At 72.2% G+C, this 54,613-nt stretch carries 53 protein-coding genes, 1 tRNA gene, 1 pseudogene and 1 riboswitch (2 of these 56 cut by a window edge); of the genes and pseudogenes, 26 read left to right on the forward strand and 29 right to left on the reverse strand.

Going from position 1 to position 54,613, the window contains the following annotated elements:
- A protein-coding gene (locus RKD23_RS20655) for a hypothetical protein (protein ID WP_404041763.1) crosses the window boundary here: on the reverse strand, window positions 1-189 show its 5' end (the start). It extends 267 nt beyond the left edge of the window; the window shows 189 of its 456 coding nt (coding positions 1-189); it begins with the start codon at window positions 187-189; its stop codon lies beyond the left edge, outside the window.
- A gap of 208 nt (window positions 190-397) precedes the next feature.
- Window positions 398-1,486: an ABC transporter ATP-binding protein gene (locus tag RKD23_RS20660; protein ID WP_424854997.1), complete on the reverse strand. Its 1,089-nt coding sequence runs from the start codon at window positions 1,484-1,486 to the stop codon at window positions 398-400.
- A gap of 213 nt (window positions 1,487-1,699) precedes the next feature.
- On the opposite strand from RKD23_RS20660, the gene RKD23_RS20665 reads away from it, so the two are divergent.
- Both RKD23_RS20665 and RKD23_RS20670 read left to right on the forward strand, forming a co-directional pair.
- Window positions 1,700-1,774 (forward strand) — tRNA-Thr (locus RKD23_RS20665).
- 97 nt (window positions 1,775-1,871) lie between these two features.
- Window positions 1,872-2,021: a hypothetical protein gene (locus tag RKD23_RS20670; protein ID WP_424854998.1), complete on the forward strand. Its 150-nt coding sequence runs from the start codon at window positions 1,872-1,874 to the stop codon at window positions 2,019-2,021.
- A 142-nt stretch (window positions 2,022-2,163) separates the two neighbouring features.
- Here RKD23_RS20670 and RKD23_RS20675 read toward each other — a convergent pair whose 3' ends face one another.
- Both RKD23_RS20675 and RKD23_RS20680 read right to left on the reverse strand, forming a co-directional pair.
- Entirely contained in the window at window positions 2,164-2,640 is a 477-nt protein-coding gene (locus RKD23_RS20675; protein WP_404041765.1) for a GNAT family N-acetyltransferase, read from the reverse strand.
- Window positions 2,637-3,527, reverse strand: a complete 891-nt coding sequence (locus RKD23_RS20680) for an aminoglycoside phosphotransferase family protein (RefSeq protein ID WP_424854999.1) — start codon at window positions 3,525-3,527, stop codon at window positions 2,637-2,639. The genes RKD23_RS20675 and RKD23_RS20680 overlap by 4 nt, the downstream gene beginning before the upstream one ends.
- 101 nt (window positions 3,528-3,628) lie before the next feature.
- Here RKD23_RS20680 and RKD23_RS20685 point away from each other — a divergent pair, with 101 nt between their 5' ends.
- Window positions 3,629-5,026 (forward strand): NAD(P)/FAD-dependent oxidoreductase, encoded by a 1,398-nt coding sequence (locus RKD23_RS20685; protein WP_424855000.1) that lies wholly within the window; start codon window positions 3,629-3,631, stop codon window positions 5,024-5,026.
- A 45-nt stretch (window positions 5,027-5,071) separates the two neighbouring features.
- On the opposite strand, the gene RKD23_RS20690 is transcribed toward RKD23_RS20685, so the two are convergent.
- The 3 genes from RKD23_RS20690 to RKD23_RS20700 all read right to left on the reverse strand — a co-directional run bounded on the left by RKD23_RS20690 (window position 5,072) and on the right by RKD23_RS20700 (window position 9,024).
- The gene (locus RKD23_RS20690) at window positions 5,072-6,565 is read right to left on the reverse strand and encodes an MFS transporter (protein ID WP_424855001.1); all 1,494 of its coding nucleotides are present in this window, start codon (window positions 6,563-6,565) and stop codon (window positions 5,072-5,074) included.
- 267 nt (window positions 6,566-6,832) lie between these two features.
- Window positions 6,833-7,816: a zinc-binding dehydrogenase gene (locus tag RKD23_RS20695; RefSeq protein WP_424855002.1), complete on the reverse strand. Its 984-nt coding sequence runs from the start codon at window positions 7,814-7,816 to the stop codon at window positions 6,833-6,835.
- 47 nt (window positions 7,817-7,863) lie between these two features.
- Window positions 7,864-9,024, reverse strand: a complete 1,161-nt coding sequence (locus RKD23_RS20700; RefSeq protein WP_424855003.1) for an FAD-dependent oxidoreductase — start codon at window positions 9,022-9,024, stop codon at window positions 7,864-7,866.
- A gap of 153 nt (window positions 9,025-9,177) precedes the next feature.
- Between RKD23_RS20700 and RKD23_RS20705 the strand changes: the two genes are divergently transcribed.
- A complete protein-coding gene (locus RKD23_RS20705) occupies window positions 9,178-9,879 on the forward strand; it encodes a pentapeptide repeat-containing protein (RefSeq protein ID WP_424855004.1) in 702 nt (233 codons plus the stop codon).
- Window positions 9,880-9,884: 5 nt separating this feature from the next.
- Here the strand turns inward: RKD23_RS20705 and RKD23_RS20710 are convergent, their stop codons facing one another.
- Entirely contained in the window at window positions 9,885-10,385 is a 501-nt protein-coding gene (locus RKD23_RS20710) for a hypothetical protein (protein WP_404042154.1), read from the reverse strand.
- Window positions 10,386-10,592: 207 nt separating this feature from the next.
- Here RKD23_RS20710 and RKD23_RS20715 point away from each other — a divergent pair, with 207 nt between their 5' ends.
- Complete coding sequence (locus RKD23_RS20715; RefSeq protein ID WP_424855005.1) at window positions 10,593-11,999, forward strand: M1 family metallopeptidase; 1,407 nt, start codon at window positions 10,593-10,595, stop codon at window positions 11,997-11,999.
- 36 nt (window positions 12,000-12,035) lie between these two features.
- Here the strand turns inward: RKD23_RS20715 and RKD23_RS20720 are convergent.
- The 3 genes and pseudogenes from RKD23_RS20720 to RKD23_RS20730 form a co-directional block, all read right to left on the reverse strand.
- Window positions 12,036-13,587, reverse strand: a pseudogene (locus RKD23_RS20720) (M4 family metallopeptidase).
- 299 nt (window positions 13,588-13,886) lie between these two features.
- The gene (locus RKD23_RS20725; RefSeq protein ID WP_424855006.1) at window positions 13,887-14,909 is read right to left on the reverse strand and encodes a GNAT family N-acetyltransferase; all 1,023 of its coding nucleotides are present in this window, start codon (window positions 14,907-14,909) and stop codon (window positions 13,887-13,889) included.
- 105 nt (window positions 14,910-15,014) lie between these two features.
- Window positions 15,015-15,590, reverse strand: coding sequence for a TerD family protein (locus RKD23_RS20730; protein ID WP_404041773.1), 576 nt, complete (start codon window positions 15,588-15,590; stop codon window positions 15,015-15,017).
- A gap of 156 nt (window positions 15,591-15,746) precedes the next feature.
- On the opposite strand from RKD23_RS20730, the gene arfB reads away from it, so the two are divergent.
- Window positions 15,747-16,181, forward strand: coding sequence for an alternative ribosome rescue aminoacyl-tRNA hydrolase ArfB (gene arfB / locus RKD23_RS20735; protein ID WP_424855007.1), 435 nt, complete (start codon window positions 15,747-15,749; stop codon window positions 16,179-16,181).
- 87 nt (window positions 16,182-16,268) lie between these two features.
- A complete protein-coding gene (locus tag RKD23_RS20740) occupies window positions 16,269-17,114 on the forward strand; it encodes a sigma-70 family RNA polymerase sigma factor (protein WP_424855008.1) in 846 nt (281 codons plus the stop codon).
- Window positions 17,115-17,141: 27 nt separating this feature from the next.
- On the opposite strand, the gene RKD23_RS20745 is transcribed toward RKD23_RS20740, so the two are convergent.
- Window positions 17,142-17,660: a flavin reductase family protein gene (locus tag RKD23_RS20745; RefSeq protein ID WP_424855009.1), complete on the reverse strand. Its 519-nt coding sequence runs from the start codon at window positions 17,658-17,660 to the stop codon at window positions 17,142-17,144.
- 385 nt (window positions 17,661-18,045) lie between these two features.
- On the opposite strand from RKD23_RS20745, the gene cdgB reads away from it, so the two are divergent.
- Together cdgB and RKD23_RS20755 are read left to right on the forward strand one after the other, a co-directional pair.
- A complete protein-coding gene (cdgB, locus tag RKD23_RS20750) occupies window positions 18,046-19,701 on the forward strand; it encodes a diguanylate cyclase CdgB (protein WP_424855010.1) in 1,656 nt (551 codons plus the stop codon).
- Between the two features lie 117 nt (window positions 19,702-19,818).
- Complete coding sequence (locus RKD23_RS20755) at window positions 19,819-20,787, forward strand: carbohydrate-binding protein (protein WP_424855011.1); 969 nt, start codon at window positions 19,819-19,821, stop codon at window positions 20,785-20,787.
- Between the two features lie 11 nt (window positions 20,788-20,798).
- On the opposite strand, the gene RKD23_RS20760 is transcribed toward RKD23_RS20755, so the two are convergent.
- The 3 genes from RKD23_RS20760 to RKD23_RS20770 form a co-directional block, all read right to left on the reverse strand.
- Window positions 20,799-21,728 (reverse strand): 1-phosphofructokinase family hexose kinase, encoded by a 930-nt coding sequence (locus tag RKD23_RS20760; protein ID WP_424855012.1) that lies wholly within the window; start codon window positions 21,726-21,728, stop codon window positions 20,799-20,801.
- 121 nt (window positions 21,729-21,849) lie between these two features.
- Window positions 21,850-22,962 carry an N-acetylglucosamine-6-phosphate deacetylase gene (gene nagA, locus RKD23_RS20765; RefSeq protein ID WP_424855013.1) on the reverse strand — a complete coding sequence of 371 codons (1,113 nt, stop codon included), beginning with the start codon at window positions 22,960-22,962 and terminating at the stop codon, window positions 21,850-21,852.
- A gap of 98 nt (window positions 22,963-23,060) precedes the next feature.
- Window positions 23,061-24,005: an ROK family protein gene (locus RKD23_RS20770; protein ID WP_424855014.1), complete on the reverse strand. Its 945-nt coding sequence runs from the start codon at window positions 24,003-24,005 to the stop codon at window positions 23,061-23,063.
- Window positions 24,006-24,152: 147 nt separating this feature from the next.
- On the opposite strand from RKD23_RS20770, the gene RKD23_RS20775 reads away from it, so the two are divergent.
- The 3 genes from RKD23_RS20775 to otsB all read left to right on the forward strand — a co-directional run bounded on the left by RKD23_RS20775 (window position 24,153) and on the right by otsB (window position 26,605).
- A complete protein-coding gene (locus RKD23_RS20775; protein ID WP_424855015.1) occupies window positions 24,153-25,406 on the forward strand; it encodes an ABC transporter substrate-binding protein in 1,254 nt (417 codons plus the stop codon).
- A gap of 10 nt (window positions 25,407-25,416) precedes the next feature.
- Window positions 25,417-25,659, forward strand: a complete 243-nt coding sequence (locus RKD23_RS20780; RefSeq protein WP_424855016.1) for a DUF3263 domain-containing protein — start codon at window positions 25,417-25,419, stop codon at window positions 25,657-25,659.
- 67 nt (window positions 25,660-25,726) lie between these two features.
- Window positions 25,727-26,605: a trehalose-phosphatase gene (gene otsB, locus RKD23_RS20785; RefSeq protein ID WP_424855017.1), complete on the forward strand. Its 879-nt coding sequence runs from the start codon at window positions 25,727-25,729 to the stop codon at window positions 26,603-26,605.
- Window positions 26,606-27,018: 413 nt separating this feature from the next.
- On the opposite strand, the gene RKD23_RS20790 is transcribed toward otsB, so the two are convergent.
- Window positions 27,019-28,404 carry an alpha,alpha-trehalose-phosphate synthase (UDP-forming) gene (locus RKD23_RS20790; protein ID WP_424855018.1) on the reverse strand — a complete coding sequence of 462 codons (1,386 nt, stop codon included), beginning with the start codon at window positions 28,402-28,404 and terminating at the stop codon, window positions 27,019-27,021.
- A gap of 69 nt (window positions 28,405-28,473) precedes the next feature.
- The gene (locus RKD23_RS20795) at window positions 28,474-29,418 is read right to left on the reverse strand and encodes a glucosyl-3-phosphoglycerate synthase (RefSeq protein WP_424855019.1); all 945 of its coding nucleotides are present in this window, start codon (window positions 29,416-29,418) and stop codon (window positions 28,474-28,476) included.
- 158 nt (window positions 29,419-29,576) lie between these two features.
- Window positions 29,577-29,724: riboswitch (SAM riboswitch) on the forward strand.
- Window positions 29,725-29,742: 18 nt separating this feature from the next.
- On the opposite strand from RKD23_RS20795, the gene thrC reads away from it, so the two are divergent.
- The 5 genes from thrC to RKD23_RS20820 all read left to right on the forward strand — a co-directional run bounded on the left by thrC (window position 29,743) and on the right by RKD23_RS20820 (window position 35,223).
- Window positions 29,743-31,026 carry a threonine synthase gene (gene thrC, locus RKD23_RS20800; protein WP_424855020.1) on the forward strand — a complete coding sequence of 428 codons (1,284 nt, stop codon included), beginning with the start codon at window positions 29,743-29,745 and terminating at the stop codon, window positions 31,024-31,026.
- Window positions 31,023-31,298: a MoaD/ThiS family protein gene (locus tag RKD23_RS20805; protein ID WP_404041788.1), complete on the forward strand. Its 276-nt coding sequence runs from the start codon at window positions 31,023-31,025 to the stop codon at window positions 31,296-31,298. The genes thrC and RKD23_RS20805 overlap by 4 nt, the downstream gene beginning before the upstream one ends.
- Window positions 31,299-31,749: 451 nt before the next feature.
- Window positions 31,750-31,956 (forward strand): cold-shock protein, encoded by a 207-nt coding sequence (locus RKD23_RS20810; RefSeq protein ID WP_019057200.1) that lies wholly within the window; start codon window positions 31,750-31,752, stop codon window positions 31,954-31,956.
- A gap of 344 nt (window positions 31,957-32,300) precedes the next feature.
- Entirely contained in the window at window positions 32,301-33,923 is a 1,623-nt protein-coding gene (gene groL / locus RKD23_RS20815) for a chaperonin GroEL (RefSeq protein ID WP_404041789.1), read from the forward strand.
- A gap of 172 nt (window positions 33,924-34,095) precedes the next feature.
- On the forward strand, window positions 34,096-35,223 hold the full coding sequence (locus RKD23_RS20820) for an NADH:flavin oxidoreductase (protein ID WP_424855021.1): 1,128 nt from the start codon (window positions 34,096-34,098) through the stop codon (window positions 35,221-35,223).
- A 3-nt stretch (window positions 35,224-35,226) separates the two neighbouring features.
- Here the strand turns inward: RKD23_RS20820 and RKD23_RS20825 are convergent, their stop codons facing one another.
- Window positions 35,227-35,796 carry a hypothetical protein gene (locus RKD23_RS20825; protein WP_424855022.1) on the reverse strand — a complete coding sequence of 190 codons (570 nt, stop codon included), beginning with the start codon at window positions 35,794-35,796 and terminating at the stop codon, window positions 35,227-35,229.
- A gap of 84 nt (window positions 35,797-35,880) precedes the next feature.
- Between RKD23_RS20825 and RKD23_RS20830 the strand changes: the two genes are divergently transcribed.
- A complete protein-coding gene (locus RKD23_RS20830) occupies window positions 35,881-36,528 on the forward strand; it encodes a dihydrofolate reductase family protein (RefSeq protein ID WP_424855023.1) in 648 nt (215 codons plus the stop codon).
- Here RKD23_RS20830 and murQ read toward each other — a convergent pair.
- Window positions 36,500-37,426 carry an N-acetylmuramic acid 6-phosphate etherase gene (gene murQ / locus RKD23_RS20835; protein ID WP_424855024.1) on the reverse strand — a complete coding sequence of 309 codons (927 nt, stop codon included), beginning with the start codon at window positions 37,424-37,426 and terminating at the stop codon, window positions 36,500-36,502. The genes RKD23_RS20830 and murQ overlap by 29 nt on opposite strands.
- A gap of 140 nt (window positions 37,427-37,566) precedes the next feature.
- Window positions 37,567-38,502 carry a MurR/RpiR family transcriptional regulator gene (locus RKD23_RS20840; RefSeq protein WP_424855025.1) on the reverse strand — a complete coding sequence of 312 codons (936 nt, stop codon included), beginning with the start codon at window positions 38,500-38,502 and terminating at the stop codon, window positions 37,567-37,569.
- A gap of 56 nt (window positions 38,503-38,558) precedes the next feature.
- On the opposite strand from RKD23_RS20840, the gene RKD23_RS20845 reads away from it, so the two are divergent.
- Together RKD23_RS20845 and RKD23_RS20850 are read left to right on the forward strand one after the other, a co-directional pair.
- Window positions 38,559-38,939: a hypothetical protein gene (locus RKD23_RS20845; protein WP_404041795.1), complete on the forward strand. Its 381-nt coding sequence runs from the start codon at window positions 38,559-38,561 to the stop codon at window positions 38,937-38,939.
- Window positions 38,936-39,202: a DUF4031 domain-containing protein gene (locus tag RKD23_RS20850; protein ID WP_424855026.1), complete on the forward strand. Its 267-nt coding sequence runs from the start codon at window positions 38,936-38,938 to the stop codon at window positions 39,200-39,202. The genes RKD23_RS20845 and RKD23_RS20850 overlap by 4 nt, the downstream gene beginning before the upstream one ends.
- 11 nt (window positions 39,203-39,213) lie before the next feature.
- On the opposite strand, the gene RKD23_RS20855 is transcribed toward RKD23_RS20850, so the two are convergent.
- Complete coding sequence (locus RKD23_RS20855) at window positions 39,214-40,308, reverse strand: GNAT family N-acetyltransferase (RefSeq protein WP_424855027.1); 1,095 nt, start codon at window positions 40,306-40,308, stop codon at window positions 39,214-39,216.
- Between the two features lie 26 nt (window positions 40,309-40,334).
- A complete protein-coding gene (locus RKD23_RS20860; RefSeq protein WP_424855028.1) occupies window positions 40,335-40,979 on the reverse strand; it encodes a hypothetical protein in 645 nt (214 codons plus the stop codon).
- Window positions 40,980-41,036: 57 nt separating this feature from the next.
- On the opposite strand from RKD23_RS20860, the gene RKD23_RS20865 reads away from it, so the two are divergent.
- Window positions 41,037-41,696 (forward strand): maleylpyruvate isomerase family mycothiol-dependent enzyme, encoded by a 660-nt coding sequence (locus tag RKD23_RS20865; RefSeq protein WP_424858293.1) that lies wholly within the window; start codon window positions 41,037-41,039, stop codon window positions 41,694-41,696.
- A gap of 92 nt (window positions 41,697-41,788) precedes the next feature.
- On the forward strand, window positions 41,789-42,481 hold the full coding sequence (locus RKD23_RS20870; protein WP_424855029.1) for a copper homeostasis protein CutC: 693 nt from the start codon (window positions 41,789-41,791) through the stop codon (window positions 42,479-42,481).
- Window positions 42,482-42,615: 134 nt separating this feature from the next.
- Here RKD23_RS20870 and RKD23_RS20875 read toward each other — a convergent pair whose 3' ends face one another.
- Window positions 42,616-44,580 carry a HelD family protein gene (locus RKD23_RS20875; RefSeq protein WP_424858294.1) on the reverse strand — a complete coding sequence of 655 codons (1,965 nt, stop codon included), beginning with the start codon at window positions 44,578-44,580 and terminating at the stop codon, window positions 42,616-42,618.
- Between the two features lie 343 nt (window positions 44,581-44,923).
- Here RKD23_RS20875 and RKD23_RS20880 point away from each other — a divergent pair, with 343 nt between their 5' ends.
- Complete coding sequence (locus tag RKD23_RS20880; RefSeq protein ID WP_404041800.1) at window positions 44,924-45,103, forward strand: hypothetical protein; 180 nt, start codon at window positions 44,924-44,926, stop codon at window positions 45,101-45,103.
- 66 nt (window positions 45,104-45,169) lie between these two features.
- Here RKD23_RS20880 and RKD23_RS20885 read toward each other — a convergent pair whose 3' ends face one another.
- From RKD23_RS20885 to RKD23_RS20900, 4 genes are all read right to left on the reverse strand, one after another.
- Window positions 45,170-46,813 carry a DNA repair helicase XPB gene (locus RKD23_RS20885; RefSeq protein WP_424855030.1) on the reverse strand — a complete coding sequence of 548 codons (1,644 nt, stop codon included), beginning with the start codon at window positions 46,811-46,813 and terminating at the stop codon, window positions 45,170-45,172.
- A gap of 60 nt (window positions 46,814-46,873) precedes the next feature.
- Window positions 46,874-47,791 (reverse strand): RICIN domain-containing protein, encoded by a 918-nt coding sequence (locus RKD23_RS20890; protein WP_424855031.1) that lies wholly within the window; start codon window positions 47,789-47,791, stop codon window positions 46,874-46,876.
- A gap of 65 nt (window positions 47,792-47,856) precedes the next feature.
- Window positions 47,857-48,609, reverse strand: a complete 753-nt coding sequence (locus RKD23_RS20895) for a CHAP domain-containing protein (protein WP_424855032.1) — start codon at window positions 48,607-48,609, stop codon at window positions 47,857-47,859.
- 388 nt (window positions 48,610-48,997) lie between these two features.
- Window positions 48,998-51,910, reverse strand: coding sequence for a helicase-associated domain-containing protein (locus tag RKD23_RS20900; protein ID WP_424855033.1), 2,913 nt, complete (start codon window positions 51,908-51,910; stop codon window positions 48,998-49,000).
- 241 nt (window positions 51,911-52,151) lie between these two features.
- Here RKD23_RS20900 and RKD23_RS20905 point away from each other — a divergent pair, with 241 nt between their 5' ends.
- Window positions 52,152-53,075 (forward strand): hypothetical protein, encoded by a 924-nt coding sequence (locus RKD23_RS20905; protein ID WP_424855034.1) that lies wholly within the window; start codon window positions 52,152-52,154, stop codon window positions 53,073-53,075.
- 65 nt (window positions 53,076-53,140) lie between these two features.
- Window positions 53,141-53,785, forward strand: a complete 645-nt coding sequence (locus RKD23_RS20910) for an HAD family hydrolase (RefSeq protein ID WP_424855035.1) — start codon at window positions 53,141-53,143, stop codon at window positions 53,783-53,785.
- 12 nt (window positions 53,786-53,797) lie between these two features.
- Here RKD23_RS20910 and RKD23_RS20915 read toward each other — a convergent pair whose 3' ends face one another.
- Window positions 53,798-54,049 carry a hypothetical protein gene (locus RKD23_RS20915; RefSeq protein WP_424855036.1) on the reverse strand — a complete coding sequence of 84 codons (252 nt, stop codon included), beginning with the start codon at window positions 54,047-54,049 and terminating at the stop codon, window positions 53,798-53,800.
- Window positions 54,050-54,200: 151 nt separating this feature from the next.
- On the opposite strand from RKD23_RS20915, the gene RKD23_RS20920 reads away from it, so the two are divergent.
- A complete protein-coding gene (locus RKD23_RS20920; protein ID WP_404041809.1) occupies window positions 54,201-54,584 on the forward strand; it encodes a cold-shock protein in 384 nt (127 codons plus the stop codon).
- A gap of 12 nt (window positions 54,585-54,596) precedes the next feature.
- Here the strand turns inward: RKD23_RS20920 and RKD23_RS20925 are convergent, their stop codons facing one another.
- Window positions 54,597-54,613, reverse strand: the end of a protein-coding gene (locus RKD23_RS20925) for a 1,4-dihydroxy-6-naphthoate synthase (RefSeq protein ID WP_424855037.1). Its footprint extends 823 nt past the window's final position; 17 of the gene's 840 nt are visible here — the last part of the coding sequence; the start codon falls outside the window, past its right edge; it ends in the stop codon at window positions 54,597-54,599.

The following is a 54,613-nucleotide window of genomic DNA, read 5'->3' on the forward strand; positions in this document are numbered from 1 at the left end:
GTCGTCGGAGACGCTGGTGTCCGACGCGGTGAGCACCGAGGTCGACGGGTCGCCCGACCAGTTGACCCGGGTCACCGCGAGGGTCCCGGAGAGCACCAGGACGACGGGAAGGACGAGGGCGAGGCTGCGGCCGATCCGGCGGGCAGGGCCCCGGCCGCGTCGCGTCTGGGTGGTGGTGGAGTGCTTCACGCTGGGCAGCGTAGCCCCTGGTGATGATTTGGCGACATTTAGTCACCGGTTCGGGGGATGAGAAGGTGCCGATTTCTGGGTAACAGGTTGACGCTCGATGCTCGAAATGTGACGTTTGCCGGGGTATTTGTCGACAACGAAGAGGGCCCCGCAGCCATCTGCGGGGCCCTCTTCGTCAACCTGGGTGAATTACCCGGGGTTGTTCCGCTCAGTCGGACAGGCGCGCGCCGGTCGAGGTGGAGAAGACGTGCGTCTCGCCGGCCCGCGGGACGACGTGCAGCGTGCTGCCCTTCTCCGGGACGTCACGGCCGCCGACGCGGACCACGAGGTCCTTGGACTCGCCGCCGACGTTGGCGGTGCCGTAGACGAACGCGTCGGAGCCGAGCTCCTCCACGACGTTGACGACGACCTCGACGCCGAGGTTCGAGTCCGGGCCGGCCACGTCGAAGTGCTCGGGGCGGACGCCGACCGTGACCGTCTTGTCGGTGGCGGCGGAGAGCGCGTCGCGCTGCACCGACACGACCGAGTTGCCGAACTTCACACCGCCGTCGGTGATCGGCACCTCGACCAGGTTCATGGCCGGGGAGCCGATGAAGCCGGCGACGAAGAGGTTCGCGGGCTTGTCGTACATGTTGCGCGGCGTGTCGACCTGCTGGAGCAGACCGTCCTTGAGGACCGCGACCCGGTCGCCCATGGTGAGGGCCTCGACCTGGTCGTGGGTGACGTAGACGGTGGTGATGCCGAGGCGGCGCTGCAGCGAGGCGATCTGCGTACGGGTCGACACACGGAGCTTGGCGTCCAGGTTGGACAGCGGCTCGTCCATGAGGAAGACCTGCGGCTCACGCACGATCGCGCGGCCCATCGCGACACGCTGGCGCTGACCACCCGAGAGGGCCTTCGGCTTGCGGTCCAGGTACTCGGTCAGGTCGAGGATCTTCGCGGCCTCCTCGACCTTCTGCCGGATCTCCGCCTTGTTGACGCCGGCGATCTTGAGCGCGAAGCCCATGTTGTCGGCGACCGTCATGTGCGGGTACAGCGCGTAGTTCTGGAACACCATGGCGATGTCCCGGTCCTTCGGCGGCAGGTGCGTGACGTCGCGGTCGCCGATGCGGATCGCGCCGCCGTTGACGTCCTCGAGACCTGCGAGCATCCGCAGGGAGGTGGACTTGCCGCAGCCGGACGGACCGACCAGGACGAGGAACTCGCCGTCCGCGATCTCGATGTCCAGGGCGTCGACGGCGGGCTTCTCGGAACCCGGGTAGATCCGGGTCGCCTTGTCGAACGTGACAGTGGCCATGGTGAATGGGCCCCCTTCTACCGGCAGGAACGTGCCGGACGATCCGTTGTAGGAAGGTGGTTGGTGTAGTCCACGTGAGTGAACAGATCAGGACGGTACCTGCCGTTCACCAGTTCTGTCAGTACCCGGACCTCTGTGAACTTCGCGGAAATTTTCGACAGGGTGCCACCTCGGGCTGGGTACACTGCCTGGGCGCGCTCCTGGAGTGCGCAGGCCTCCTTAGCTCAGTCCGGTCAGAGCAACGCACTTGTAATGCGTAGGTCGTCGGTTCGAATCCGACAGGGGGCTCCGGGTCTGACCTGCATCGACGCCCCCGGGATCCTTGATCACGGGGGCGTTGACGGTAAGAGTCCCTGCGGGAGGGTCTGTGACTGGCGGGAGATCGGTGCGGAGTCGGATTCGCGAGGTCGGTGACCGCTTCGGCTGGACGCTCAGGGTGATCCTCTTGCTCGCCATCCTCGCGGCGCTCGCCATCAATGCGGCCGCGCATCTCCTGGTCCCGCTCCTCTTCTGGCTTGGCGACATCGACCATTGAGCGAGGCGCGACGCCTGCGGCAATCTTTGACGCGATGCCGACGGACAGCGCCACACCTGGAGAGCCGGTTGAGAACTCTTCACCCAAGGCAGGCGGGCTGGATGATGAGCCCAGGTCGGAGTCGCTCCGGCCTGGGCTTCTCTCATGCCCGGCCCAGTTCCGCCAGGGCCTCGTCCGTCAGGCGGTACACCGTCCACTCGTCCTGGGGTACGGCGCCCAGGGAGCGGTAGAAGCCGATCGCGGGCTCGTTCCAGTCCAGGACGGCCCACTCCAGGCGCTGGTAGCCGCGTTCGACGCAGAGGCGGGCCAGTTCGGTGAGGAGGGCCTTGCCGTGGCCGGCGCCTCGGGCGGTGGGGCGGACGTAGAGGTCCTCCAGGTAGATGCCGTGGGTGCCGCGCCAGGTGGAGAAGTTCAGGAACCACAGGGCGAAGCCGGCGGGGTCGCCCGTGGCGTCGTCCTGGGCGATGTGGGCGTAGGCGGCGGGGCGGTCGCCGAAGAGGGCCTCGTGGAGCTGGGCCTCGGTGACCTTGACCTCGTGCGGGGCCTTCTCGTACTCGGCGAGTTCGCGGATCAGGGCGTGGATGACGGGGACGTCGGCGGGTGTCGCGGTGCGGATCATGGGCGGAGGGTAGCCCGCAGGCGGCGGGCGATCTCGAGGTTTTCAGGGGCTGGGACGTGGCCCTCCTCCGTGGCCCAGACCGCGTTCTGCAGGGCCCTCGCCAGCGTCCAGGCCCGGGCCCTCGCGCGGTCCAGGGACATCTCGCCCGTCATGGTTTCGAAGCGGGGCAGGACGTCGTCCGGGTCGAAGCGGTTCAGCAGGGCCGGGAGGAGTTCGAAGCCCGGGTCGCCGGCCAGGGGCTTGGGGTCGATGGCCAGCCAGGGGGCGCGGTCGGCCGCCAGGACGTTGTCGTAGTGCAGGTCCCAGTGCAGGAGGCGGTCGCCGGGGTCGGTCGCCACCTCGGCCAGGGCCGCCGCGCAGTCGGCGAGGAGGCGGCGGACCGGGTCGTACGGGATCCGGGTGAGGGCCTGCGGGGTGCGCTTCAGGAGGGCCTGCGTGAGGTCGCCGAGGGTGCGCAGGCCCGGGGGGGCCGGGAGCGCGGTGAGGCGGGTGAGCAGCCGCGCGATGATCCGGGCCGCCTCGCGGGTGTCGGGGTGGGTGGACAGGGGGCGGGTCGCGTCCAGGCGTTCCAGGAGCATGGTGCCGGTGTCCGGGTCGTGGTCGAGGAGGCGGACGGCGCCGGTGCCGGACCAGGTGCGCAGGGCGAGGGGTTCGCCGGCCGTCTCCGGGTCCTGGAGCTGGAGCTTGAGGGCCGCCGGGGTGCCGTCGGCGCGGGCGACCGGCAGGACCAGGGCGCAGACGCCGTAGCGGGGCGGGCCGTCGGGGCTGAGGTCCCAGCGGTCCAGGTAGGTGGTGATCAGGTCGGGCAGTGCGGCGACGAAGGCGCGGCCCGCGTCGCCGTTGTACCTCGCCTGTGTCGCGGCCAGTTCCTCCGGGATGTCGGTCACCGGGCCGAGGCTAGGGCCTGTCTTCCGCCGGTCGGAGGGGGTGTGAAAAGTGCGGAATCCGAAGGAGACACCGGCCGTGGGGACGGGTTAACGTCCGCGCCATGAGCAGCGGTGTGGTCAACGGTGGTGTCTCGTACTGGTACGCCGACGACGGGCTTCCGGCGGTGCGGGAGCCGCTCGCCGGTGACGCGTCGGCCGATGTGGTGATCGTGGGCGGCGGGTACACGGGGCTGTGGACGGCGTACTACCTGAAGAAGGCGGCGCCCTTTCTGCGGGTGACGGTGCTGGAGCAGCGGTTCTGCGGCTACGGCGCCTCCGGGCGCAACGGCGGTTGGCTGTACAACGGCATCGCCGGGCGGGACCGCTACGCGAAGCTGCACGGGCAGGACGCCGCCGTACGGTTGCAGCGGGCCATGAACGACACCGTCGACGAGGTCGTGTCGGTCCTGGCGGCCGAGGGTGTCGAGGCCGATGTGCACCAGGGCGGCGTGCTCGAAGTGGCCTGCACTCCGGCGCAGTTGGCGCGGCTGAAGGCGTTCCATGCGCACGAGCTGTCGTACGGCGAGAAGGACCGGGAGCTGTACGGGGCGCGGGAGACGGCGCAGCGGATCCGGGTCGCGGGTGCGGTCGGGTCGTCGTGGACTCCGCACGGGGCGCGGGTGCATCCGGTGAAGCTGGTCAAGGGGCTGGCGGCCGTGGTGGAGGCGCTCGGGGTGACGATCCACGAGGCGACCCCGGTGACGGAGATCCGCCCGAAGCACGCGGTGACGCCGTACGGCACCGTCCGCGCGCCCTATGTGCTGCGCTGCACCGAGGGCTTCACCGCGTCCCTGAAGGGGCAGCGGCGCACCTGGCTGCCGATGAACTCCTCGATGGTGGTGACCGAGCCGCTGAGCGAGGAGCGGTGGGAGTCGGTGGGCTGGGCCGGGCGGGAGACGCTCGGCGACATGGCGCACGCGTACATGTACGCGCAGCGCACCGCCGACGGGCGGATCGCGCTGGGCGGGCGCGGGGTGCCGTACCGCTTCGGGTCGCGGACGGACAACGACGGCCGTACGCAGCAGGAGACGGTCGAGGCGTTGCGGGAGATCCTGGTGCGCTTCTTCCCGTCGCTGGCCGGCGTGCGGATCGAGCACGCCTGGTCGGGGGTGCTGGGGGTGCCGCGCGACTGGTGCGCGACGGTGACGCTGGACCGGTCGACGGGGCTCGGCTGGGCGGGCGGTTACGTCGGTTCCGGGGTGGCCACCGCGAATCTGGCGGGGCGGACGCTGCGGGACCTGGTGCAGCAGGACTCCGGGCAGGGCGGGCGGACCGAGCTGACCGACCTGCCGTGGGTGGGTCACAAGGTGCGGCGCTGGGAGCCGGAGCCGCTGCGGTGGCTGGGCGTGCAGGGGATGTACGCCGCGTACCGGGCGGCGGACCGGCGGGAGACGGAGCGGCACAGTGCGGGGTCGTCGCGGATCGCGCGGGTGGCGGATCGGGTGTCGGGGCGGGGCTGAGGGCGCCGCCCGCCTTCCTTCCGTATCGGCTGCGCGCTTCTTGCCTTACGCCACCGATTCCGGCACCGGTCGTGCCGGTGCGGCTCCGTGCGCGGTCGGCTTCGCCTTCACCATCAGGGCCGCCACGATCCCGGCGAGGAGCATGATGCCGGCGGCCCACCAGATGGCGACGGTGTAGCCGTGGACGACGGCCTGCCTGGCGATGAGGGCGCGGTCGCCGCCGGAGGCGAGGTGGGCGGTGAGGTAGGCGCTGCTGGTGGTGGTGGCGACGGTGTTCAGCAGGGCCGTGCCGATGGAGCCGCCGACCTGCTGGGAGGTGTTGACGGTCGCCGAGGTGACGCCGGAGTCCTGGGGGGCGACGCCTGCGGTGGCCGTGGAGAAGACCGGCATGAAGATCATGCCCATGCCGAGGCCCATGAGGATCAGGGCGGGCAGGATGTGGGTCGCGTAGTCGGAGTCGACCGTCAGCTGCGTGAGGACGACCATGCCGCCCGAGGCGAGCAGGGCGCCCGGGGCCATCAGCGCGCGCGGGGCGACCCGGGGCAGCAGGCGGGCCGAGACCTGGGTCGAGCCGACGATGATCGAGGCGGTCAGGGGGAGGAAGGCGAGACCTGTCTTGACCGGGGAGTACGCCAGGACGACCTGGAGGTAGTAGGTCATGAACAGGAACAGGCCGAACATGCCGATGACGGCGAGCCCCATGGTGAGGAAGCAGCCCGCACGGTTGCGGTCCTTGACGATGTGCAGGGGCAGCAGCGGCACGGGTGCGCGGGTCTGCCACCACACGAAGGTCGCGAGGAGTACGACTCCTGCCGCGAACAGGCCCAGGACCATGGAGTCGGTCCAGCCGCGGGGCTCGGCCTCGCTGAAGCCGTAGACGATCGCGACGAGGCCGCCGCAGCCGAGCAGGACGCCGGGCACGTCGAGGCGGGCGTCGGCGTGACCGGGGCGGTCGTGCAGCAGGGCGAGGGCGCCGACGACGCCGATGATCGCGATCGGCACGTTGACGTACAGGCACCAGCGCCAGTTCAGGTACTCGGTGAGCAGGCCGCCGAGGATGAACCCGATCGCGGAGCCGCTGCCGGCGAGGGCGCCGTAGATGCCGAAGGCCTTTCCGCGTTCCTTGGGGTCGGTGAAGGTGGTGGTCATCAGGCTCAGCGCGGACGGCGCGAGGACGGCGGCGAAGACGCCCTGGAGGGCGCGGGCGCCGAAGAGCATGCCCGCCGTGGTGGCGGCGCCGCCGAGCGCGGAGGCGGCGGCGAAGCCGACCAGGCCGATGACGAAGGTGCGACGGCGGCCGACGAGGTCGGCGATGCGGCCGCCGAGCAGCAGCAGGCCGCCGAAGGCGAGGGTGTAGGCGGTGATGACCCATTGGCGGTTGCCGTCAGACATGTGCAGGGCGTGCTGTGCGGAGGGAAGCGCGATGTTCACGATGGTCGCGTCGAGGACGACCATCAGCTGGGCCAGGGCGATGACCACCAGGCCCCACCAGCGGTGGGGGTCGGCCTCCGCCCTGTCGGCTGTCCGGGTGCCGCTCATTCGGCCAGCAGACCATGGATCGGGGCGGGTCGCATCCGGTGGGTTCTTGTCGGCGGTCATGGGTGCCTCGGGGGTGTGTTCGGGTCGGGTCAGGGCTCCGGAGGGAGTCAGGGGGACGTTTCCGGGCGGCTGGTCAGGGCGCCGGAGGGAGTCACGGGGACGTTGCCGGGCTGCCGGTCAGGGCGCCGGAGGGAGTCAGGGGGGACCTTTCCGGGCTGCCGGTCAGGGCGCCGGAGGGAGTCAGGGGGGACCTTTCCGGGCTGCCGGTCAGGGCTCCAGGACGACCTTTCCGGTGGTGCCGCGGTTCTCCAGGGCGCGGTGGGCGGCGGCGGCCTCGGCGAGCGGGAAGCGCTGGACGGCCGGGGTGAGGCGGCCTGAGGCGGCTTCGGTGAGGGCGCGCAGTTCGAGGGTGCGGAGCGGGTCGGGGCCGCCCGCGCGGGCGAGCATCACCGGGCCGAGGACGTTCTCGGAGACGCCGTCGACGAAGTGGCCCTTGCCGTCCTTGATGCCCTCGGCGGACCAGCCGAAGACGAGGTGGCGGCCGCCGGGGCCGAGCAGGGCGATGCTCTCGCGGGCGATGTCGCCGCCGACGCCGTCCAGGACCAGGGTGGCCGCCCGGCCGCCGAGGTGGGCGCGGACCTTGTCGGGCCAGGCCCGGTCCGTGTAGTCGACGGCGAGGTCGGCGCCGTTGTCGCGGACCCGGGCGACCTTCTCGGGGCCGCCGGCGAGGCCGATGACGGTGGCGCCGGTGCGCTTGGCGTACTGCACGAGCAGGGTGCCGATGCCGCCGGCCGCGGCGGGGACGATCACCACCGCGTCGGGGCCGAGGTCGGCGAACTGCAGGATGCCCATCGCGGTGCGGCCGGTGCCGATCATGGCGACGGCCCCGGCGAAGTCGAGGTTCTCCGGGATCTCGTGGAGGCGCTCGACCTCGGTGACGGCCAGCTCGGCGTAGCCGCCGGGCACGAAGCCCAGGTGGGCGACGACGCGCTTGCCGAGCCACAGTCCTGCCACGCCCTCGCCGAGCGACTCGACGACACCCGCGACCTCCCGGCCGGGGATCGTGGGCAGCTCCGTCGGCACGGGGGCCGGGCCGCCCTGGACGCCCTCGCGCAGGGCGGTGTCGAGGAGGTGGACGCCGGCGGCACGGACACGGACGCGGACCTGGCCCGGCCCGGGACGCGGGTCCTCCACCTCCTCGTACGTCAGGTTCTCGGCCGGGCCGAAGGTGTGCAGGCGGACGGCGTGCATGGGATCCCCCAGAGGCTTGGCGTGGCGACGGGGCCCACTCTTCTTCCTCAAGCGTGCTTGAGGTCAAGGGCGTTGCGGCCGAGCATCAGCGACACGGCGGTCAGCGCGCTGTTGAAGGACACCTCGGACAGCACGCCGGGCGCCGCGACCTGGTCGCCGACGAGGTACACGCCGTCGCCGCGGTCCACGGCGGGCCGGTCGCGCCAGCTCGTGCCGGGCAGGTCGACCGCGCCCGTACGGCCCTGTGCGACGGCCTCGCGGCGCCAGGTGACGCGCTCGCGCCAGCCCGGGAAGCCCAGGTCGAGCAGTTCCTCGGCGCGGGCGACGCCCTCCGCGCGCGGGGCGTCCGGCGCGATGGGGATCTGGCCCTGGATCAGCTGCTCACCGGCCGGGGCGAGGGTGCGGTCCTGCGCGGTGAAGCGCTCGATCCAGCCCGGCGCGTCCAGGTCCGACACGGCGAACGCGTCACCGCGCCGGGTCCGTACGGCGAGGTCGACCAGCACGGTACGGCCGCTGGGCCAGGTCAGCGAGTCGTCGCCGAGCAGCCGGCGGGCGGCGTCCAGGGAGGTGGCGACGATGACGGGCGTATCGGTCGGCAGGGTGTCGACGCGTGACAGGGTCTCCATCCGCACCCCCAGGTTCCAGGCGCGGGCGGCCATCCGGTCGATGACGGCGCCCCAGCCGCCGCGCGGGTAGTGCGCCTCCGGCGGCAGCTTGGTGGCGCGCCGCAGCCGCTCCTGCACGAACGCGGCGGACAGCGAGCCGGGGTCGTGGTGGAACAGGGCGACGGCCGCGTAGTGGGCGGCGGCCCGTGCGCCCTCCTCGCCCGCCTCCCGCGTAGCCCAGGTCAGGAAGTCCTGGTCCACGGGCGCCTGCGCGGCGCTGCGGCGCAGCAGCTTGAGCATCGCGAAGGGCGGGGTGCGGCGCAGTACGCCGTGGTGCCGCAGCCGCAGCCGCGCGGCCTCCAGGGGCGGCAGCGGCGCGAGCGGCCCGATCAGGTCGCGCCGCCGCAGCCAGGTCCAGTGCGGGCCGCCGCTGTACAGCGCGTGGGGGCCTTCGTTGGTCCGGTACGGGCCCTCGGCGGTGCGGGCCCGCCCGCCGAGGGTGTGGTGCGCCTCGTACACGGTGACCCGGGCACCCGCCTCGGCCGCGGTGATGGCCGCGGTGAGTCCGGCGAAGCCGCCGCCGACGACAGTGATGCGATGCATGGCTGGGGTCTCCTCTGCTGGGGTTCGCCTGTCACTCCTTGCCTGTCACTCCTTACGACGGCGCGGACGGGTGGAAATGTGACAACGGGCCCGCGGGAGGGGTCTTTGCGCAGGTCAGGGCGATTGTCAGTGGCGGGGTGCACGATGGGGGGCATGGCGAGCGGACGAGTGGGCGCACGGACCGGTGGACGGGCCGGCGGTACGGCGGTGAAGGGGGCGCGGCGGCCGGAACTGCGCCTGCCCCCGCTGGAGCGGTGGGACGGCGGCCCGCTGGAGCCGGACGGCGACTACGACGGCCTGGAGCTGAAGGAGGCGGACCTCGCGGGGCAGGACGGCGCGGGCGCCCGCTTCATGGACTGCGCGCTCACGGGCTGCGCGCTGGACGAGACGCGGCTGCACCACGCCCGCTTCCTGGACTCGGTCCTCACGGACGTGCGCGGTGTCGGCACGGACCTGGCCGAGGCGACCCTGCGCGACGTCGAGCTGCTGGGCGCTCGCCTGGGCGGCACCCAGTTGCACGGCGCCGTCCTGGAGCGTGTCGTCGTCCGCGGCGGCAAGCTCGACTTCCTCAACTTCCGCGCGGCCCGCCTCAAGGACGTCGTCTTCGACGGCTGCGTGCTGATCGAGCCGGACTTCGCCGGCGCCCACCTGGAGCGCGTCGAGTTCCTCGACTGCGCCCTGAAGGAGGCCGACCTCACCTCGGCCACCCTGAAGGACGTCGACCTGCGCGGGGCCGCTCCGCTGGAGATCGCCCGCGGCGTGGACCGGCTCTCGGGCGCGGTGATCAGCCCGGCGCAACTGCTGGACCTGGCGCCGGTGCTGGCGGCGGAGCTGGGGGTGCGGGTGGAGGCCTGAGGAGTTCAGCTCACGCGGGGGAAGCGGGCCTGGAGGGTCCAGATCGCCGGGTTCTCGCCCAGGTCCTCATGCAGGTCGACCAGGTCGGCGATCAGGTCGTGCAGGAAGTCCCGGGCCTCGCGGCGCAGCTCGGTGTGGGAGAAGGTCAGCGGTGCCTCCTCGGCCGGCATCCAGTCGGCCTCGATGTCGACCCACCCGAACCTCCGCTCGAAGAGCATCCGGTCGGTGGACTCGGTGAAGTCCAGCTCGGCGTACTGGGGCCGGGAGGCCCGGGAGCCGGCCGGGTCCTGGTCGACGCGCTCGACGATGTCGCACAGCGCCCACGCGAAGTCGAGCACCGGCACCCATCCCCAGGCTGTGGACAACTCCCGGTCGCTCTCGGTGTCGGCGAGGTAGACGTCCCCGCAGAACAGGTCGTGCCGCAGCGCGTGCACGTCCGCCCGCCGGTAGTCCGTCTGCGGCGGGTCCGGGAAGCGGTTGGAGAGGGCGTAGCCGATGTCGAGCACGTAGGTGATGGTGTCACGGGCCGAAGGGCGCGGAATCCACGCCCAGGGGTCCGGCTTTCGCGCGCCCGCGGGTCCGGCTTTCGCGTGCCCAGGGGTTGGCCTTTCGCGCGCCCGCGGGTCCGCCATTCGCCCAGGGGTTGGCCTTTCGCACGCCCGTGGGTCCGGCATTCGCGCGCCCGGGTCCGGATGCGCGCCGCCCATAGGATCATGCTCGTGTCCCGATTCGTGCCCGTTGTCCCCGCCGTAGCCCTCTCCACGGCCCTCGTTCTCGCCCTCACCGCGTGCGGCGGCGGTGTGCAGGGCACGCCCGGCGGCGCGGGGCTGCGTGACCCGTACTTCCCCAAGGCGGGCAACGGCGGCTACGACGTCACCCACTACGCGCTCGACCTCGCCTACGACCCCGCCCGCCGCCGGCTCACCGGCACGGCCGCGCTCACGGCCCGCGCCACCCAGGACCTGTCCGCCTTCGACCTGGACCTGAAGGGCCTGGACGTCACCGGGGTCGAGGTCGACGGGAAGCAGGCGCACTGGAACCGGGCCGGGCAGGAGCTGACCGTCCGCCCGCACGGGGAGCTCCGCGAGGGCGGCACCTTCCGGGTCACCGTCCGCTACGGCGGCACGCCCGAGACCCTCACCGACCCGGACGGCTCACGCGAGGGCTGGCTGCCCACCGCCGACGGCGCGCTCGCGCTGGGCGAGCCGGTGGGCTCCGCGGCGTGGTTCCCGGGCAACCACCACCCCTCCGACAAGGCGCCGTACGACATCACGGTCACCGTGCCGCGCGGCCTGACGGCGGTGTCCAACGGCGAACTGGTGCGGGAGCGTGCGGGCAAGGACCGTACGACGTTCGTGTGGCACACGGGCGAGCCCATGGCGAGCTATCTCGCCACCGTCGCGATCGGCCGCTACGACGTCAGCCGGACGACGGCGCGGGACGGGCTGCCGGTGTACACCGCCGTGGACCCGACGCAGACGCGGGCGAGCCGGGCCGTGCTGGCCCGGCTGCCCGAGGTGCTGGCCTGGGCGGAGGACACCTTCGGGCCGTACCCGTTCACGTCCACCGGGGCGATCGTCGAGCGGGACACGGACGCGGGCTACGCCCTGGAGACGCAGAACCGCCCGGTGTTCCCGGGCGCGCCGGACGTGCCGCTGCTGGTCCATGAGCTGGCCCACCAGTGGTACGGCGACTCGGTCACCCCGCGGACCTGGCGGGACATCTGGCTCAACGAGGGCTTCGCGACGTACGCGGAGTGGCTGTGGGCGGAGGAGCACGGCGGCGACAGCGCGCAGCGCACCTTCGAGCGGCTGTACGCGCACGGCGAGGACCTCTACCCGGACCTGTGGGCGTTCCCGCCCGCGCACCCCGACAGCGCGGAGCGCCTCTCCGGCGACCCGGTCTACCAGCGGGGCGCGATGGTGCTGCACAAGCTGCGGCAGCGGCTCGGCGACGACGCCTTCCGCACTCTGCTGCGCGGCTGGGCGGGCGCCCACCGCCACGGCACGGCCGACACCGCCGACTTCACGGCGTACGTGGAGCGGCAGGCGCCGAGGACGGACTTCTCCGACATCTGGCGGGAGTGGCTGTACGGCGACGGAAAGCCGGGCCGCCCCTGAGGGACGACCCGGCTCGGTATCACCGTGGAGGGAACGTCAGTTGACGTTGATGCCCTTCCAGGCGGCGGCGACCGCGTTGTACTCGGCGCTGCCCGCGCCGTACAGGTCGCGCGCGGCGTTCAGGGTGCCGACGCGGGCGCCCGCGTAGTCGGTGGTGGAGGTGAAGTAGGTGGTCGAGGGCCTTGTACCAGATCTGCTCGGCCTTGGCGCGGCCGATGCCGGTGACCGTGGAGCCGTCGTAGGTGGGCGAGTTGTAGCTGACGCCGTTGATGGTCTTGGCGCCGCTGCCCTCGCTCAGCAGGTAGAAGAAGTGGTTGGCCGGGCCCGAGGAGTAGTGCACGTCGAGGCGGCCGACGCCGGAGGACCAGTAGTCGGCGGAGTTGCCGTCCTTGCTGGGCTTGTCCATGTAGCGCAGCGGGGTGCCGTTGCCGCGGATGTCGATCTTCTCGCCGATCAGGTAGTCGCCCTGGTCGGAGGAGTTGCCCGCGAAGAACTCCACGGAGGTGCCGAAGATGTCGGAGGTGGCCTCGTTCAGGCCGCCGGACTCACGGCGGTAGTTGAGGCCGGCCGTGGACGCGGTCAGGCCGTGGCTCATCTCGTGGCCGGCCACGTCGAGCGAGGTGAGCGGCTTGAGGTTGCCCGCGCCGTCGCCGTACGTCATGCAGAAGCACTGGTCGGACCAGAAGGCGTTGACATAGGCGTTGCCGTAGTGGACGCGGCTGTACGCGGCCTTGCCGTCGTTGCGGATGCCGTTGCGGTTGAAGGCCGTCTTGTAGTAGTCCCAGGTGACCTGGGCGCCGTAGGCGGCGTCGACGGCGGCGGTCTGCCGGTTGGTGGGCGAGCCGTTGCCCCAGACGTCGTCGGCGTCGGTGAAGAGCGTGCCGGTGCCGGACGTACCGCCGTTGAGGTCGTACGTCTTGTGGCCGCCGCGGCCCGCGTCGGTGAGGTTGTAGCCGCCGGAGGCGGCGGTGCTGCCGATGGTGACGGTGCCGCTGTACTGGCTGGTGCCGGTGCCCGTCTCGATGGCCTCGAAGGAGTGCAGCTGCTTGCCGCTGGCGGCGTCGGTGATGATGTGCAGCTCGCTCGGGGTGCCGTCGTGCTGGAGGCCGTGGACGACGGACTCGTAGGCCAGGACGGGCTTGGCGCCGGCGGCCCAGACCACCTTGCGGGCGGTGGCGGAGGTGCCGTCCTCGGCGGCGGCGAGCGCCGACTTCTTCGCGGCGGTCGCCGATATCGCGGCGTCGGTGGACGCCACGGCTATCCGGGCCTTGGTGGCCTTGGTGACGCTCTTGAGGGCGCCGCCCTTCGCCTCGTGCGTGATCAGGTCGCCGCCGAGGACGGGGAGACCGGCGTAGGTGCGCTCGTAGCGGGTGTGGACCGTGCCGTCGGCGTCCTTGACGACATCGCGGACGACGAGCTTCTCCTGGGCGCCGAGGCCGAGTTCACGGGCGGTCGAGGCGGCCCGGTCCTGGGCGGTGGCGATGGCGGTGGCGCGCGCGGACGCGGTCAGCGGGAGGGCCGCGGAGGTGGAGGCGGGCTCGGGGGCGGCCGCGGTGGCGGCGCCGCTCTGCGTCGCGAGGACGACCATCGCGGCCGAGCCGATCAGGGCGGCGGCACGCAGGACGGTCGTACGGGGAGTGCGGGTGGCGTGGGACTGCAGTCTCACTCGGTCTCCTTGGTCACCGGCCTCTGGGGGGAGGCACAGGCTGTGGGCTGCGCCTCATGGGGTGAGGCACAGGTGGGGCACAGATTGCGGCGGCGAGGAGAGAGTGACACCTGCACCGGTCTGTTTGACAGACCGCCGTCAAGACTTTACGTGTTCGTATCCGAAAGCCGTGGTGGCACCTCCGCTATCCGGACGTACGAGGGCCCCCAACTGCGCTTTCGTCAGCCGGAGTTGCCGCTCGGTCCGGCATTGGTCCGGTCCAAGTGGTCCAGCAGTCGAGCGAGTTCCGGCGGCCACACCGGCTCGGCCTCCTCGGCCAGTTCCTCGCGCGTCCACCACCGCCAGCTGAGGATCTTGTCCTCGGCGTGCGCGGCGGCCAGATGGGGGCCGGTGGGCTCGCGGCGGGGGCCGTGGGTGACGTAGATGTGCTCGTGCTGGCGGACGGGGCCGACCGCGTGCGTGAAGTCGTGCTCCCAGGTGGTGAGCAGCGGCCCCGGCTCCAGATCCGTCCAGCCGGTCTCCTCGCGCAGCTCGCGCAGGGCGCCCTCGCGCGGGGACTCGCCGGGCTCCAGACCGCCGCCGGGCATGGCCCAGTGGACGCCGACCTCGACGTTGTCGTACCGGAACAGGAAGACCGCGCCGTCGGGGTCCAGGACGGCGACCCGGGCGGCACGGCGGGGGGTGCGCGACGGCTCAGCCGGCGACTCGCGAGCCGGTTCGCTCGGCGCCTCGCGCAGCGGTTTGCGCAGGACCGCGCAGGGGCGGCCCCGTTCGCGGTCCGTGCGCCGGTCGATCACCTCGTGGCCGAGCGCGGTCCAGAAGGCCAGTGCCCTGGGGTTGTTCTCCAGCACGGCGAGCCGTACGGCGTCACGTCCGGCCGCGCGGAAGCGGTCCTCGACGAGGCCGGCGAGCTGCCTGCCGTGTCCCTGGCGGCGGACACCGCCGTCGACCATCAGCAGCCCGATCCACGGGTCCGGGTCGGCCGGGTCCGGGTGGTGCGCCAGCGTGACGGCGATCCCCACCAGCCGCCCCTGACTGCGCGCCAGCAGCACCTCGGCGTCCGGGTGGGCGAGTTCCCCGGCGAGCGCGGCCGCGACCTGCTCCGGGCGGATGTCGTCCGGGTCGGGGAAGTCACCGCTCAGCGCGAAGAACGCGTGGTTCGAGGCGTAGAGGGCGGTCAGTTCGGTGAGGAGGGGGCCGGGGATGTCCTGGCCGGGCGGGACGTCCAGCTGCTCGAGGATCATGCCGGGACGCTACCGCGAGGCTCGTCCGGTCATGACGGATCGGCCCGGACCCGTACAGGAGGACCCCCGGCCGGGGCCGGGGGTCCTCACAGCGCGGGGCGTCCGTCAGACGTTGACGCCGAAGTCCTGCGCGATGCCCGCCAGGCCCGAGGCGTAGCCCTGGCCGACGGCGCGGAACTTCCACTCGGCGCCGTTGCGGTACAGCTCGCCGAAGACCATGGCCGTCTCCGTGGCCGCGTCCTCCGACAGGTCGTAGCGCGCGATCTCGGCGCCGCCGGCCTGGTTGAGGATGCGGATGTAGGCGTTGCGGACCTGGCCGAAGTTCTGCGAGCGGTTCTCGGCGTCGTAGATGGAGACCGGGAAGACGATCTTGTCGATGTCGGCCGGGAGGGCCGCCAGGTTGACGTTGATCGCCTCGTCGTCGCCCGCGCCCTCGCCGGTGCGGTTGTCACCGGTGTGGACGATGGTGTTGTCCGGGGTCTGCTTGTTGTTGAAGAAGACGAAGTGGGCGTCGGAGTAGACCTTGCCCTGACCGTTGACCGCGATCGCGGAGGCGTCGAGGTCGAAGTCCGTGCCGGTGGTGGTGCGGACGTCCCAGCCGAGGCCCACGGTGACGGCGGTCAGGCCCGGAGCTTCCTTGGTGAGCGAGACGTTGCCGCCCTTGGACAGGCTTACAGCCATTGTTGGGAGTCCCTTCCCTCGTTGCGTACGACGAACCTACAGCTACCCCAATGAACGCCCGAGGAGGTGCCATAGGTTCCAGGTGTCTTTACTTTCTTTACCGGGTCGTGCCCGCCGGGGATATTCGGGTGACGTGAAGCCCCGGGAAACGGGAACATGGTCGGCATGTCCGCACCCCATGTCATCCGTGGCTCCGTCTCGCTGCCCGAGGCCGAGCTGATGTGGCGTTTCTCGCGGTCCTCGGGGCCGGGCGGACAGCACGTCAACACCAGTGACTCGCAGGTCGAGCTGCGGTTCGACCTCGCGGCGACGAAGTCGCTGCCCGATGTGTGGAAGCAGCGGGCCCTGGAGCGGCTGGCCGGGCGGCTGGTCGACGGAGTCCTCACCGTGCGGGCGTCCGAGCACCGGTCGCAGTGGCGCAACCGCGAGGCCGCGGCGGTGCGGCTCGCCGCGCTGCTGGCCGAGGCGACCGCGCCGCCGCCCAAGCCGCGACGGCCCACGCGTATCCCCAGGGGCATCAACGAGCGGCGGCTGCGGGAGAAGAAGCAGCGCGCCGAGACGAAGCGGGGCCGTACCGGCCGGGACTGGTAGCCGATCGCCGCCCGCGGCCACTCTCGTCACATTCGCCTTCCGTCGTACGTCAGTGCAGTGACCTGACTGCGACGAGGGAGGCCCTCCATGCGCCCCGACAACGACTACCTCGCCCGGCGTTTCGAGGAGCAGCGTCCGCGGTTGCGGGCCGTCGCGCACCGCATGCTCGGTTCGCTCGCCGAGGCGGACGACGCCGTGCAGGAGGCGTGGCTGCGGCTGAACCGCGTGGACGGGCAGGACATCGACAACCTCGGTGGCTGGCTGACCACGGTCGTGGGGCGCGTCTGCCTGGACATGCTCCGCACCCGGCGCTCGCGCGCGGAGGAGCCGCTGGACCCGAGGGAGCCGGGCGCGCCGGAGCCGGACGCCGACCCCGAGCAGGACGCGCTGCTCGCCGACTCCGTCGGGGCGGCGCTGCTGGTCGTGCTGGAGACGCTGACACCGGGGGAGCGGCTCGCTTTCGTTCTGCACGACATGTTCGCCGTGCCCCACGAGGAGGTCGCCGCGGTCATCGGCCGCTCCCCGGCGGCGGCGCGGCAGCTGGCCAGCCGGGCCCGGCGCCGGGTGCGGGGCGCGGCGGAGCCGCGGGCGGACCTGGCACGGCGGCGTGCGGTGCTGGACGCGTTTCTCGCCGCCGCGCGGGAGGGCGACTTCGAGGCGCTGCTGAAGGTGCTGGACCCGGATGTGGTGGCCCGTACCCCTGGAGGCGTGGCCGCGGGCGCGGCGACGGTCGCGGCCGGTGCGGCGGGCTTCGCGCGGCTGGCGCAGGCGGCGCGGCCCGCGCTGGTCGACGGCGCGACCGGGCTGGTGGTGCTGGTGGACGGGGAGCTGGAGCGCGCGGTGTCGTTCACCTTCGTGCGCGACCGGATCGCCGTGATCGACATCGTGACGGACCCCGGCCGACTGGCGGAGCTGGACATCACGCTGCTCTGAGCCCCGCTCCCGCTTCGGGCGGAGCCGTCAGCCGAGCTGCCGGTACCGGCCCCGGAAGTACATCAGCGGCCCCCCGTCCGCGCTCGGCACGCGCGCGGTCAGGACCCGGCCCACGACCAGGGTGTGGTCGCCGGCCGTCACCCGCTGTTCGGTACGGCACTCCAGCGTGGCGAGGGCGCCGCCGACGAGGGGCGCCCCGGCGGCCTCTCCGCGGGTGTAGGGGATGTCCTCGAAGAGGAGCCGGTCGCTGATACGGCCCTTCATGGCGAAGCGGCCCGCGATGTGCCGCTGGCTCTCGGCGAGCACGGACACCGCCCACAGCGGCTGCTCGGCGAGCAGGTCGTCCATGCGGGAGCCCTCGCGCAGGCTGACCAGGACCAGGGGCGGGTCCAGGGACACCGACATGAACGCCGTGGCCGTCATGCCGACGTCCTCGCCGCCCGGCGCCGTGGGGTCGTCCGGGTCGAGCGGCGGCTCCTGGGCGGTCACCAGGACCACGCCCGCGGCCAGCCGGGACATGGCGGCGCGGAACTCGTCGTTGCTCACCCCCACAGGATGCCCCGGCGGCGGGGGCCGTGGTGGGCGAGGGCTGGGCGGGGAGCGTGACGGGAGGATGGTTCAGCACATGAGAAACGCTAGTGTGCGCCCCACGGCCCCCGCATCGGACCTCGGTCCGAGAACGGGCCTAGGACCACCGGCGGAGTTACGGTGCTTCCCGCATATCCCCGCCGGTTTGCCATCGATGAACAGCCAGGGAAACACACAGGGAAATCGCAGAAACCTCACTCAATTGTTCACATTTACATGTGACTTGAGTCACAAGCGGGACTAATTGTTGACCCTGTGTACCGAGTGGGCAGCGCGCTGTGATTCAGTGGCGGGGACGATGCGAACCCTTTATTCGCTGCGAGGTCTCGGGGGGAGGGCGAGCATGGAGACCGAGTCGGAGCCCTACGTCCGTCTGGCGTCCCTGCGGCAGCTGCACCAGGTCATGGCCGACATGAACACGGCACGCAGCCTCGCCGACACCCTCCAGACGGTGGCCGACGGCGTGGTCACCGCCCTCGGCTACGAACTGGCCTGCGTCAACCTCGTACGCCCCGACGGCGACCTCGTCGTCGCCGCGTTCTCCGGCAACCCCGCCGCCGAGGCCCTGATCACCGGCCGCGTCGGCTCCCGCGAGTCCTGGGAGCGGCGGCTGAACATGGGCGAGACCTGGGGCGACCTGGTCTTCATACCCCACACCGAGGGCTGGATCCTCGACGACGACGACGTCCCGCAGTGGTTCACCGAGGGCCCCGCCCCCCGCTTCGAGGACGAGTGGCACCCCGCCGACCGTCTCTTCGCGCCCATGTACGCGCCCGGCGGCCAGGGCGGCCCGCACGGCGAGCTGCTCGGAGTGCTGTCGGTGGACCGCCCGCGCAACGGCCGGCGGCCCGGCGCCTGGGGCCGCGAGGCCCTGCAGATGTACGCCTTCCAGGCCGCCATCGCGATCAGCAACGCCCACCTCAGGTCCAACATGCAGCGCGCCCTCGTCCGGCTCGAACGCGAGCAGCAGGCGCTGCGGGCCAGCGAGGAATCCTTCCGGCAGGCCTTCGAGTACGCCCCCTCCGGCATGGCCATCGCCGAGATGGGCGGCGACCAGCACGGCCGCATCCTGCGCACCAACGACGCCCTGTGCCGTCTGCTGGGCCGTCCCGCCGCCGCGATGCGCCGCTACTCCTTCTCCGACCTCGTCCACCCCGAGGACATCGGCACCCTGCTGCGCACCTCGGCGGAAGGCGGCCGGGCCGAGCTGCGGCTGGGCCGCCGCGACGGTACGTACGTCTGGGTGAGCCTGCGCAACAGCGTCGTCGCCGACGCGGCCGACGGGCCCCGCTTCCTGCTCACCCACGTCGAGGACATAGAGGAGCGCAAGCGCCGCGAGCTGCAGCTCGCCCACCGCGCCTCCCACGACTCCCTCACCGGCCTGCCGAACTCCGCCGAGCTGCGCGCCCGCCTCTCCGCGCGGCTCTGCCAGCGCCCGCCGGGGCATCCGGGCGAGCTGGAGTCCGTCGACGCCGCCTACGGTCACCCGGCCTACGACGCCGGCGGCCACGGCTTCGACTTCCGGCCGGGCGCCGACCCGTACGACGGCTACGACCACCATGTGCACACCGTCGCCCCGGAGAGCGAGCACGACGACGGCACCAAGGGTCTCGCGGTGCTCTTCTGCGACCTCGACGGCTTCAAGTCGATCAACGACCGGTTCGGGCACAACGCGGGCGACGCCGTCCTCATCGAGGTCGCCCGGCGCCTGTCGCGCGGGGTGCGCGACGGGGACACCGTGGCCCGGCTCGGCGGCGACGAGTTCGTGATCCTCGCCGACGGCCTCGGCCGGGCCGACGCCCAGGACCTCGCCGTCCGGCTGCGCAACGAGATCATCCAGCCGATCCGCGCCGAGGGCCGGGCCGTACGCGTCGGCGCCAGCTTCGGCATCGGGTGGGCGCACTGCGGGATGACCGCGGACGAAGTGCTCAAGTCCGCCGACGAGCGTATGTACGTCGAGAAACGATCTCGTCCCAAACAGCACAGGCGTGCGGGATGAGCCGCAGGTCAGAGAGTTGATGCGGTCTGAGTCACCAGTTTGGGGCAGCCGGAGCGGGTAGGCTCGCCACCCTGACATCCGTATCGCATCGTTCCGCATGTTGAGGAGTACCAAGGGATGACGCCCGGCAACAACGGCGCGAGCACGCCCGAGGACGACGACCCGTTCGGCTACCTCTACGCCGACGGTCAGGCCAACGGCGCCCAGCCGCCCTCCGGCGGCTACGGCTACCCGAACTCCGTGAGCAGAGTGCGGACGGTCGGCGAACGCCAGTACGGCCAGCAGCAGGGCGCCGCCCCTTCCTACGGCCAGCAGATCCCCCAGCAGGCCGCCTACGGCCAGCAGCAGGGCACCTACGGCCGCCCGAACCCGCACTACGCCGCCCCCGAGACCCTGCCCGGCGGCGCGCCCACCGCGCCGCAGCAGGCGTACGGCGGCAACGGCGGCGGCCGGGGCCGCGGCCCGAACACCAAGGGGCTGCTGATCGGCGCGATCGCGGTGGTCGCCGCGGTCGTCATCGGCATCGGCGTCGCCATGGTCGGCGGCGGCGACGCCGAGGGTGACGAGAAGGGCGACCAGGCAGGCCCCTCCCCGTCCGTCTCGCAGAGCGAGGAGCCGAGCCCCTCGGCCAGCTCCAGCGAAGAGGAGGCGATGGAGCCGCTGGAGACCGACGCCAAGACGCTGCGGCTGTCGCCGGGAGTCGCCACCGCCACGGACGTGCCCGGCGCCAAGTCCGACGGCGGGGTGTACATCACCGGCCTGAACCAGCCCGGCGCGTCCGTCACCTGGACCGTCGACGGCATCCCCGAGGACGGCAGCTACACCCTCTTCGCCGACTACAGCACCGCGGGCGCGGACCAGTCGATGACGCTCTTCGTCAACGGCAAGGAGTTCGGCACCAAGCTGAGCATGAAGAACTACGCGGGCGCCCCCGCCGGCGACTTCTCCAAGGGCTGGACCACCACCTACGCCTACCCGACCCTCAGCAAGGGCACCAACACCCTCACCATCACCTGCGGCACCGGCGACAAGTGCGACGTCCTGCTGGACCGGCTGCGGGTGAAGCAGGGCCAGGTCACCGAGTAGCGAAGCGCCTGCTAGGCCGCGGTGGCCTCCGCGGTCACCGACACCCGGCCCAGCAGCTCCTCGTACGCCGTCCGGTCGAACTCGCCGGCCACCGGCGCGAGGACGGTCGCCGCGGACAGGGCCGTCGCGCGGGCCAGGCGGTCCGGCCAGGGGAGGTTCTCCACCAGGCCCGACAGCAAGCCCGCCACCGCCGAGTCGCCCGCGCCCGTCGGGTTGCCGGGCACCCGCGCGGGCGGAGCGGCACGCCAGCGGCCCTCCGGGGTCACCGCCAGGAGGCCCTCGGCGCCCAGTGAGGCCACCACCGAGCGGGCGCCGCGTCTGCGGGCGTCCTGGGTGGCCCGCAGTGGCTCGTGCGAACCGGTCAGCTCGGCCAGTTCGTCGGCGTTCGGCTTGATCAGGTCCGGGCGCGCGGCCACACCCCGGCGCAGCGCCTCCCCGCCCGTGTCCAGCAGCACCGGCACCCCCGCCGCCCGAGCGGTCCGTACGAGACCGGCGTACGCCCCCACCGGCACGCCCGGCGGCAGGCTGCCGCACAGGGCCACCGCCGAGGCCGAGACGAGGAGGTCCGCGTACACCTCCTGGAACGCGGACCACTCCGACGGTGTGATCAGCGGGCCCGGCTCGTTCAGCTGGGTGGTGTCGCCGGTGGACTCGTCGACCACGGCGACCGTGCGGCGGCTCGCGCCGGCGACCGGGACGAGTGCGTCGACCACGCCCGGCGTCGCGGTGAGCCGCTCCTGGATCGCCCGCCCGGTGCCGCCGCCCGCGAAGCCGGTGACCGTCACCTGGTGGCCCAGTGCCGCGAGCACCCGGGCCACGTTGAGGCCCTTGCCGCCGGGGCGTTCGACCACCTCGGAGACCCGGTGGGAGGCGTGCGGCCGCAGGGACCGTACGCGGTAGGTGATGTCGAGAGCGGTGTTCGGTGTGACCGTGAGGATCACCTGGTCCGACCTCCCCCGAAGCGCTTGCCGACTGACTTCTTCCGAAGTCCTGATCATGCCAAAGAGACGGCGACCGGCCCAGCCCCAGGACCGGCCACCGTCTCGTCGACCTGCGGCTCAATCAGCCCAGTTGGGGATCGACCACCCATTCCCCTCGCCGCATGACGCCCTTGACGTCGAAGTCCGCGTCCAGCAGCACCAGGTCGGCGTACTTGCCGGGCTCCAGCGAGCCGACCGAGTCGGCCAGGCCCAGCAGCCGGGCCGGGTTCGCGGACAGCGCGGCGACCGCGTCCCCGACGGGCAGCCGGTCGATCGTCACGGCCCGCTTGAACGCGCGGTCCAGGGTCAGGGTCGAGCCCGCGATCGAGCCGCCCTCCACCAGCCGGGCCACCCCGTCCGCGACCTCGACCTCCAGCGGGCCCAGCATGTAGCGGCCGTCGCCGATGCCGGCCGCGTCCATCGCGTCGGTGATGAAGGCGACCCGGTCCGCGCCCGCGTGACGGAACGCCAGCTCCAGCGCCGCCGGATGCAGATGCGTGCCGTCGTTGATCAGCTCGACCGTGACCCGCTCGTCCTCCAGCAGCGCCGCGATCGGGCCCGGCGCGCGGTGGCCGAGGGCGGGCATCGCGTTGAACAGGTGCGTGGCGACCGTCGCGCCCGCGTCGATCGCCTCGACCGTCTGCTCGTACGTGGCGTCCGTGTGGCCGACCGCCGCGATGACGCCGTGCTCGGCCAGCAGCCGTACGGAGTCGATGCCACCGGGCAGTTCCGTGGCGAGGGTGACCATCTTGGCGTGGCCGCGCGCCGCGTCGATCAGCTTGCGCACCTCCGCCGGGTCGGGGTCGCGCAGCAGCCCCTCGGAGTGGGCGCCCTTGCGGCAGGGGGAGATGAACGGGCCCTCGAAGTGGATGCCCGCGATGTCGCCCTGCTCGGCCAGCTCGCTGAGCAGGCCGGCCTGGCGGACCAGGAGGTCCATCTCGTCGGTGACCGTGGAGGCGACGAGGGTGGTCGTGCCGTGTGCGCGGTGCGTGCGGATGCCCTTGAGGACGTCCTCGACCGTGCCGCTGGAGAAGGAGGCTCCGCCTCCGCCGTGGTTGTGGAGGTCGACGAAGCCGGGGATCAGCCAAAGGCCGCCGGCGTCGAGGGACCGGGCGTTCTCTGGTGCCCTGTCCGAGATGCGGGGGCCGTCGATGATGAGCCGGCCGTTCTCTACCGTGCCGGTGGGGAGGACCACGTTGGCTCCGGTCAGGACCAGGGGGGTTCCGTCCGTCGCGGGCTGCGGGTGCGTCGTGGCTTGTCGCGCAGTTCCCCGCGCCCCTGGGGGGGTTGCCGTCACGTCGGTTCCTCCATACGGTCCGAGTGGTTGAGGAGATCCCAGGCCAGGAGGCCTGCGCCCAGGCAGCCTGCGGTGTCGCCCAGGGCGGCTGGGACGATCGTCGGCAGCTTCTGGAAGGTGACACGGCGCCGGACCGCGTCTCGCAGTGGTGAGAACAAGGTTTCCCCCGCCTCGGCGAGGCCGCCACCGATGATCAGGGTGCGGGGGTCCAGCAGAGTGAGCGCGGTGACCAGGCCGTCGGCGAGGGCGTCGACCGCCTCGCTCCAGACTCGTACGGCGTTCGGGTCGCCGGACGCGACGGCCCGCGCGCAGTCGGCGGCGTCCGCCCCGGGGTCCCCGCAGGCGGCGGCCCAGGCCTCGCTCACCGCCGCCGCGGACGCGTACCGCTCCAGGCAGCCGCGCTGACCGCACGGACAGGGCGTCCCGTCGTGCCGTACGACGATGTGGCCGATCTCGCCCGCGAAGCCGTGGGCGCCCGCCTCCACCCGGCCGTCGATGCCGATCGCGCCCGCGATGCCGGTGCCCAGCGGCACGAAGAGGAAGCGGTCGGCGCCCCGGCCCGCGCCGATACGGCCCTCGGCGAGGCCGCCGGTGCGCACGTCGTGGCCGAGCGCGACCGGGATGCCGCCGAGGCGCTTGGTCATCAGGTCGCGCAGGGGCACGTCCCGCCAGCCGAGGTTGGCGGCGTAGGTGGCGACGCCGTTCGTGTCGTCGACGATGCCCGGCACGGCGACGCCCGCCGCGTCGGCCGGCTCGCCGAAGTGTTGCTCGCCGTACGCCTGGAGCTCGGCGGCGAAGTCGAGGATGCCGTCCACGACCGCGTCCGGGCCGCGCTCGCGCCCGGTGGCCCGGCGTGCCCGGTGCAGCAGCTCGCCGTTCGGCCCGGCCAGGGCGGCCTTCATCCCGGTGCCGCCCACATCGAGGGCGATGACATGTCTCACGGGGAACAGTGTGGCCCGAGGACCCACAAGAGGTCTAGTCCACTTGCGTGGTGTAGACCTTGATTCGGATAGCGGACACCCGGGTGGGGTGTCCGAGCGGAACACGGGCAGGGTTGGGGCTTCGTAGTGCAGCGGCGTAGGACGGGAATGATCGCGGCGGTCGTCGCGCTGGGGATGACGGCGGTCCTGGGGGGCTGCGGCGTCGGCGGCGGGGCCGACGACGTCACCCTGAAGCTGGTCGCCGCCGACTACGGCGACAGCGCGGCCAACAGCTCCAAGAAGTACTGGGACAAGCTGGTCGCCGCGTACGAGGCCGAGCATCCCGGCGTGAAGATCGACGTCTCCGTCTACTCGTGGAACGACGTCGACCGCAAGGTCAAGGAGATGGTCGACGCGGGCGACGCCCCCGACCTGGCGCAGATCGGCGCGTACGCCGACTACGCCGCCGCCGGGCAGCTCTACACCGCCGACGACCTGCTCTCCATCACCACCCAGGCCGACTTCGCCGGGCAGCTCGCCGACGCCGGGCAGGTCGACGGAGAGCAGTTCGGCATGCCGTTCGCCGCGTCCACGCGCCTGCTCTTCTACAACAAGTCCCTCTTCGCCGAGGCCGGCCTCACCCCGCCCACCACCTGGGCCGAGCTCGCCTCCGACGCCGAGGCGCTGAAGGAGGAGGGCGTCGCCTACCCCTACGCCCTGCCGCTCGGGCCCGAGGAGGCACAGGCCGAGACCATGCAGTGGCTGCTCAGCGGGGGCGGCGGCTACACCGACACGCTGGGCACGTACGGCATCGACTCCGCCGAGAACGTCGGGACCTTCACCTGGCTGCGCGACCAGCTCGTCGGCAAGGGCCTGACCGGGCCGGTCGCGCCGGCGAAGCTGAACCGGGCCGACGCCTTCGCCGCGTTCGCCTCCGGCAAGGTCGGCATGCTCAACGGGCATCCCTCGCTGATGAAGACGGCCGCGAAGAAGGGCGTGAAGTTCGGCATGGTGCCGATGCCCGGGCCCGACGGGGAGACCAAGTCCACGATGGGTGTCGCCGACTGGATGATGGCGTTCAAGAAGAACGGGCACCGGGACCAGGTGGGGGATTTTCTTGATTTTGTCTACAGCGAGAAGAACGTGCTCGCCTTCTCGCGTGAGTACGACCTGCTGCCGGTGACCAACTCCGCGTCGGATGTCATGTCCGCGGCCGAGGAAGACCAGGACCTCAAGCCGTTCCTCGACCAGCTGCAGTTCGCCGAGTTCTATCCCGTGGGCAAGACGTCCTGGGCCTCGGTGAGCGCCGCGGTGAAGGCGGACATCGGCAAGGCCGTCGCCCCCGGCGGGAGTCCGTCCGCTGTGCTCGGGGGGCTGGAGGCGGAGGCCACGCAGGCCGATGCGGCGGCTGCCGCCAGCTAGTGTGCTGCGCATGGACGCAGAGGGGGCAGAGGGGCTCGGGCAGCGGGAGCGGGACATCCTTGCGCTGGAGCGGCGGGGGTTCGCCGGGCCCGGCGCGAAGGAGCGGGCGATCCGGGAGGAGCTGGGGCTGGCGCCCGTGCGCTACTTCCAGCTCCTGAACGCCCTGCTGGACGATCCTCGGGCTCTTGCGCATGATCCGGTGACCGTCAATCGGCTGCGGCGGGTGCGGGAGGCTCGGCGGGGGGAGCGGTGAGCCTGCGGTGAGCTTGGCGGTGAGCTTGGGGTGAGTGCCGTGGGGCTCGCGTGGATAGGGTCGCTGTATGGGCAGCCATCAGCATGATGCGAGTGCAGGTGCGAGCGCCGGTGTGGGAGCTCTGCCGGAGCCTGTGACCGAGGCCGGACGCGTCGGGCTCGACGCGCTTCTCGCCCGGCCGGGCAAGGCGGTGATCGCCCTCGACTTCGACGGCACCCTCGCCCCGATCGTGCCGGACCCCGATCAGGCGCGGGCCCACCCCGATGCCGCGCCCGCGCTGGCGCGGCTGGCGCCTCGGGTGGCGTCCGTCGCGGTGATCACCGGGCGGCCGGCGGGGGTGGCGGTGCGGTACGGGGGGTTCGCGGGGGTGGCCGGGCTCGAGCACCTCGTGGTGCTCGGGCACTACGGGGCCGAACGGTGGGACGCGGCGAGCGGGGGCGTGAGCGCGCCTGCGCCGCATCCCGGGGTCGCGGCGGTGCGGGCCGAGCTGCCGGGGGTGCTCGACGGGGTCGGGGCGTGGCAGGGCACGTGGGTGGAGGAGAAGGGGCGGGCCGTTGCCGTCCATACGCGGCGGGCGGAGGATCCGCAGGCGGCGTTCGAGATGCTGCGGGAGCCGCTCGGGGCGTTGGCCGCGCGGCACGGGTTGATCGTGGAGCCGGGGCGGATGGTGCTGGAGCTGCGGCCGCCGGGCATGGACAAGGGGGTCGCGCTGGAGGAGTGGGTACGGTCCGTCGGCGCGGAGTGCGTCGTCTACGCCGGTGACGACCTCGGTGACCTGCCCGCCTTCGCCGCCGTCTCCAAGCTCCGCGCCGACGGCATTCCGGGGCTGCTGGTCTGCAGCGGCAGCGACGAGGTCGCCGAGCTGCGCGAACGGGCGGATGTCGTGGTGGACGGCCCGTCGGGTGTGGTGCAGCTGCTGTCCGCGCTCGCGTCTCGGCTGGGCTGACCGGGGCGGATGCCTGCGGCGGCCTGCGCGGCTTCGGTGGGGGTTGCTGTAGCGCATCCGCTGTGTGGGTGGGCCGGGGCCGGGCCGGGGGGTTGTCCGTCCTCGGTCCGGCGATCTGCTCGGCTACGGGGGTCGAACCGTGTTTCCGCCGGCCGCTGCGGGCGGACAACCCCCCGTCCCGTCCCCTCCCCGCCGTACGCGACTGGCCCCATCGCCCACCGTCCGTGGTTCCTCGCGACCGTACGCGGCTGACGGTCGTGCCCTTAGGGGCGCGGGGAACTGCGCGACCAGCCCACGACGGCCCGCGGTCGCATGCGAGGGGAACGGCCCACGACCTCAGGGGCGCGGGGAACTGCGCGATCAGCCTGCGGCGGCCCGCGGTCGCATACGGCGGGAAAGGGACGGGGCGCTGTTCAGTGGGTCAGGGCGTTCAGTTGGTCCAGGAACCACTGGGCCGGAGGCAGGGCGGTGGCGGAGGCGGCGAGTCTCTTGGTGCGTTCGGCGCGTTCGGCCGGGGGCATGGTGAGGGCGTCGTGGAGGGCGTGGGCCGTGCCCACGATGTCGTACGGGTTGACCCCCAGCGCGTCCTCGCCGAGTTCCTCGTAGGCGCCGGCCTCTCGGGAGAGGACGAGTGCGCAGCCCTGGTCGGAGACGACGGGGACCTCCTTGGCGACGAGGTTCATGCCGTCGCGGATGGGGTTGACGAGGGCGACGTCGGCGAGGCGGTAGGCGGCGAGGGAGCGGGCGAAGTCGTCCTGGACGTGGAGGACGACCGGGGTCCAGGTGGGGGTGCCGTAGGAGGTGTTGATCTCGTCGGCGAGGCGCTGGACGTCTGCCGTGTAGTCGCGGTAGACGGCGAGGTCCTGGCGGGAGGGGTAGGCGAAGGCGACGTGGACGACCTGTTCGCGCCACTCGGGGTGGATGTCGAGGAGGTGGCGGTAGGCCAGGAGGCCTCGGACGATGTTCTTCGAGAGTTCGGTGCGGTCCACTCGGACGATGGTGCGGCGGCCTTCGCCGATCTCCGTGCGGAGGGACGTCATGCGGTCCTGCACGTCCTGGCGGTGGGCGCGTTCGCGCAGGAAGTCCGCGTCGGCGCCGAGGCCGTGGACGCCGATCCGGGTGTCGCCCAGGCCGCCGGCGAATTCTTCGCAGCAGGCGGTGAAGGCGTTCGCCCAGCGGTGGGTGAGGAAGCCGAGGCGGTCCGCGCCGAGCATGCCCTTCAGGAGCTGGGCGGAGATGTCGTCCGGGAGCATGCGGAAGTACTCGGGCGGGGCCCACGGGGTGTGGGAGAAGTGGCCGATGCGCAGGTCGGGGCGCAGGGCGCGGAGGAGGCCGGGGACCAGGGCGAGGTGGTAGTCCTGGACGATCACTGCCGCGCCCTGGGCGGCCTCGGCGGCGAGCGCTTCCGCGAAGGCCCGGTTGTAGGTCTCGTAGGAACTCCACTGGCGGCGGAAGTCCTCGTCGAAGACCGGTTCCAGTGGGGTCTGGTACAGCATGTGGTGGACGAACCAGAGGACCGAGTTGGCGATGCCGTTGTAGGCGTCGGCGTGGACGTCGGCCGGGATGTCCAGCATGCGGACGCCCGGCTCGCCCTCGCCGCGGCGGACGGCCTCGCGGTCGCTGTCGGACAGGGCAGAGCAGACCCAGAGGGCGCCGGCGTCCGGGCCGATGGCGGAGAGGCCGGAGACCAGTCCGCCGCCGCCGCGTCTGGCGTGCAGCGCGCCGTCCTCGCGCAGTTCGTACGAGACCGGGCCGCGGTTGGACGCGACCAGCACCTGTGCACCGTGCGTGGAAGCCATAGCCCTCAACCTAGCCCGGCCCGGAAACGCTCAAACGCGCGTATCAGCCGGATACGGAGAGTTCGGGCGTCATGCGACCTTGCGTGACGCGTACTCTGCGATCTCCAGCATCGGCGGGCGCTCCTCGGTGTCCACGGAGTAGGTGCGGGCCTCGAAGCCGTCCTCGCCCCGTTCGAACTGGGTGAGGGCGGGGCGGATGAGGTGACCGCGGGCGAGGCGGAGCTGGGCCGTGCGGTAGATCGCCGCCGCCATGCGGCCGAGGGCCTGGCCGTCCTGGTGGCGGTGTTTGCGGACTCCGACGTCCACCTGGGCGAGTGCGTCGAGGCCGACGAGGTGCAGCGAGTCGACCAGCATGCCCAGCTCCACGCCGTAGCCGACGGGGAAGGGGAGCTGTTCGAGGAGGCTGCGGCGGGCCGCGTACTCGCCGCCCAGGGGCTGGACGAAGCCGGCGAGCTGGGGCCAGTGCATGTTGAGCAGGGGGCGGGCCATCAGCTCGGTGACGCGGCCGCCCTGGCCCTGGGCGCCGGCCAGGGGGCGGTCGTACATGCCCTTGACCAGGTCGACGTCGGGGTCGGTGAGCAGGGGGCCGACGATGCCGGAGACGAAGTCCGAGGAGAACTCCTTCAGGTCGGCGTCGATGAAGCACACGATGTCCCCGCTGGTGACGAGGAGCGAGCGCCAGAGCACTTCGCCCTTGCCGGGGACGGACGGGATGCGGGGGAGGATGTCGTCCCGGTGGACGACCTTGGCGCCCGCCGCCGCGGCGACCTCCGCGGTGCGGTCGGTGGAGGCCGAGTCGACCACGACTATCTCGTCGACGAGGGGGACCTGGTTCATCAGGTCGTGGCGGATGATCGCGACGATGTCGCCGACCGTCTCCTCCTCGTTGAGCGCGGGCAGCACGACGGAGACCGTCTGGCCGGTCGCGCGCTTCGCGGCCAGGATCTGGTGGAGCGGGCGGTCGGTGACGGACCAGGAGCGAGTGGTCAGCCAGCGCTCGACTTCTTCCAGCACAGCCTGCGGCTCCTCTGCGTTCTCTCGGCGAGGGGGTCGGAAGTGATCCATCTCGCGGTTCGGACGGCTATCTCAACTGTCCTGGCCTTCGGTTACAGTCTTGAACAACGCTGATGACCATCGCATGTCGGGGGTCCTCCGCGTGGACAACTCCATACCGCTCATCCAGAGGGGCAGAGGGATACGGCCCGATGAAGCCCCGGCAACCCTCCAGTCGGTTCTCCTGACATTCGTGCAGCGAGGCTCCCGGCTAGGGAAGGTGCCAAATCCGTCTCACGGCGAGATGCGTCGTGAGGAAGATGAGGAGAAAGGGCCTCGCCTCACATGGCTGCGCAGACTGTTGCAACCTCCACCGATTCCACCGTCGACCTCGGGCCGGCCGCCGCGCTGAGCTGTCGCGAGTGCGGGCACCAGGTGCCCCTCGGACCCCTCTTCGCCTGCGAGGAGTGCTTCGGGCCGCTGGAGATCGCGTACGACTTCTCCTCCTACGACGCCGAAGAGCTGCGCAAGCGGATCGAGGCCGGCCCCGCGAACATCTGGCGGTACGCGCCGCTGCTGCCGGTGCCCGCCGACGTGGCCGAGAAGCCCAACCTGAACCCCGGCTGGACCAAGCTCGTGCAGGCCGACAACCTGGCGCGCGAGCTGGGCGTGACCGGCGGGCTGTTCATCAAGGACGACTCCGGCAACCCGACGCACTCGTTCAAGGACCGGGTCGTGGCGCAGGCCCTCGAGGCCGCTCGTGCCTTCGGGTTCACCACCCTCTCGTGCTCCTCCACCGGCAACCTGGCCGGCGCGGTGGGCGCCGCCGCCGCTCGTGCCGGCTTCCGGTCGTGCGTGTTCATCCCGCACGACCTGGAGCAGGGCAAGGTCGTCATGGCCGCGGTCTACGGCGGCGAACTCGTCGGCATCGAGGGCAACTACGACGACGTCAACCGCTTCTGCTCCGAGCTCATCGGCGACCCGGCGGGCGAGGGCTGGGGCTTCGTCAACGTCAACCTGCGCCCGTACTACGCGGAAGGGTCCAAGACCCTCGCGTACGAGATCTGCGAGCAGCTCGGCTGGCGGCTGCCCGACCAGATCGTGGTGCCCATCGCCTCGGGTTCGCAGCTGACGAAGATCGACAAGGGGCTCCAGGAGCTGATCAAGCTCGGGCTCGTCGAGGACAAGCCGTACAAGATCTTCGGTGCGCAGGCCGAGGGCTGCTCGCCGGTGTCCACCGCCTTCAAGGCCGGGCACGACGTGGTGCGCCCGCAGAAGCCGGACACCATCGCCAAGTCGCTGGCCATCGGCAACCCGGCCGACGGGCCGTACGTCCTGGACATCGCGCGCCGTACCGGCGGTTCGGTGGAGGACGTGACCGACGAGCAGATCGTCGACGCGATCAAGCTGCTCGCCCGGACCGAGGGCATCTTCGCCGAGACGGCCGGCGGTGTGACCGTCGGTGTGACGAAGAAGCTGATCGACAGCGGTGTTCTCGACCCCTCGCTGACCACCGTCGTCCTCAACACGGGTGACGGTCTGAAGACCCTCGACGCGGTGGCCGGTACCGGTCTGACCGCCACCATCCGCCCCAACCTGGACTCCTTCCGAGAGGCTGGCCTCGCATGAGCGTGACCGTCCGCATCCCCACCATCCTGCGCACCTACACCGGCGGTCAGGCCGAGGTTCCCGCCCAGGGCGCGAACCTCGCCGAGGTCATCGCCGACCTGGAGAAGAACCACACGGGCATCGCCGCCCGGGTGCTCGACGACCAGGGCAAGCTGCGCCGGTTCGTGAACGTGTACGTCAACGACGACGACGTGCGCTTCGAGCAGGGGCTGGAGACCGCGACCCCGGACGGGGCCGGCGTCTCCATCATTCCGGCGGTCGCCGGCGGCTGAGACCCGCCCGCCCATTACCTTCGGTAAGGGTGGTCACCGAGAGTTCATCGAATTGCCCCCTCCGTGAGAGAAGCGGAGGGGGCAATTCTGCATGGTTGAGCACGGTAGAGTTGGGGAAGCCCGCCGCCTCCGTATGCCGGGTGCATATGAAGTCCGCTCGAGGATCCGTCGAGAACCGACGAGAAGCAGCCAAAGTGCCCGGCGGTTTTGCGCCTTTCGCTCCTTATGTGCGGCCCGACTTGCCCTGAAACAGGGTGAATTCTTGGCAAACTCCCGAACGCCTGCGTCCTGAATTCTCGTCCGATTGACCTGTTGCAGACGGCAGTTGGACAGATACATTCAGCCGCGGTCGACGCGTTCCGGCGCACGCCCCCGGCCAATGGGGGGTGAGGTCTGACCCGGGTCCGCGAAGTGTGGATCTGTGCAAGGGCCAGTAATAGGGGAGTTAGGCATGGCTCAGGGCACCGTCAAGTGGTTCAACGCGGAGAAGGGGTACGGCTTCATCGCGGTCGACGGTGGTGCGGACGTCTTCGTCCACTACAGCGCGATTCAGATGGACGGGTACCGCACCCTGGAAGAAGGCCAGCGAGTCGATTTCGAGATCTCGCAGGGCCAGAAGGGGCCGCAGGCGGACATGGTCCGGCTGGCGACCAGCTGAAGCACGCGTCGACTCACTGCGCGACGTTCTTCTTCGAAGGGCCCGCACCTCCCGGGGTGCGGGCCCTTCGTCCTGCCCGCGGCCGCTCGTGCCGCCGGTGTCCCGCCCGCCGCTGTTCGCGTCCGGCTGAGCGCCCCGCCCGATCCCCGAGAGCCGCTTGCACTCGCAGGGGGCGAGTGCTAATCATTGCGTTAGCACTCTGAAGGTGAGAGTGACAACGAAGGACCGGGTCGGTGAGGCCGCAGGCCAAGTGGGGCAAGGAACCACGGGGCAGGCAGGCCGTCCGTCGCGGGCGCGGGCGCGGTCCGAAGGAATCACCCCCAGTCCTGGAGGGACCACTTCACATGGCCAAGATCATCGCGTTCGACGAGGAGGCGCGGCGCGGCCTCGAGCGCGGCATGAACCAGCTCGCGGACGCCGTCAAGGTGACGCTCGGCCCCAAGGGTCGCAACGTCGTCCTCGAGAAGAAGTGGGGCGCCCCCACGATCACCAACGATGGTGTCTCCATCGCCAAGGAGATCGAGCTCGAGGACCCGTACGAGAAGATCGGCGCCGAGCTGGTCAAGGAAGTCGCCAAGAAGACGGACGACGTCGCCGGCGACGGTACGACCACCGCCACCGTTCTCGCCCAGGCGCTGGTGCGCGAGGGTCTGCGCAACGTGGCCGCCGGTGCCAACCCGATGGCTCTCAAGCGCGGTATCGAGAAGGCCGTCGAGGCCGTCTCCGGTGCGCTGCTCGACCAGGCCAAGGAGGTCGAGACCAAGGAGCAGATCGCCTCCACCGCCTCCATCTCCGCCGCCGACACGCAGATCGGCGAGCTCATCGCCGAGGCGATGGACAAGGTCGGCAAGGAAGGCGTCATCACCGTCGAGGAGTCGCAGACCTTCGGTCTGGAGCTCGAGCTCACCGAGGGCATGCGCTTCGACAAGGGCTACATCTCCGCCTACTTCGCGACCGACATGGAGCGTATGGAGGCGGTGCTCGAGGACCCGTACATCCTCATCGCCAACTCCAAGATCTCCTCGGTCAAGGACCTGCTCCCGCTCCTGGAGAAGGTCATGCAGTCGGGCAAGCCGCTGCTGATCATCGCCGAGGACGTCGAGGGCGAGGCCCTGTCGACCCTGGTCGTCAACAAGATCCGCGGCACCTTCAAGTCCGTCGCCGTCAAGGCCCCGGGCTTCGGTGACCGCCGCAAGGCCATGCTCGGCGACATCGCCATCCTCACGGGCGGCGAGGTCATCTCCGAGGAGGTCGGCCTCAAGCTGGAGAACGCGACCCTGGACCTCCTGGGCCGCGCCCGCAAGGTCGTCATCACCAAGGACGAGACCACCATCGTCGACGGCGCCGGCTCCTCGGAGCAGGTGGGCGGCCGCGTGAACCAGATCCGCGCCGAGATCGAGAACAGCGACTCCGACTACGACCGCGAGAAGCTCCAGGAGCGCCTGGCGAAGCTCGCGGGCGGCGTGGCCGTCATCAAGGCCGGTGCCGCCACCGAGGTGGAGCTCAAGGAGCGCAAGCACCGCATCGAGGACGCCGTCCGCAACGCGAAGGCGGCCGTCGAGGAGGGCATCGTCGCCGGTGGTGGCGTGGCCCTGCTCCAGGCCTCCCAGGTCTTCGAGAAGCTGGAGCTCGAGGGTGACGAGGCGACCGGCGCCAACGCCGTGAAGCTCGCGCTGGAGGCCCCGCTGAAGCAGATCGCCGCCAACGGTGGTCTCGAGGGTGGCGTCATCGTCGAGAAGGTGCGCAACCTTCCCGTCGGCCACGGCCTCAACGCCGCGACCGGTGAGTACGTCGACATGATCGCCGAGGGCATCATCGACCCGGCGAAGGTGACCCGCTCTGCCCTGCAGAACGCCGCCTCCATCGCCGCGCTGTTCCTGACCACCGAGGCCGTCATCGCCGACAAGCCGGAGAAGGCCGCCGCGCCGGCCGGCGGCGGCATGCCGGGCGGTGACATGGACTTCTGATCCTTCCGAGGATCAGCGGCAGTCCTGCGCAAGAGGGCGGCACTCCCTGTCTCTGACAGGGGGTGCCGCCCTTCGGCGTGTCCGGGGTCATAGGCAGGTACTTAAGAACCTGCAAGAATGCGCACTCACATACCGACCGGTTTCACCGGTGCACGACCTGAGGAGCCTCTACGTGAGCGTCACCGAGTCCCCCGCCTCCCGCGCCGCCGCGGTGCTGTCCCGGCCGATCACGCTGAACGGCCTCACCGTCCCCAACCGGATCGTGATGGCCCCGATGACCCGCATGTTCTCCCCGGGCGGCATACCGGGTGAGGACGTGCGCTCCTACTACGCCCGCCGCGCCGCGGCCGGCGTCGGCCTGATCGTCACCGAGGGCACCTACGTCGGCCACGAGTCGGCCGGCAACAGCCGCCGCGTCCCGCGCTTCCACGGCGAGGAGCAGCTGGCGGGCTGGGCGAAGGTCGCCGAGGACGTGCACGCGGCCGGCGGCACGATCGTCCCGCAGCTGTGGCACATCGGCATGGTCCGCAACCAGGGCGACGGCCCGTTCCCCGACGCCCCCGCCATGGGCCCCTCCGGCCTGGTCACCGCGGGCGCCGAGCCCACCGGCAAGGCCATGACCCAGCAGGACCTGGACGACGTCATCGCCGCCTTCGCGCGGGCCGCCGCCGACGCCGAGCGCATCGGCTTCGACGGGGTGGAGATCCACGGCGCCCACGGTTACCTCGTCGACCAGTTCCTGTGGGCCGGCACCAACCGCCGTACCGACGCCTACGGCGGTGACGCTGTGGCCCGCACCAAGTTCGCCGCCGAGATCGTCGCCGCGGTGCGGGAGGCCGTCTCCCCCGAGTTCCCCGTCATCTTCCGCTACTCGCAGTGGAAGCAGCAGGACTACACCGCCCGCCTCGCCGAGACGCCCGAGGAGCTGGAGGCCGTCCTCACCCCGCTCGCGGCGGCCGGCGTCGACGTCTTCCACGCCTCCACCCGGCGCTACTGGCTCCCCGAGTTCGACGGCTCCGACCTGAACCTGGCCGGCTGGACGAAGAAGCTCACCGGCAAGCAGGTCATCTCCGTCGGCTCGGTCGGCCTCGACGGCGACTTCATGGGTGCCTTCGTGGGCGAGGGCGCGCCGCTCGGCAGCATCGACAACCTCCTGGACCGGATGGAGTCCGACGAGTTCGACATGGTCGCCGTCGGCCGCGCGCTGCTCCAGGACCCGGAGTGGGCGGCCAAGGTGCTCGCCGACCGGACGGCCGAGCTCAAGCCGTACGACGCCGCCGCGCTGAAGACCCTCAGCTGACCGTCACAGGCTGCCGTTCAGCGGCTCGATGTCGACGCGGACCGGGGTGCCCCAGACGCGGAGCACCTCGTAGTCGGTGAACTCGTGGACGAGCCGGTACGCCATCGCGGCCCGGGGGCCGCGCCGCTGGGCCGCGAGGTAGAGCTCCGCCTCGCGGCGGTCCCGCCGGGGCGTGCCGCACAGCTGCCACTCCTGGCCGTTCCACAGCTCCGGCAGCCATCGCTGCTGGGGCTGTGGCCGGTCGCCGCGCACCCCATACCTGGACGGCGCGTTCTCCGCGGGCCGGGACGCGGCCGGACCGTTGATCTCGGCGCGCCGGGCCGCCCTGCGCCGCGTCTCGCACAGCAGGCACAGGTCGGGCGCCGCGCTGTCGACCGGCCCGTTCGGGTGCTCGGCACAGCGCGTGGCGGGTGCCGCCGTGCCGATGCCCTCCTCCAGCAGGTCCAGGGCCCGCCGCAGATCCCCCTTCACCTCGTGCAGCCTGGCGTCGGGCGTGTCGGCGGTCAGCGCCTCCCCGTGCTCCCCGAGGAGACGCAGGGCACGGCCGAGAGCGGTGAGCTGGGCGTGGTTCATGTTGTCCCAGGATAGGACGTGCCGCCGATGAGTTTCCGGTGGCTTCCCGGTCTGAGTCCTGGAGACGACTTCAGGAGGAACCACATGAGTCAGTTGCTGCGTGTCCAGAATTTCTGCGTCTCGGCGGACGGCTTCGCGACCGGGGAGGGGCAGAGCCTGGAGAGGCCGTTCGGGCATGCCGACCCGTCGCCGATGTTCTCGTGGGCCGGGGCCACCGCGAGCTGGCCCAACCGGACCGACCCCGGGGGGAGCCGGGGCCTCGACGACTACTTCACGCGTGACTTCGCCCGGAACATCGGGGCCGAGATCATGGGGCGCAACAAGTTCGGGCCCCAGCGGGGTCCGTGGCAGGACCACGAGTGGAAGGGGTGGTGGGGCGACGAGCCTCCGTTCCGTACGCCGGTGTTCGTGATGACGCACTATCCACGGCCCTCGTTCACCCTGTCCGACACCACCTTCCACTTCGTCGAAGGTGATCCGCTCACCGTGCTGCGGCTGGCCCGGGAGGCCGCGCAGGGCAAGGACGTGCGGCTCGGCGGCGGGGCCACCACCGTGCGGGAGTTCCTGGAGGCCGACCTCGTCGACACGCTGCACGTGGCCGTCTCCCCGGGCGTGAAACTCGGCGCGGGCGTACGGCTCTGGGAGTCTCCCGACGAGCTCCTCGACCGCTTCCACCTGGAGGTCGTGCCCAGCCCCAGCGGGGTCACGCACCATCTGTTCTGGCGGAAGTGAGCGCGGTACGCAGGTGGCCGCCCGACTCCTCCAGGAGGCGGGCGGCCGTCGGGCCGTCCACACCCGCGAGGATGGTGAGGATCGCGTCCTTCACCTCACCGTCCGTCGCCGCCAGCGCGGCTTCGATCTCGTCGGCCGTGGCCCCGGTGGCCAGCGCGACGATACGGCGGGAGCGGGCGCGCAGCTTCTCGTTCGAGGCCCGTACGTCGACCATGAGGTTCCCGTACGTCTTTCCCAGCCGGATCATCGTGATCGTCGAGATCATGTTGAGGACGAGCTTCTGGGCCGTGCCCGCCTTCAGCCGCGTCGAGCCGGTGATCAGCTCGGGGCCCGTCACGACCTCGATGCCGTGCTCGGCGGCGGCCGCCAGCGGACTGCCCGTGTTGCAGGACAGGCCCACGGTGAGGGCGCCCAGCGACCGGGCGTGCTCCACCGCCGCCACGGCGTACGGGGTGCGGCCCGAGGCCGAGATGCCGATCACCGTGTCGTCGGGGGAGACCTTGAGGGCGTCCAAGTCCGCCCGCGCCAGCTCCTTCGAGTCCTCCGCGCCCTCGACGGAAGTCACCATCGCCTGGGGGCCGCCCGCGATCAGGCCGATGACCTGGGCGGGGTCGGTGTTGAAGGTCGGCGGGCACTCGGAGGCGTCCAGGACGCCGAGTCTGCCGGCGGTGCCGGCGCCGGCGTAGATCAGGCGGCCTCCGGTTGCCATGCGGTGGCTCACGGCGTCGATGGCGGCCGCGATTTTCGGCAGGTGTTCGGCCACCGTGGCCGGGACCGTCGCGTCCCCTGTGTTCATGAGGCGCGCGATCTCAAGGGTGGGCAGGCGGTCGATCTCTGCCAGTTCCGGGCGGAAGGCTTCTGTGGTGAGGGTGTCCAGGTGGAGGTCTTCGGGGGTCATGGGGGCGGCTCTCTCCGGGTTCCTAAGACCGTAGGGCTTGATCGTTGTGCGTGCGTGCGGGTTGTGTGTGGCTGGTCGCGCCCCGCGGCGGAGCCGCAGAATCGACACAGCCCCGCGCCCCCAAGAAAGGCGCGTCCCGCTCAGCGGCGATGGCGATGTGCCAGTGCCTCGTACGACGCTGCCAGGGCGGGGGCCGCCGTTTCGTAGGTGCGTTGCATGACTCCTACGAACAGGCAGTCCACGACCAGGAGTTGGCTGGTCCGTGACGACATCGCGGCCGGTCTCAGCTCTGTCTCGCGGGCCGTGGACGTCGTCAGGACGTGGTCGGCGTACTGGGTGACCGGGGAGTCGGGGCGGCCGGTGATGGCGACGGTCGTGGCGCCGTGCTCGAAGGCGACGCGGAGGGGTTCTATGACGTCCCCGGTGGAGCCGGAGTGGGTGATCGCGATCGCCACGTCACCCGCCCTCAACTGCACCGCGTTGGTCACCGCGAGGTGGGGGTCGCTGTGGGCGTGGGCTATGAGGCCTATGCGCAGGAGCTTCTGGGTGAGGTCCTGGGCGACCAGGCCGGAGGCGCCTATGCCGTAGACGTCGATGCGGCGGGCGGAGGCGGCCGCGGTGACGGCGGCGCCGAGCTGCACGGTGTCCAGGGCGGCGGCGGTGTCGGCGAGGGTCTGCTGTTCGTCGTAGGCCAGCTTCGCCACCACGTCCGCGATGGGGTCGTCGACGGCGATGTCGGTGGTGATGGAGGGCGCGCGCCCCGACTGCTGCTGGGCCGCGAGGCCGGCGAGGGCGAGGCGCAGGTCGCGGTAGCCGGGGTAGCCGAGGAGGCGGGCGGTGCGCACGACGGTCGCCTCGCTGGTGCCGGTCAGTCCGGCGAGGCCGGTGACCGTGAGGGCCGCGCAGCCGGCCGGGTCGCTCGCGACGGCCTCGGCGACACGCTGCATGGAGCGGGTCATCGAGGGGGCGAGGGTGCGGACCTTGGCGGCGAGGGCGGCCGGGGCGGGCGGGGTGTCGCCGCCCGAAGAGGAGCCGCCGCCCGACGGGGAGAAAGTTTCCTTCACTACACGGGTCACCCGTGAAAGATATTTTCGGCTCGGTGTCGCGGTCAAGAGTGCGCACAATGGGAGCTATGGAAGCCCTCAGCCCCTTGGAACAGGCCCTGCACGCTGCCCGCGCACTGGTGCTCGCCGACCTCATGGCAGGACGGGTCGCCGAGGCGGACGTCGTCTCGCTGGTCGAGGAGTCCGTCGCGCAGCGCCGCTGGTGGGTGGAGCAGTGGCCGGAGGGCGCCCATTATGTGGCCGGGCTGGTCGCCCAGGACGTCCAGGACGCGCTCCTGGAGCGGTACGGGCGCTGGCCGTTGTGCCCGGTGTGCGGCTCGGGCGACCCGCACTCGCTGGACGTCGAGCCCGAACTGGGCCCCGACCCGCACTGGGTGTGCCACAAGGCCGGGGTGCGGGTGGCCCGCGTCGGCACGCTGGGCGCGGCCGGCGGGGCCACGTCCTCGTGACCGTCTACATCGACCCGCCCCAGTGGCCGGGGCACGGCCGGATGTGGTCCCACCTGGTCAGCGATGTCTCCTACGACGAACTGCACGCCTTCGCCGACCGGCTGGGCGTGCCGCGCCGCGCCTTCGAACGCGACCACTACGACATCCCCGCGCACCGCTACCCGGACGTGGTACGGGCCGGCGCCGTGGAGGTCAGCAGCCGCGAGGTGGTGCGGCTGCTGCACGGCGCCGGGCTGCGGCGCAGGAAGAGCAACAGCGCGTAGCCGTCAGCCCGTCAGCCCTTCAGCTCGAACACCAGCAGTTCGCCGGCGTCGCCCTTCTCGCCGACCTGGACGAAGCCCGTGCGGGTGACGACCGACTGGGAGGCGAGGTTGTCCCGGTCGACGGTGGCGACCAGCGTCGTGACGTCCTCGCGCGCCAGCGCCCAGCGGGTCAGCGCGCCCAGCGCCTCGGTGGCGTAGCCCTGGCCGCGGGCGGACTCGGCGAGGTCGTAGCCGACCTCCACCCGGCCCTGCTCGTCGGGCGCGCCGTGGAAGCCCATGCCGCCGACCGCGCGGTCGTCCTCCTCGCGGACGAGGACGTACACACCGAACTCGGGGCGGTGCATCCCCGCCTCGTACGCCTGCCACAGCATCTGGGAGGCGACCCGGGTGCCCTCGAAGGGCCCGTCCTCGACCCAGTCGAAGCCGCCGTCGCCGCCGCCCTGGAGGTCGGCCGCGGCGGCGGGGGTGACGCCCTCCAGGGCGAGGCGGTCGGCCCGGATGACGTGGTTGTTGGACCAGCGCCAGCCGGTGACCGGCTCGCGGCCGGGCAGGTCGCCGCGGCCGGTCGCCCACAGCAGGGTCGGCCACGGGGCCGGACCCGGCTGGACGCTCGGGAAGATGGTCGTCAGGACGTACTCGGCGATCTCGGCGGGCGGCTCGTACGGCGTGTCGAAGGCGCGGGCGATGTCATGGGTGTGCAGCAGCACCTCGGCGATGCCCATCGCGGCGAACCCGTCGCGGTTCGCGCTGCGGAAGGGGTACGGGTGGAAGCCGCGCGCCGCGCGCGGGGTGGTGCGCAAGGTCGCCGAGAACAGGGCGCCCATGACCTCGACGACCTCGATCTGGCCGGCGTTGTCGGCCTTGTAGTTGCCGTTCTCGTCGCCGTCGACGGTGATGTCGAAGGGCGCGTACGACGACTTGAGCCGTCCGGCCAGGTTGCCGGCGTATCCGATGAGGTCGCTGGCGATGTGTGTGACCGTCTCCCGGCAACTCCAGTCCAGGCCAGCGGCCTTGGTGCCCGACCAGTCCTCCCCGACCACCGTCCGCAGCAGTGCCGCGCAGCTCGCGACCGCCTCTTCCACCCGTTCCGCACCCATGAATCGCATGCGGGCAGGCTAGGCGGCCCTTCGCCTCAGGTCGACAGCATTTCCAGCTCACCGCGCAGGTTGTAGCGGGCCGTGGCCTCCCAGTGCTTCTGCCCGAAGGGCGTGTGGAACAGCCGGGGCAGGTCCAGAAGTTGGCGCAGAATGTCCGAACGGCCCGTGCGGAAGGCGTCGTTGGGCACGAAGTGGTACTCCTCGCGTACGGCGGCGGTGTACGCGGCGTACGCCGACGGCGGCGAGGCCAGGACCGCCAGGTCCGCGTCGCACAGCACCTGCCCGTCGAAGTCCTCCTCACCCGGGTCGTGCGTCACGGTCAGCCGCACCAGCCGCGCCACCTCGGCGGTCTTGGCGTCGGACACCCCCGCCTCGGGCAGCGCACGCTCGGCGAGCCGGGCCGACCGGTCCTCGTTCTCCGAGCGGTCCGGCAGATACACCGCGTCGTGGAACCAGGCCGCCAGCCGTACGACGTCCGCGTCGGCGGCGTACCGCTCCAGCGTGTCGACGTGGTCCAGCACCGCGACCAGGTGGGCGAGCGTGTGGTAGTGCCGCTGCGGCTCCTGCCAGCGGGTGAGCAGGTTGTCGGCGTACGGCACCGGGTCGGGGCCACCGCCGGGACCGCGGGCGCCCTCGAGGGCACGGGCGAAACGGGCACGCAGGACGTCGAGATCGGCCATGCGGCCATTCTCCCGCGTGGGAGGACGGGGCAGACCTAGCGTGGCCGTATGACTGACATGGCTGAAGTACATGACCCCGAACTGCCCGCACGACTGCTCGTCACCGAGCGGGACGCGCTGATTCCCCTGCTGCGGCGGCGCCCCGACGAGGACTTCGCGATTCCCACCGCCGCCTGTCCGGGCTGGTCGGTGCGCGATGTGCTGGCGCACTGTTCGTCGGCGCTGATGCGGGTGGTGGAGAGCCGGTTCGAGGAGGGCGTGTTCTCGCCCGAGTCGAACGACCGGGACATCGCCGAGCGGGCCGGGTGGAGCAACCAGCAGGTCGTCGACGAGCTGGAGCGCGGGATGACCGAGGCCGGGGCGGCGATCGTGAAGGCGGGCGGACGGCTGGACATGGTCGCGCTGGGGGAGTGGGTGCACGCCGGGGACGTGCGCGAGGCGTTCGGCGAGCCGGGTGCCTACGCCGGCCCGGGCCTCCCGCACGCCCTCGCCCTGCTGGCCTGGCTGACCCGGGCCAAGGGGCACGTGCCGCTGCACGCCGACCTGGACGACGCCGACGAGCCGCTGCGGCTGGGCGAGGCCAGCGGTGAGCGGACGCCGGCCCGCTACATCGGGGACGCGCCGACGCTGGTCCGGCTGTACGCCGGGCGGCCGCTGAACGGGGCCTCCTACGAGCTGGCCGGGGTGGAGGCCGACGAACTGAACATCTTCGGCTGAAGGGCGATCTCGCGGCCCGGCGCCTTCCCGACGTACCCTGAGATTGGACTAGACCTGTAGCCGCTCCAGGGAACACCGACGGAAGGGGTCCTATGAGCACGCGTGCAGTCCTGGAGGTGATCGCCCTCGACGCCGAGGACGCGATCGCCGCCCAGGCCGGAGGCGCGGACCGCCTTGAGGTGGTCACCGACATGGCCGCCGACGGGCTCACCCCGCCGGCCGCGACCGTCGCCGCGATCCGCGCCGCCGTCGACATCCCGCTGCGCGTGATGCTGCGGCTCGCGGGCGGGTTCGCCGCCGGGGAGGTCGGCCTGCTGGTCGACGCCGTGCATCGGATGCGGGGGGCCGGGGCGAGCGAGTTCGTCCTCGGCTTCCTGGACGCCCACGGCGCTGTCGACATGTACGCCGTCGAACGGGTCGTCGCCGAGCTGGACGGGTGTCCCTGGACCTTCCACCGCGCGATCGACCGGGCCTCGGACCGGGACGCCCTGCGCAAGCAGCTGGACGGGCTGCCCGGCCTGGACACCTACCTGACCGCAGGCGCGGCCGCCGGGGTCGACGACGGCCTGCCCACGCTGGTCGCGGAGGCCGCGCGGCAGGGCGAGCCGGGGTACGAGCAGCAGATCCTCGTGGGGGGCGGGTTGCAGCTGGAGCACGTACCGCGGTTGCGGGAGGCGGGGATCGACGCGTTCCACATCGGCGGAGCGGCTCGCTCCGCGGGTTGGGCGGGGGTGGTGTCGGTGTCGGCTGTCGCTGAGTGGCGGCGGGTGCTGGACGCGGACTGAAGGGGGCCGCATTGTCGTCATCGGGCTGCGGGTGATCGTGGGTTGCTCGCGCAGTTCCCCGCGCCCCTTAGGGCACGCCCCCAGGGGCGCGGGGAACTGCGCGACCAGCCACACACGGCCCGCAGCCGCAACACTCAGGCCAGTTGGGACGGCAGTGGCGCCCCGTGGACCACGATCAGCCCCGACACCGCCCTCGTCAGAGCCACGTACAGCCGCCGCAACCCCGTCCGCTCGTCCGGCTCGCCGTCCACGACGGCCTGCGGCTCGTCCAGCACGACATAGTCGTACTCCAGACCCTTGGCGAGAGACGCGGGCACCAGCGTCAGCCGCGTGTCGGGAGTCGTCTCCTCACCGGGGTCCAGGTAGGAGATCCCGGCCGCCTCCAACGCCCGGCCCAGTCCAGCGACACGCGCATCCGCGGCGATGAGGCCGATCGACCCCTCCCGCCGCAGGGAATCCCGTACGGCCTCGATCACCGCGGTGTCCCCCTCCGCCGCGCGGACCTCGAAGGACCCGGGGTTCTCCCGGACCGAGGCCACGGGCGTGAGCCCCGGCGCGATGTGCGGCAGCAGCCGGGAGGCGTAGGTGATGACATCCGTCGGGACACGGAAACCGGCGGTCAGTTCCTCGATCACCGCGTCGGACTTGCCGAGATGGGCCAGCGCCTCCTCCCAACTGCGCGTCGCCCAGGGGGTGGTGCCCTGTGCGAGGTCGCCGAGGACCGTCGCGGAGCCGGTCGTGCAGCGCCGCCCCACCGCCCGGTACTGCATCGGCGACAGGTCCTGCGCCTCGTCCAGCACCACATGCCCGAGGGAGTGCGTGCGCTCCACCAGGTCGGTGGCCTCGTCGATCAGCACCGCGTCGGCCGGCGACCACTTCGCCGACTTCACCGACCGCACCGGCTTCGCCCACAGGATCGTCTTGCGCTCGTCCTCGTCGAGGATGCCGTCGGCGTGTACGGCGAGGAAGTCCGCGTCCGTCAGCAGCCGCAGGACGAGTTTCGCCGGGTCGACGGCCGGCCAGAGGGCTTTCACGGCCGCCTTGACCGCGCTGTTGCGGGCCACCGCGTCCTGGACCCGGTCGTCCGGGGCCTCACCGGCCCCCTCCATCTGCACCAGCACCGCGTGCGCGATCCGCTGCGGCAGGGCCTCGCGGGCGGCGCCGTAGCGCAGACCGCGGTCCAGCAGCTCGCGGACGATGTCCTCCAGCTCGTACGCCGGGACGCGCCAGCGGCGTGAGCCGCGCACGACCACCACCGCCTCGGTCGGCATGACCACATGCGCGTACAGGGCCCGGCGCAGCACCTCGGCCATCCTCGCGTCGCCCTTGACGACAGCGGCGGCCGCGTCGTCCGTGCCGCGCACCTCCACATGCGCCACCAGGTCGTCGACGGTGGCCTGGCGGACGGTCAACTCGCCGAGGGCGGGGAGGACTTGCTCGATGTAGTGGAGGAAGGACTTGTTGGGTCCGATGACGAGTGTGCCGGTGCGGGCGAGGCGCTCGCGGTGGGCGTACAGCAGGTACGCGACCCGGTGCAGACCGACGGCCGTCTTGCCGGTGCCGGGGCCGCCCTGCACACACACCGTGCCGCCGAGGCCCGACCGTACGATCTCGTCCTGCTCGGGCTGGATGGTGGCGACGATGTCCCGCATCGGGCCCACACGCGGGCGCTCGATCTCCTGCTGGAGCAGCTTGCTGGTCTTCGCCGCCTCGGCCGGGTCGGACAGGTGCTCGTCCTCGTACGCCGTGAGGTCGCCGCCGGTGTAGCCGAAGCGGCGGCGCAGCGCGATGTCCATCGGGTCCTTCTTGGACGCGCGGTAGAACGGCTGCGACACCGGGGCACGCCAGTCGATGACCATCGGGTCGCCGTCGGCGTCGTGGACGTGCCGCCGCCCGATGTAGAAGCGCTCCCCTTCGGCTCCTTCGGCCTGCTCGGCCCCGGGCGCGTGCAGGAAGTCGAGGCGGCCGAAGAACAGCGGGGTGTCGCTGAGGTCGGCCAGCGCCTTGATGCGGTCCTCGATCTGGCGGGCCAGGACCTCGGCGTTGACCCAGTTCGCGGTCACGTCGCGGATGTCCAGGGACTCCACGTCCTCGCGCATCGCACGCAGCGCGGCACGGGAGGAGGCCAGGTGGGAGCGCTCTCGGGAGAGGGGATCGACAGCGGGCGTGGACAAGGGGGTGCCTCCGTGGGACCTGCTGGACGGGTGGCTGCGGGATGCCGACCGGTTTCCGTCCGGCCGACGGCGCTCCGGCGAGGGGAGGCGGGCAAGAGCGGCGATTGTAGGGCAGCCGCCGGGGCGGAGGCCAACGGTTTTCCCGTCCCCTAGGGGACGCACGGTCCCGCCCTCGGGGGCCCGCTCCCTCTGGGGTCGGACGAGGTCGGACAGGGCTTCAGCCCCTGGACGGATGTCGCACTTATGCCCGGAATCGCACTATGGAGACATGAGCGCAGCAACCATCCACCCCGCCCACCTCCAGCCGTCCGGTGCCAGCGCCCTGATCGCGGGGCATCGCCACCGTCTGGGTGACGCCCTGCGCGCGATCAAGGTGTTCGCGGGTGCCGCCGTGGACGTGGTCCTCCTCGGCGAGTACGGCGAGGAGGCAGGCGTCCGCCGACGTTAGGCTCCGCAGCCGCATCCGCCGCTGTCCGGAGCCGCGTCCGCCCACACCGGCCCCCGAAACCCCAGGTCAGCTCTCCGCGAGCAGCTCGTCCGCGTCCACGATGCGGTACGCGTAGCCCTGCTCGGCCAGGAAGCGCTGCCGGTGCGCGGCGAAGTCCTGGTCGATGGTGTCGCGGGCGACCACCGAGTAGAAGTGGGCCTGGTGGCCGTCGGCCTTGGGGCGCAGGACGCGGCCGAGGCGCTGGGCCTCCTCCTGGCGGGAGCCGAAGGTGCCCGAGACCTGGATGGCGACGGTCGCCTCCGGCAGGTCGATGGAGAAGTTCGCCACCTTCGACACGACGAGCACGCTGATCTCGCCCTCCCGGAAGGCGTCGAAGAGCTTCTCGCGCTGCGCGTTGGAGGTCTCGCCCTTGATCACCGGTGCGTCGAGGTGCTCGCCCAGTTCGTCGAGCTGGTCGATGTACTGCCCGATGACGAGGATCTGCTGCCCGGCGAACCGGCGCACGATCGCCTCGGTCACCTTCCGCTTGGTCGCGGTCGTCGCGCAGAAGCGGTACTTCTCCTCCGTCTCCGCGGTCGCGTAGGCGAGGCGCTCGGAGTCGGTGAGGTTCACCCGCACCTCCACGCAGTCCGCGGGCGCGATGTACCCCTGCGCCTCGATCTCCTTCCACGGAGCGTCGAACCGCTTGGGCCCGATCAGCGAGAACACGTCCGACTCGCGGCCGTCCTCGCGGACCAGGGTCGCCGTCAGGCCCAGGCGGCGGCGCGCCTGGAGATCGGCGGTGAACTTGAACACCGGCGCGGGCAGCAGGTGCACCTCGTCGTAGACGATCAGGCCCCAGTCGCGGGAGTCGAACAGCTCCAGGTGCGGGTAGACGCCCTTCCGCTTGGTCGTCAGCACCTGGTAGGTGGCGATGGTGACCGGCCGGATCTCCTTGCGCGTCCCGCTGTACTCGCCGATCTCGTCCTCGGTCAGCGAGGTCCGCTTCACCAGCTCGTGCTTCCACTGCCGCGCGGAGACGGTGTTGGTGACGAGGATCAGCGTGGTCGACCTGGCCTGGGCCATCGCCCCGGCGCCCACCAGCGTCTTTCCGGCGCCACAGGGCAGCACGACGACTCCGCTGCCGCCGTGCCAGAAGTTCTCCACGGCCTGCTTCTGGTACGGCCTGAGCGCCCAGCCGTCCTCGGCGAGGTCGATCGGGTGCGCCTCGCCGTCGACGTACCCCGCGAGGTCCTCGGCGGGCCAGCCCAGCTTCAGCAGCGTCTGCTTGATCTGCCCGCGCTCGGAGGGGTGCACGGCGACGGTGTCCGGGTCGATGCGCGTGCCGACCAGCGGGGCGATCCGCTTGGAGCGCAGCACCTCCTCCAGGACCGGCCGGTCGGTGGTGGTGAGGACCAGCCCGTGCGCGGGGTGCTTGGACAGGGTGAGGCGGCCGTAGCGGTCCATCGTCTCGGCGATGTCCACCAGCAGCGCGTGCGGCACCGGGTAGCGGCTGTACTGCACCAGCGCGTCCACGACCTGCTCGGCGTCGTGCCCGGCCGCGCGCGCGTTCCACAGGCCCAGCGGGGTGACCCGGTAGGTGTGGATGTGCTCGGGCGCCCGCTCCAGCTCGGCGAACGGAGCGATGGCCCGTCGACAGGCGTCCGCCTGCTCGTGGTCGACTTCCAGGAGCAGGGTCTTGTCCGACTGGACGATCAGCGGTCCGTTCACGTGCGTGTCCATCCCTTCCACGCGGGCCAAACGTCCAGTGTGCCCCATCGGGCGCCGATCTCAGCCGTCGTGCTCCGCATCGGCCTCTACGACGAACAGCTGGGCGTCGGTGTCCGCGCAGGGCGCGACGACGGCCTCGGCGCCCGCGCCCTTACCGGCGACGGCCACGCAGGTCGTGTCGGTGACGTGGATCCGATAGGTGCCTTTCTCACCGTCCTCGGTGGGCACGAAACGGAAGAGGGTCGTCTGCCCGCAGGCCTCCCACGGCTCCAGCAGACTCTTCCCGTCCCCCGAGGCGAGGGCCTTCAGACAGCCCTTCCCATGGTCGGGGTGGTGCCAGGCGATGCGGTAGGTGTCCCGGCCGGCCGGTTCCAGGGTGGTGGCCGGCGGTACGGCCTCGGCACAGGGGCGCTGGACCGCGACGAGGGAGTCGTAGCGCCCGTCCGGCACCTGCCCGTCGGTCAGGCACAGCCCGGGGGATCCGGCCGGCCGGATGAGTACCTCCTCACCCGGCAGCCGGGCCCCCGTGCCCGCCCCGCCGGAGTCCCGCAGCATCCAGGCCCCGGCCGCGAGCGCCGCGACGGCGAGGGCGGCCCCGCCGGCCAGCCACCACCCTCGCCGCGCGACCCCCCAGGGGCGACGGCCCCCGACCCCCGTACGAGAGCCGTCCTCCCCGGCCGGTTCCTCCGCGGGCGTCTGCCCCGCGGCCTCGGCCCGCCGGCGCGCTGCCAGCCACTCCTCCACGGCGTCGCCCTCCCCGCAGGCGCGGATGAACGCGGTCAGCAGCTCCGGCCGCGGCAGGGTGCCGTGGCGGAGCACGTCGGCGAGGGTGCTGCGCGGCAGCAGCTCGCCCTGCTGGGCGGCGCGCTCCTCCAGCTGCCGGTAGGTCAGCCGGGAGCGCGCCTTCAGCTCCCGCAGCTCCGCCGCGAGCTCGGCTGCGGTCCGTACCTCCTGCAACGCGGGTGACCTGTGGCTCATGAGGCAGATCCTGGCGTGGACCTGCCACGTTGGAAAGCACTTTCAGGACACCGCGCGAACGGCGGCTACCGCGCCTTGGGCGTGGTGTAGCCCAGCACCCGGCCCGCCGTGGCGGACTGGGACTTCTTGTAGGTGAGCCGCTCCAGCGAGGTGTTGCCCTCGACCGAGTGGTACACCTTGCGCGAGGAGCTGTACGAGGTCACGATCCCGACGTGGTCGGCCCGCCCGTCGCCGTTGTTGTCGTAGGACACGGCGTCACCCGGCTTCGGCTTGTACGAGCCCGACGCCACCTGCGCCTTGCTGTGCCAGGTCCCGTTGGCCCGGCCGTAGGTACGGAAGGAGTCAGCGGCCGCGTTCAGCCCGGTGATCTTCGCCTTGCCCCAGTACCAGCTGTACTTGGCGAAGTCGGCGCACCAGGCGCGCGAGGTCCACTTCACGCTGGTCCACTTCTTCGTCCAGGCGCCGTCGACCTTGACGTACATGTAGCCCTTGCTGGTCCCGCAGGCCTGGCTGTTGGTGATGGTGCCGTGGCGCGGCGCGCTGGTGCCGTCCCAGCGGTAGTTGGCCTTCGCCGTCCAGAAGCCCGTGTAGAAGTTGCAGTTGTTCTTCTCGGTGTCGCCGTCCTTGGCGTCCCCCTCGTAGATCCGCTTGCGCACCTCCGCGTTGGTGCTCTGGTACTGCCCCAGCGCGATGTCCGCTGCCGCCGCCCCCGGAGCGGGCGCCGCGTGGGCCGGCCCGGCCGTGGCCACCCCGCCCACCATCAGGGCCAGGACCGCCCCCGCGACGGCCGTGGTCTTCGACGCGCTCGTCACCGACATCCGTGTGTCCTTCCATCCGATCCGCACCGGCCCCGCTGACGGGCCCGGCTGACGGACCGAACACTGGCGGGGGCACGTGGACCCGCTCAATGGCTTGCCCCGTCCGGGACATGTCCGGGACACACGGGGGCTGTCCGGCCTGGTCACAGGCGTGTCCGAGCGGATTCCGGCGGTCTCCGGACGCGGGCGACGGGGCCTCTGGCGGCGGGGCGGCCCGGTGTTCGGGGCGGGCCGGTGTTCGGGGTGGGCTCGGCTTCGGGGCGGGCCGGTGTTCGGGGTGGGCTCGGCTTCGGGGCGGGCCGGTGTGCGGGGCGGGCCCGGCTTCGGGGCGGGCCGGTCTTCGGGGTCGGACATTCTTCGGGCGGGCCCGCCCTCCGGGGGGGGGGGGCTACTCCTCCGCCAGCTCCGCCACGCCCGTGATCCGGTGCAGCGGGTACGTGCGGACCTCGTCCGCCGTGTGGTCGTACGCCGTGACGAAGCCGCCCTCGACGCGGACGGGGGCGATGACGCGCTGGCTGGCGGAGCCCTCGGCGTTGACGTAGCCGATCCAGAGGGCCTGGCCGGTGAGGACGGCGGCCTGCATGGTGGCGAGGGTCTCGGCGGCGGAGGTGCGGGGGAGTTCGCCCGGCGCGAGCGGGACGTCGTCCGGGCCCTCCACCGGCTTGCGCGGGGCCGTGGAGGCCAGGTCGCCCGCGCGGATGGCCCGGATCGCCGCCGTCAGGAGCGTGGTGTCGGGGGTAGGAGGGCCGTCCGGGACCGGCTCGGGCGCGGTGCGCGGCGGCGTGCGGTGGGCGTGGGCGCGGGTGATCAGGACGTCGCCCTCCGCCGACTCGGCCGCCGGTGCGAAGCCCATCGCGCGCAGCCCCTCCAGCAGCGTCGCCGGGTCGGCCTGCGCGGCCAGCACGGTCGGCGCGAGGCGGCGCAGCCGCAGCCCGGCGGCCCGCTTGTCGGCGACGATCTCGTTCAGCAGGGCGTCGTCGTCGCAGCGCACGTACGCCGAGGCCGCGCCCACCCGCAGATGCCCGTGCCTGCGGGCCACGTCGTCGATCAGGTACGCGAGCGGCTGCGGGACCGGCGTACGGGAGTGCGCGGCGAGGAAGGCGTGCAGGTCGGACGCGGTCCGGCCGGCGTCCAGGGCACGGCGTACCGAGGCGGGCGTGAAGCGGTAGACCGTCGCGCCGCCCTTGGACTCGACGTCCGCGAGCACCCCGAGCATGTCGGCCAGCGGCCGCTCCAGCGGACCCGGCGCCACCGCCGTCAGGTCGGCCTGCAGCAGCACATGGTCCAGCGGCTCCGGCAGCAGCGGCGCGAGCAGCCGGGCGGCCGCCGCCGAGGCGACGGCCTGCTCGGTGGTGGAGAGCGGCTCGGCGGGCACGGGCCTGTGATGGACGGGAAGCTTGTCGCCGGGACCGCCCAGGTCGGTGAGACCGCCTGCGTCCGTGAGACCGCCCGCGGCGGCAAGACCGCCCGCGTGCGCTCGACCGCCCTTGTCGGCAAGACCGCCCGGGTCCGCATGTCCGCCCGCGTCCGCATGTCCGCCCGCGGCGGCAAGACCGCCCGCGTGCGCTCGACCGCCCTTGTCGGCAAGACCGCCCACGTCAGCAGGACCGCCCGCGTCCGCCCGACCGCCCGCGTCCGCACGACCGCCCTTGTCGCCAGGACCGCCCTCATAGGCGCCGACTGCCTCCCCGGCACCGAGCGCCTCCCCGACGCGCCTCGCGAGACCGCCCCCGCCCGCGGAAGTCCCCCCAGCAGGCCGCACAAGGTCACCCGAGGACCACCCCGTACCCCCGGCCCCGCGGCGACCGCCCCCGCCCGCCCCCGGCAGCGCCAGCAGTGCCCGCCCCTGTGACGACAGCGCACCGCGCCCCGTCACGCCGAGCAGCTCCGCCTCCGTCAGGGTCCAGCGGGCCAGCTTGGTGCGCAGGTCGTCCTCGTCGCGTCGGCCGCCGCGCAGCGGTCGCTCCCAGTGGAGCCGGGCCAGTACCGACTCGGGGTCGGGGGCCGCGCCCTCGGGCAGGCCGGCCAGCAGCACCAGCACCCGGTGGCGCACCTCGGGGGCCGCCGACCGGTCCAGGCCCGGGCCCAGCGCCGACAGGGTGCGGTCCTTGGCGTCCCGGCCGCCGACCACACCGGAGGTGCGCGTCGCCCGCAGCCAGGTCTCGGCGAGCTGCGCCCACCGCTCGGCGCCGGGGCGCTCCAGCCACTCGTCGTAGGCGGGGGTGGCCGCGTACCGCTCGTCGGCCTCGCCGTCGGACGCGATCAGCCCGGCCCCGTACGCCAGTTCCACCCAGAACGCGGCGACCGGCTCCGACACGTCCAGCGCGACCGCCGTCCGCTTCAGGTCGCGCACGCTCAGCCCGCCGGCCCGCAGCACCGCGGGACCGCCCTCGTGCCACTCCTTCAGCAGCTCCTCGACGGTCGCCAGCGCCGTGAACGCCTGACCGGCCGCGGTCGAGTCCACCACCTTCACCCCGTGCGTGGCCGCCGCCACGACCGCGGGCGGCACCGGCTCCGGCGTACGGTGCGCCCGCCCGGCGCGCAGATGCAGAGCCACCTCACGCGGCAGCACCACCGTGCCCGGCGCGGTCGGCAGCAGCAGCCCGCGGTCCAGGAGCCAGCGCAGCCGGGGCGCCGGATCGGCGGTCACCTGCCCGTACGGCGGCCCCCACACCAGCCGCTCCAGCACCTCCACCGAGTCCGCCGGCGCCTCGTCGAGCAGCGCCGACAGCCGCGCCCGGTCCCGGAACAGCCCGCTCAGCGCGTCGGCGGCGGACACGGGGTCATGGGTGGACGGCAGCCCGGCCGCGGTCACGATCTCCTGGATGCGCCCCGGCGACATGCCCGCCGTCGCCTCCCGCACGGTCGGCCCGAGGCCCGTCGGGGACGGATGCTGCGGCGACGGCGCGAGCAGCTCCCGGGCCGTGCGCACCAGCCGCAGCCGGTCGTCGCCGCCCCACACCAGCGCCTGCTCCCGCAGCGTGCCGAGCGCCTGCGGCAGCGCGGCCGCCACGAGCGGGTCGCCGTCGTCGCCGGCCATCAGCCCCAGCAGCTCGTCGTACGCCGCCGGATCGCCCGCCACCGCCAGCGCCTCCGCCGTCTGCAGCGCGAACCGGTCCAGCCGCTCCAGGGCGCGGACGACCGACGCGCGTGTCCCCGCCCGCGTGGCGAGCTGCGTCAGGTCGGTCGGCACGGGGGTGATGAGGTCGGGGCGGCTGCGCAACAGCGCGGCCAGCGAGGAGTCGTCCCTGTTGCGGAGCGCTTCCGCAAGGGACCGGGGAGCCGGGGCCTCGGTGCTCATCTTGCCCACGTTAGCGGGTGCCGCCGACAGTGAGGCGGGGCCGGACGGGGCGGGGTGGTGCCGGATCGTTTCGGGCTGCGGGCCGCGGGTGGCCGGTCCCGCGGTTCCCCGCGCCCCTGAAGGCGATGCCCTGAGGAGACGTCCCCAGGGGTGCGGGGAACTGCGCGCGCAACCCACAACTACCCGCAGCACGCAGGCCAGATCAGCCACCCCCGACCGTCCGCGCGGTACCTTCGTGCCCGTGGGGATCGAGAGCGACCAAGTCGTCTACGAGTATCTGAGCCGCGTAGGAGACGTGGCGCACCAGAGGCAGCTGCCCTCGGCCGAGCGCATGCGCCTGGTCTCCGCGCTGCGGGACGAGATCGACCGCAGACGCGCGAAGGCGGCGGTGGACTCCCCGGCGGCGGTGCGCCGCATCATCGAGCGCATCGGCACCCCGGACGAGGTCGTCACGGCCGCCGGCGGCCGGGGCCGGGTCACCGCCGAGCAGGCCCCCGGACCCGCCGCCGTACCCGTCCAGCGCGACGGCGCCGACACCCCCCGCCCCGGCGTGCCCCGGCCCCGCTCCGAGGGCGCCGCACCCCCGCACCTGGCCACCGCCGACGAACTCGGCGACAGCGTGACGCAGCCGGACTGGTGGCGGGTGGAGAGCAGCGGCCCCTACGGACCCGGCGACGAGATCCCCGGCTTCGTCGGCGGCGTGACGATCCCCGAGCTCCTCAAACGCCCTCCGCGCAAGGAGGAGGCACCCGAGGAGGACGAAGAGGAGGCCGAGGAGGCCGAGGAGGCTTCCGGGCGCCGTCGGCGGCTGAAGCTGCCCGCCGTACGCCGGTGGAACAACCCCGTGCTGCTGTGCGCGGTCGCGCTGCTGGCGGCGGGCGCGGTGGTCGGCCGGCCGGAGCCGATGGCCCTCGGCTGGCTGATCGTCTGGGCCTCGCGGCGGCTGACCAAGGCGGAGATCAAGGGAACGGTCCTGGTCGTGCCGGGCCTCGTCGTCGCCGCCGGCCTGGTCTGGCTGTGGGGCCGCGGCGCCGGCCGCTGGGGCGAGCCCATCGCCCAGGGCCACACCGCCGACGCCCTCACCGACACCTACCCCTGGGTGCTGCGCGGCGCCGCCTTCGCCTCCGCCCTGTTCCTCTTCTGGCGCTCCCAACGCCAGAAGTGAGACACCTGGACCCCGTACGCGACAGAAGTGAGACACCCGGACCCCGTCCGCACGCCCCCGGCACAATGGCCCATATGGCCTACTCCACCGCACCCGCGCTCACCGTCGGCTTCGACCTCGACATGACCCTGATCGACTCCCGCCCCGGCATCCACGCCTGCTACCTGGCGCTCGCCGAGCGCACGGGGACGTTCATCGACGCCGACCTCGCGGTCACCCGGCTGGGGCCGCCGCTGGTGGAGGAGATAGCGAACTGGTTCCCGGCCGCGCACGTCGAGGAGATGGCCGATCTGTACCGGTCGCTGTACCCGACGTACGCCATCACCGGCACCCTCGCGCTGCCCGGCGCCCGCGAGGCGATCGACGCGGTGCGCGAGGCGGGCGGGCGCTCGCTCGTGGTGACCGCGAAGTACGAGCCCAACGCCGAGCTGCACCTGGACCACCTGGGCATCCGGCCGGACGTGCTGGCCGGTGATCTGTGGGCCGAGCAGAAGGCGGTGGCGCTGCGCGAGCACGGCGCGGGCGTGTACGTCGGCGACCACGAGGGCGATGTGCGCGGGGCCCGCGCGGCGGACGCGCTGTCGGTCACCGTGGCGACGGGCCCCTTCGGTGCGGAGGAGCTGCGCGCGGCGGGCGCGGACGTCGTCCTGGCGGACCTCACCGAATTCCCGCAGTGGCTGGCCGGCCATCTGGAGACGACCCGCGGCTGAAAAAGGCCCCTCCTACGAGGCGGCCGCGCGAGCCCGGCGCCGCCCCGCGGCGATCGAGCGCAGCACCCCCGCGCCCGCGATCAGGAATCCGACGCCCATCAGCATGCTCAGCCCGAACATGTATGCCGGAAATGGCGTCGTCCCCAGCAGCAGCGGGGCCAGAGTGACCAGAGTGGCCAGCGCACCGAGGAAGAACACGATCGCGCCCGCGCGGATCAGTCGGTCCCCGGGCGCGGCGGAATTCGTTTGGGTTTTGTCACGCACCCGACCAGGGTAGTTCCCAGCCCGAAGGAACAACCGGGCGACGTCTTGTCAGCCGCCCGGGGACCATTAGCCTTGGTACCGGCGGGTCAGGGACGACCCGCCGCATGGCGTTATAAGCAATTTTCCGACGAGTACGAGGACGAGGACAGACGTGCCTACCGGCAAGGTCAAGTGGTTCAACAGTGAGAAGGGCTTCGGCTTTCTCTCCCGCGACGACGGCGGTGACGTCTTCGTCCATTCCTCGGTTCTCCCCGCCGGAGTCGAGACGCTCAAGCCGGGACAGCGCGTGGAGTTCGGGGTCGTCGCCGGTCAGCGCGGCGACCAGGCCCTGTCGGTGACGCTCCTGGAGCCCACCCCGTCGGTCGCGGCCGCCCAGCGCAAGAAGCCCGACGAACTGGCCTCCATCGTGCAGGACCTGACCACGCTCCTGGAGAACGTGACGCAGACCCTGGAGCGCGGCCGCTACCCCGAGAAGACCGCCGGCAAGAAGGTCGCCGGCCTGCTGCGCGCGGTCGCCGACCAGCTCGACGTCTGAGCCACCCCGGACTTACGGAAAGTCCAGCG

The organism is Streptomyces sp. SAI-170 (assembly GCF_049739565.1).
Taxonomy (GTDB): domain Bacteria; phylum Actinomycetota; class Actinomycetes; order Streptomycetales; family Streptomycetaceae; genus Streptomyces.

Excerpts from the sequence above, each read along its gene's own strand:
- RKD23_RS20660 (WP_424854997.1), bottom strand. The coding sequence starts at position 1,486 with ATGGCCACTGTCACGTTCGACAAGGCGACCCGGATCTACCCGGGTTCC.
- RKD23_RS20700 (WP_424855003.1), bottom strand. The coding sequence starts at position 9,024 with ATGCATCGCATCACTGTCGTCGGCGGCGGCTTCGCCGGACTCACCGCG.
- RKD23_RS20830 (WP_424855023.1), top strand. The coding sequence starts at position 35,881 with ATGAGTCAGTTGCTGCGTGTCCAGAATTTCTGCGTCTCGGCGGACGGC.
- RKD23_RS20870 (WP_424855029.1), top strand. The coding sequence starts at position 41,789 with ATGAGCACGCGTGCAGTCCTGGAGGTGATCGCCCTCGACGCCGAGGAC.
- RKD23_RS20690 (WP_424855001.1), bottom strand. The coding sequence starts at position 6,565 with ATGAGCGGCACCCGGACAGCCGACAGGGCGGAGGCCGACCCCCACCGC.
- RKD23_RS20755 (WP_424855011.1), top strand. The coding sequence starts at position 19,819 with ATGACGCCCGGCAACAACGGCGCGAGCACGCCCGAGGACGACGACCCG.
- thrC (WP_424855020.1), top strand. The coding sequence starts at position 29,743 with ATGGCTGCGCAGACTGTTGCAACCTCCACCGATTCCACCGTCGACCTC.
- RKD23_RS20865 (WP_424858293.1), top strand. The coding sequence starts at position 41,037 with ATGGCTGAAGTACATGACCCCGAACTGCCCGCACGACTGCTCGTCACC.
- RKD23_RS20675 (WP_404041765.1), bottom strand. The coding sequence starts at position 2,640 with ATGATCCGCACCGCGACACCCGCCGACGTCCCCGTCATCCACGCCCTG.
- cdgB (WP_424855010.1), top strand. The coding sequence starts at position 18,046 with ATGGAGACCGAGTCGGAGCCCTACGTCCGTCTGGCGTCCCTGCGGCAG.
- RKD23_RS20890 (WP_424855031.1), bottom strand. The coding sequence starts at position 47,791 with ATGAGCCACAGGTCACCCGCGTTGCAGGAGGTACGGACCGCAGCCGAG.
- RKD23_RS20810 (WP_019057200.1), top strand. The coding sequence starts at position 31,750 with ATGGCTCAGGGCACCGTCAAGTGGTTCAACGCGGAGAAGGGGTACGGC.
- RKD23_RS20825 (WP_424855022.1), bottom strand. The coding sequence starts at position 35,796 with ATGAACCACGCCCAGCTCACCGCTCTCGGCCGTGCCCTGCGTCTCCTC.
- RKD23_RS20790 (WP_424855018.1), bottom strand. The coding sequence starts at position 28,404 with ATGGCTTCCACGCACGGTGCACAGGTGCTGGTCGCGTCCAACCGCGGC.
- RKD23_RS20705 (WP_424855004.1), top strand. The coding sequence starts at position 9,178 with ATGGCGAGCGGACGAGTGGGCGCACGGACCGGTGGACGGGCCGGCGGT.
- RKD23_RS20775 (WP_424855015.1), top strand. The coding sequence starts at position 24,153 with ATGATCGCGGCGGTCGTCGCGCTGGGGATGACGGCGGTCCTGGGGGGC.
- arfB (WP_424855007.1), top strand. The coding sequence starts at position 15,747 with ATGGTCGGCATGTCCGCACCCCATGTCATCCGTGGCTCCGTCTCGCTG.
- RKD23_RS20715 (WP_424855005.1), top strand. The coding sequence starts at position 10,593 with ATGCTCGTGTCCCGATTCGTGCCCGTTGTCCCCGCCGTAGCCCTCTCC.
- RKD23_RS20730 (WP_404041773.1), bottom strand. The coding sequence starts at position 15,590 with ATGGCTGTAAGCCTGTCCAAGGGCGGCAACGTCTCGCTCACCAAGGAA.
- RKD23_RS20855 (WP_424855027.1), bottom strand. The coding sequence starts at position 40,308 with ATGCGATTCATGGGTGCGGAACGGGTGGAAGAGGCGGTCGCGAGCTGC.
- RKD23_RS20910 (WP_424855035.1), top strand. The coding sequence starts at position 53,141 with ATGGCCCATATGGCCTACTCCACCGCACCCGCGCTCACCGTCGGCTTC.
- RKD23_RS20685 (WP_424855000.1), top strand. The coding sequence starts at position 3,629 with ATGAGCAGCGGTGTGGTCAACGGTGGTGTCTCGTACTGGTACGCCGAC.
- RKD23_RS20845 (WP_404041795.1), top strand. The coding sequence starts at position 38,559 with ATGGAAGCCCTCAGCCCCTTGGAACAGGCCCTGCACGCTGCCCGCGCA.
- RKD23_RS20725 (WP_424855006.1), bottom strand. The coding sequence starts at position 14,909 with ATGATCCTCGAGCAGCTGGACGTCCCGCCCGGCCAGGACATCCCCGGC.
- RKD23_RS20805 (WP_404041788.1), top strand. The coding sequence starts at position 31,023 with ATGAGCGTGACCGTCCGCATCCCCACCATCCTGCGCACCTACACCGGC.
- RKD23_RS20880 (WP_404041800.1), top strand. The coding sequence starts at position 44,924 with ATGAGCGCAGCAACCATCCACCCCGCCCACCTCCAGCCGTCCGGTGCC.
- RKD23_RS20860 (WP_424855028.1), bottom strand. The coding sequence starts at position 40,979 with ATGGCCGATCTCGACGTCCTGCGTGCCCGTTTCGCCCGTGCCCTCGAG.
- RKD23_RS20695 (WP_424855002.1), bottom strand. The coding sequence starts at position 7,816 with ATGCACGCCGTCCGCCTGCACACCTTCGGCCCGGCCGAGAACCTGACG.
- RKD23_RS20895 (WP_424855032.1), bottom strand. The coding sequence starts at position 48,609 with ATGTCGGTGACGAGCGCGTCGAAGACCACGGCCGTCGCGGGGGCGGTC.
- groL (WP_404041789.1), top strand. The coding sequence starts at position 32,301 with ATGGCCAAGATCATCGCGTTCGACGAGGAGGCGCGGCGCGGCCTCGAG.
- murQ (WP_424855024.1), bottom strand. The coding sequence starts at position 37,426 with ATGACCCCCGAAGACCTCCACCTGGACACCCTCACCACAGAAGCCTTC.
- RKD23_RS20740 (WP_424855008.1), top strand. The coding sequence starts at position 16,269 with ATGCGCCCCGACAACGACTACCTCGCCCGGCGTTTCGAGGAGCAGCGT.
- otsB (WP_424855017.1), top strand. The coding sequence starts at position 25,727 with ATGGGCAGCCATCAGCATGATGCGAGTGCAGGTGCGAGCGCCGGTGTG.
- RKD23_RS20900 (WP_424855033.1), bottom strand. The coding sequence starts at position 51,910 with ATGAGCACCGAGGCCCCGGCTCCCCGGTCCCTTGCGGAAGCGCTCCGC.
- RKD23_RS20875 (WP_424858294.1), bottom strand. The coding sequence starts at position 44,580 with ATGCGCGAGGACGTGGAGTCCCTGGACATCCGCGACGTGACCGCGAAC.
- RKD23_RS20780 (WP_424855016.1), top strand. The coding sequence starts at position 25,417 with ATGGACGCAGAGGGGGCAGAGGGGCTCGGGCAGCGGGAGCGGGACATC.